51 protein-coding genes, 3 tRNA genes and 1 pseudogene (1 of these 55 running past the window's edge) are annotated in these 57,671 nt (G+C 67.8%); 21 read left to right on the top strand and 34 right to left on the bottom strand.

Translation table 11 applies throughout. The features are described from left to right. The 4 genes from E3T24_RS12370 to E3T24_RS12355 form a co-directional block, all read right to left on the bottom strand. On the bottom strand, nt 1-312 hold the start of the coding sequence (locus E3T24_RS12370; RefSeq protein WP_134366010.1) for a type II secretion system F family protein. Its footprint begins 549 nt before the window's first position; 312 of the gene's 861 nt are visible here — the first part of the coding sequence; it begins with the start codon at nt 310-312; the stop codon falls past the left edge of the window. Then, nucleotides 309-1,541, bottom strand: a complete 1,233-nt coding sequence (locus E3T24_RS12365) for an ATPase, T2SS/T4P/T4SS family (protein WP_134366011.1) — start codon at nt 1,539-1,541, stop codon at nt 309-311. Before E3T24_RS12365 ends, E3T24_RS12370 begins: the two co-directional genes overlap by 4 nt. A gap of 242 nt (nt 1,542-1,783) precedes the next feature. Beyond that, nucleotides 1,784-2,590, bottom strand: coding sequence for a 3-hydroxybutyrate dehydrogenase (locus E3T24_RS12360; protein WP_134366012.1), 807 nt, complete (start codon nt 2,588-2,590; stop codon nt 1,784-1,786). A gap of 58 nt (nt 2,591-2,648) precedes the next feature. Next, the gene (locus tag E3T24_RS12355) at nt 2,649-4,040 is read right to left on the bottom strand and encodes an MFS transporter (RefSeq protein WP_134366013.1); all 1,392 of its coding nucleotides are present in this window, start codon (nt 4,038-4,040) and stop codon (nt 2,649-2,651) included. A 147-nt stretch (nt 4,041-4,187) separates the two neighbouring features. Here E3T24_RS12355 and E3T24_RS12350 point away from each other — a divergent pair, with 147 nt between their 5' ends. The 4 genes from E3T24_RS12350 (at nt 4,188) to E3T24_RS12335 (ending at nt 6,859) form a co-directional block, all read left to right on the top strand. Further along, nucleotides 4,188-5,117, top strand: a complete 930-nt coding sequence (locus tag E3T24_RS12350; protein ID WP_241978701.1) for a LysR family transcriptional regulator — start codon at nt 4,188-4,190, stop codon at nt 5,115-5,117. A gap of 85 nt (nt 5,118-5,202) precedes the next feature. After that, a tRNA-Leu gene (locus E3T24_RS12345) sits at nt 5,203-5,284 on the top strand. A 1-nt stretch (nt 5,285) separates the two neighbouring features. Next, entirely contained in the window at nt 5,286-5,975 is a 690-nt protein-coding gene (locus E3T24_RS12340) for a DedA family protein (protein WP_241975890.1), read from the top strand. Nucleotides 5,976-6,091: 116 nt separating this feature from the next. Then, on the top strand, nt 6,092-6,859 hold the full coding sequence (locus E3T24_RS12335; protein ID WP_134366064.1) for a VTT domain-containing protein: 768 nt from the start codon (nt 6,092-6,094) through the stop codon (nt 6,857-6,859). Between the two features lie 49 nt (nt 6,860-6,908). Here E3T24_RS12335 and E3T24_RS12330 read toward each other — a convergent pair whose 3' ends face one another. The 4 genes from E3T24_RS12330 to murI form a co-directional block, all read right to left on the bottom strand. After that, the gene (locus tag E3T24_RS12330) at nt 6,909-7,820 is read right to left on the bottom strand and encodes a cation diffusion facilitator family transporter (RefSeq protein ID WP_134402695.1); all 912 of its coding nucleotides are present in this window, start codon (nt 7,818-7,820) and stop codon (nt 6,909-6,911) included. 238 nt (nt 7,821-8,058) lie between these two features. Then, nucleotides 8,059-8,649 carry an RdgB/HAM1 family non-canonical purine NTP pyrophosphatase gene (rdgB, locus tag E3T24_RS12325; RefSeq protein ID WP_134366016.1) on the bottom strand — a complete coding sequence of 197 codons (591 nt, stop codon included), beginning with the start codon at nt 8,647-8,649 and terminating at the stop codon, nt 8,059-8,061. A gap of 4 nt (nt 8,650-8,653) precedes the next feature. Beyond that, complete coding sequence (gene rph, locus E3T24_RS12320) at nt 8,654-9,388, bottom strand: ribonuclease PH (protein WP_134366017.1); 735 nt, start codon at nt 9,386-9,388, stop codon at nt 8,654-8,656. After that, nucleotides 9,385-10,251 carry a glutamate racemase gene (gene murI, locus E3T24_RS12315; protein WP_134366018.1) on the bottom strand — a complete coding sequence of 289 codons (867 nt, stop codon included), beginning with the start codon at nt 10,249-10,251 and terminating at the stop codon, nt 9,385-9,387. Before murI ends, rph begins: the two co-directional genes overlap by 4 nt. A 231-nt stretch (nt 10,252-10,482) precedes the next feature. Between murI and E3T24_RS12310 the strand changes: the two genes are divergently transcribed. Both E3T24_RS12310 and E3T24_RS12305 read left to right on the top strand, forming a co-directional pair. Continuing rightward, entirely contained in the window at nt 10,483-11,715 is a 1,233-nt protein-coding gene (locus tag E3T24_RS12310) for a beta-ketoacyl-[acyl-carrier-protein] synthase family protein (protein ID WP_198419678.1), read from the top strand. Between the two features lie 49 nt (nt 11,716-11,764). Then, on the top strand, nt 11,765-13,087 hold the full coding sequence (locus E3T24_RS12305; protein ID WP_134366019.1) for a nicotinate phosphoribosyltransferase: 1,323 nt from the start codon (nt 11,765-11,767) through the stop codon (nt 13,085-13,087). 65 nt (nt 13,088-13,152) lie between these two features. Here the strand turns inward: E3T24_RS12305 and E3T24_RS12300 are convergent, their stop codons facing one another. Genes E3T24_RS12300 through E3T24_RS18045 form a run of 3 tightly spaced genes read right to left on the bottom strand, consistent with a single transcriptional unit; the run spans nt 13,153 to nt 16,727 of the window. Further along, a complete protein-coding gene (locus tag E3T24_RS12300; RefSeq protein WP_134366020.1) occupies nt 13,153-13,446 on the bottom strand; it encodes a DUF3039 domain-containing protein in 294 nt (97 codons plus the stop codon). Between the two features lie 48 nt (nt 13,447-13,494). Further along, nucleotides 13,495-15,069 carry a hypothetical protein gene (locus E3T24_RS12295; RefSeq protein WP_241978700.1) on the bottom strand — a complete coding sequence of 525 codons (1,575 nt, stop codon included), beginning with the start codon at nt 15,067-15,069 and terminating at the stop codon, nt 13,495-13,497. Then, entirely contained in the window at nt 15,045-16,727 is a 1,683-nt protein-coding gene (locus E3T24_RS18045; RefSeq protein WP_241978699.1) for an ABC transporter ATP-binding protein, read from the bottom strand. Before E3T24_RS18045 ends, E3T24_RS12295 begins: the two co-directional genes overlap by 25 nt. Nucleotides 16,728-16,985: 258 nt before the next feature. On the opposite strand from E3T24_RS18045, the gene E3T24_RS12285 reads away from it, so the two are divergent. The 3 genes from E3T24_RS12285 to E3T24_RS12275 are packed head-to-tail and all read left to right on the top strand — an operon-like array spanning nt 16,986 to nt 19,284. Continuing rightward, complete coding sequence (locus E3T24_RS12285) at nt 16,986-17,678, top strand: phosphocholine cytidylyltransferase family protein (protein WP_134366022.1); 693 nt, start codon at nt 16,986-16,988, stop codon at nt 17,676-17,678. Nucleotides 17,679-17,737: 59 nt separating this feature from the next. Then, nucleotides 17,738-18,538, top strand: a complete 801-nt coding sequence (locus E3T24_RS12280) for an ABC transporter permease (RefSeq protein WP_241975892.1) — start codon at nt 17,738-17,740, stop codon at nt 18,536-18,538. After that, complete coding sequence (locus E3T24_RS12275; protein ID WP_134366023.1) at nt 18,538-19,284, top strand: ABC transporter ATP-binding protein; 747 nt, start codon at nt 18,538-18,540, stop codon at nt 19,282-19,284. The genes E3T24_RS12280 and E3T24_RS12275 overlap by 1 nt, the downstream gene beginning before the upstream one ends. On the opposite strand, the gene E3T24_RS17425 is transcribed toward E3T24_RS12275, so the two are convergent. Further along, the gene (locus E3T24_RS17425) at nt 19,271-19,576 is read right to left on the bottom strand and encodes a helix-turn-helix transcriptional regulator (RefSeq protein WP_160141025.1); all 306 of its coding nucleotides are present in this window, start codon (nt 19,574-19,576) and stop codon (nt 19,271-19,273) included. The genes E3T24_RS12275 and E3T24_RS17425 overlap by 14 nt on opposite strands. A gap of 88 nt (nt 19,577-19,664) precedes the next feature. Here E3T24_RS17425 and E3T24_RS12265 point away from each other — a divergent pair, with 88 nt between their 5' ends. After that, complete coding sequence (locus E3T24_RS12265) at nt 19,665-20,573, top strand: hypothetical protein (RefSeq protein WP_241975893.1); 909 nt, start codon at nt 19,665-19,667, stop codon at nt 20,571-20,573. Between the two features lie 42 nt (nt 20,574-20,615). Here E3T24_RS12265 and E3T24_RS12260 read toward each other — a convergent pair whose 3' ends face one another. The 10 genes from E3T24_RS12260 to E3T24_RS17540 all read right to left on the bottom strand — a co-directional run bounded on the left by E3T24_RS12260 (nt 20,616) and on the right by E3T24_RS17540 (nt 30,805). Then, nucleotides 20,616-21,833, bottom strand: coding sequence for an acetyl-CoA C-acetyltransferase (locus E3T24_RS12260; protein WP_174776151.1), 1,218 nt, complete (start codon nt 21,831-21,833; stop codon nt 20,616-20,618). Next, on the bottom strand, nt 21,830-22,510 hold the full coding sequence (locus tag E3T24_RS12255) for a 3-oxoacid CoA-transferase subunit B (protein ID WP_134366025.1): 681 nt from the start codon (nt 22,508-22,510) through the stop codon (nt 21,830-21,832). Before E3T24_RS12255 ends, E3T24_RS12260 begins: the two co-directional genes overlap by 4 nt. After that, nucleotides 22,510-23,217, bottom strand: a complete 708-nt coding sequence (locus E3T24_RS12250) for a CoA-transferase (RefSeq protein WP_134404460.1) — start codon at nt 23,215-23,217, stop codon at nt 22,510-22,512. Before E3T24_RS12250 ends, E3T24_RS12255 begins: the two co-directional genes overlap by 1 nt. A 72-nt stretch (nt 23,218-23,289) precedes the next feature. Continuing rightward, nucleotides 23,290-24,591 (bottom strand): hypothetical protein, encoded by a 1,302-nt coding sequence (locus E3T24_RS12245; RefSeq protein WP_174776150.1) that lies wholly within the window; start codon nt 24,589-24,591, stop codon nt 23,290-23,292. Nucleotides 24,592-24,666: 75 nt separating this feature from the next. After that, nucleotides 24,667-25,566 carry a glycosyltransferase gene (locus E3T24_RS12240; protein WP_134366027.1) on the bottom strand — a complete coding sequence of 300 codons (900 nt, stop codon included), beginning with the start codon at nt 25,564-25,566 and terminating at the stop codon, nt 24,667-24,669. Then, on the bottom strand, nt 25,553-26,365 hold the full coding sequence (locus E3T24_RS12235) for a CDP-alcohol phosphatidyltransferase family protein (RefSeq protein ID WP_134366028.1): 813 nt from the start codon (nt 26,363-26,365) through the stop codon (nt 25,553-25,555). The genes E3T24_RS12240 and E3T24_RS12235 overlap by 14 nt, the downstream gene beginning before the upstream one ends. Beyond that, a complete protein-coding gene (locus E3T24_RS12230) occupies nt 26,362-27,423 on the bottom strand; it encodes a glycosyltransferase family 2 protein (protein WP_241978698.1) in 1,062 nt (353 codons plus the stop codon). The genes E3T24_RS12235 and E3T24_RS12230 overlap by 4 nt, the downstream gene beginning before the upstream one ends. 197 nt (nt 27,424-27,620) lie before the next feature. Further along, entirely contained in the window at nt 27,621-29,279 is a 1,659-nt protein-coding gene (locus E3T24_RS12225; RefSeq protein WP_134434667.1) for a trypsin-like peptidase domain-containing protein, read from the bottom strand. A 120-nt stretch (nt 29,280-29,399) separates the two neighbouring features. Further along, nucleotides 29,400-30,272, bottom strand: a complete 873-nt coding sequence (locus E3T24_RS12220; RefSeq protein ID WP_134434666.1) for a hypothetical protein — start codon at nt 30,270-30,272, stop codon at nt 29,400-29,402. Then, a complete protein-coding gene (locus tag E3T24_RS17540; protein WP_174776551.1) occupies nt 30,248-30,805 on the bottom strand; it encodes a hypothetical protein in 558 nt (185 codons plus the stop codon). Before E3T24_RS17540 ends, E3T24_RS12220 begins: the two co-directional genes overlap by 25 nt. 92 nt (nt 30,806-30,897) lie before the next feature. Between E3T24_RS17540 and E3T24_RS12210 the strand changes: the two genes are divergently transcribed. Continuing rightward, complete coding sequence (locus E3T24_RS12210; protein ID WP_134434665.1) at nt 30,898-32,097, top strand: aminotransferase class I/II-fold pyridoxal phosphate-dependent enzyme; 1,200 nt, start codon at nt 30,898-30,900, stop codon at nt 32,095-32,097. Nucleotides 32,098-32,366: 269 nt separating this feature from the next. On the opposite strand, the gene E3T24_RS12205 is transcribed toward E3T24_RS12210, so the two are convergent. Beyond that, complete coding sequence (locus tag E3T24_RS12205) at nt 32,367-33,440, bottom strand: alkene reductase (protein ID WP_134366032.1); 1,074 nt, start codon at nt 33,438-33,440, stop codon at nt 32,367-32,369. A 211-nt stretch (nt 33,441-33,651) separates the two neighbouring features. Between E3T24_RS12205 and E3T24_RS12200 the strand changes: the two genes are divergently transcribed. Beyond that, nucleotides 33,652-34,659, top strand: coding sequence for an alpha/beta hydrolase (locus E3T24_RS12200; protein WP_134434664.1), 1,008 nt, complete (start codon nt 33,652-33,654; stop codon nt 34,657-34,659). A 41-nt stretch (nt 34,660-34,700) separates the two neighbouring features. Here the strand turns inward: E3T24_RS12200 and E3T24_RS12195 are convergent, their stop codons facing one another. Then, nucleotides 34,701-34,919 carry a hypothetical protein gene (locus tag E3T24_RS12195; protein ID WP_134366034.1) on the bottom strand — a complete coding sequence of 73 codons (219 nt, stop codon included), beginning with the start codon at nt 34,917-34,919 and terminating at the stop codon, nt 34,701-34,703. 271 nt (nt 34,920-35,190) lie between these two features. Between E3T24_RS12195 and E3T24_RS12190 the strand changes: the two genes are divergently transcribed. Further along, nucleotides 35,191-35,595 carry an ATP-dependent DNA ligase gene (locus E3T24_RS12190; RefSeq protein ID WP_241975895.1) on the top strand — a complete coding sequence of 135 codons (405 nt, stop codon included), beginning with the start codon at nt 35,191-35,193 and terminating at the stop codon, nt 35,593-35,595. On the opposite strand, the gene E3T24_RS12185 is transcribed toward E3T24_RS12190, so the two are convergent. Then, nucleotides 35,592-36,419: a carbon-nitrogen hydrolase family protein gene (locus E3T24_RS12185; RefSeq protein WP_134366035.1), complete on the bottom strand. Its 828-nt coding sequence runs from the start codon at nt 36,417-36,419 to the stop codon at nt 35,592-35,594. The two genes, E3T24_RS12190 and E3T24_RS12185, sit on opposite strands and share 4 nt — an antisense overlap. A gap of 252 nt (nt 36,420-36,671) precedes the next feature. Here E3T24_RS12185 and E3T24_RS12180 point away from each other — a divergent pair, with 252 nt between their 5' ends. The 8 genes from E3T24_RS12180 (at nt 36,672) to adhE (ending at nt 47,781) form a co-directional block, all read left to right on the top strand. Then, the gene (locus E3T24_RS12180; protein WP_134434663.1) at nt 36,672-38,138 is read left to right on the top strand and encodes a glycosyltransferase family 39 protein; all 1,467 of its coding nucleotides are present in this window, start codon (nt 36,672-36,674) and stop codon (nt 38,136-38,138) included. A gap of 4 nt (nt 38,139-38,142) precedes the next feature. Further along, nucleotides 38,143-38,910 carry a polyprenol monophosphomannose synthase gene (locus tag E3T24_RS12175; RefSeq protein ID WP_134366037.1) on the top strand — a complete coding sequence of 256 codons (768 nt, stop codon included), beginning with the start codon at nt 38,143-38,145 and terminating at the stop codon, nt 38,908-38,910. A gap of 82 nt (nt 38,911-38,992) precedes the next feature. Beyond that, a complete protein-coding gene (locus tag E3T24_RS12170; RefSeq protein WP_134402697.1) occupies nt 38,993-39,685 on the top strand; it encodes an NUDIX domain-containing protein in 693 nt (230 codons plus the stop codon). A gap of 65 nt (nt 39,686-39,750) precedes the next feature. Continuing rightward, nucleotides 39,751-41,091, top strand: coding sequence for a quinolinate synthase NadA (gene nadA, locus E3T24_RS12165; RefSeq protein ID WP_134366039.1), 1,341 nt, complete (start codon nt 39,751-39,753; stop codon nt 41,089-41,091). Between the two features lies 1 nt (nt 41,092). After that, nucleotides 41,093-42,805, top strand: a complete 1,713-nt coding sequence (gene nadB / locus E3T24_RS12160; RefSeq protein ID WP_134366040.1) for an L-aspartate oxidase — start codon at nt 41,093-41,095, stop codon at nt 42,803-42,805. Continuing rightward, complete coding sequence (gene nadC, locus E3T24_RS12155; protein ID WP_134402698.1) at nt 42,799-43,659, top strand: carboxylating nicotinate-nucleotide diphosphorylase; 861 nt, start codon at nt 42,799-42,801, stop codon at nt 43,657-43,659. The genes nadB and nadC overlap by 7 nt, the downstream gene beginning before the upstream one ends. Nucleotides 43,660-43,670: 11 nt before the next feature. Next, nucleotides 43,671-44,816 (top strand): cysteine desulfurase family protein, encoded by a 1,146-nt coding sequence (locus tag E3T24_RS12150; RefSeq protein ID WP_134402699.1) that lies wholly within the window; start codon nt 43,671-43,673, stop codon nt 44,814-44,816. A 244-nt stretch (nt 44,817-45,060) separates the two neighbouring features. Further along, a complete protein-coding gene (gene adhE, locus E3T24_RS12145; RefSeq protein WP_134409794.1) occupies nt 45,061-47,781 on the top strand; it encodes a bifunctional acetaldehyde-CoA/alcohol dehydrogenase in 2,721 nt (906 codons plus the stop codon). A gap of 102 nt (nt 47,782-47,883) precedes the next feature. Here adhE and E3T24_RS12140 read toward each other — a convergent pair whose 3' ends face one another. The 9 genes and pseudogenes from E3T24_RS12140 to E3T24_RS12100 all read right to left on the bottom strand — a co-directional run. After that, a complete protein-coding gene (locus tag E3T24_RS12140; protein ID WP_134366044.1) occupies nt 47,884-48,681 on the bottom strand; it encodes a maleylpyruvate isomerase family mycothiol-dependent enzyme in 798 nt (265 codons plus the stop codon). 248 nt (nt 48,682-48,929) lie between these two features. Then, nucleotides 48,930-49,709, bottom strand: a complete 780-nt coding sequence (locus tag E3T24_RS12135) for an ATP-binding cassette domain-containing protein (RefSeq protein ID WP_134366045.1) — start codon at nt 49,707-49,709, stop codon at nt 48,930-48,932. After that, nucleotides 49,706-50,746: an ABC transporter permease gene (locus E3T24_RS12130; RefSeq protein ID WP_134366046.1), complete on the bottom strand. Its 1,041-nt coding sequence runs from the start codon at nt 50,744-50,746 to the stop codon at nt 49,706-49,708. Before E3T24_RS12130 ends, E3T24_RS12135 begins: the two co-directional genes overlap by 4 nt. Beyond that, nucleotides 50,743-51,711 (bottom strand): sugar ABC transporter substrate-binding protein, encoded by a 969-nt coding sequence (locus E3T24_RS12125; RefSeq protein WP_134366047.1) that lies wholly within the window; start codon nt 51,709-51,711, stop codon nt 50,743-50,745. The genes E3T24_RS12130 and E3T24_RS12125 overlap by 4 nt, the downstream gene beginning before the upstream one ends. A 130-nt stretch (nt 51,712-51,841) precedes the next feature. Next, nucleotides 51,842-51,918: transfer RNA gene (locus E3T24_RS12120), tRNA-Met, on the bottom strand. A 48-nt stretch (nt 51,919-51,966) separates the two neighbouring features. After that, the gene (locus E3T24_RS12115; protein WP_134434662.1) at nt 51,967-54,339 is read right to left on the bottom strand and encodes an MMPL family transporter; all 2,373 of its coding nucleotides are present in this window, start codon (nt 54,337-54,339) and stop codon (nt 51,967-51,969) included. Between the two features lie 11 nt (nt 54,340-54,350). Continuing rightward, nucleotides 54,351-54,427, bottom strand: a tRNA-Met gene (locus E3T24_RS12110). A 135-nt stretch (nt 54,428-54,562) separates the two neighbouring features. Further along, complete coding sequence (locus tag E3T24_RS12105) at nt 54,563-57,457, bottom strand: UPF0182 family protein (RefSeq protein WP_174776550.1); 2,895 nt, start codon at nt 57,455-57,457, stop codon at nt 54,563-54,565. Nucleotides 57,458-57,577: 120 nt separating this feature from the next. Beyond that, a pseudogene (locus E3T24_RS12100) lies at nt 57,578-57,671 on the bottom strand (IS982 family transposase); the annotation flags it as partial.

The raw sequence follows: 57,671 nt of genomic DNA, 5'->3' as shown, positions 1-57,671 counted from the left end.
ACGAAGGCGGGCCCGCGCCCGCCGGGACGCCGTCACCAGCGGCAGCGCCAGCCCGGAGAGCCCCGCGACCACCGACAGAGCAGCGATGCCGAGAATCGCCTGCGCCAGGGCGGCCACGGCCAGCCCCAGCACCAGCGAGATGGCGACGAAGGCCGCCAGCGGAAGCGAACCGAGTCCCGCCTGGGCGAGGATGCCCCGCAACCGGCCCCGCGCCGGGCTCCGCTCTGCCGCCTGGTCGGCCCGGGGCCAGAGTAACGGCGCCGCTACCAGGAGGAGCCCGGCGCCGAGCAGGCATCCGATCACCAGGATCATGCTGCCCCCGGCCGCAGCACGATTGCCGGGTCCAGCCCGGCCGCGCGGAACTTGGCGAGTTTGGTGGGGTGGCCCCCCGTGGGTTCCAGGGCGCCCTCGCGCATCAGGAAGATGGGGCTGGCCTCGATCACGGAACCGGTCAGCCCGCCGCTCGGGGCGATGACCTCGGTCACCCGACGGCGGCCGTGCCGGTCGATCGCGCAGTGCACGACGATGTCGATGCAACCGGCCACGGTCGGCAGCACAAATGCCGAATCGATGTTGCGACCGGCCAGCAGCGGCAGCGTGGACAGCTTGCCGAGGGCGTCCCTGGCGCTGTTGGCGTGGATCGAGCACATTCCGGGCAACCCGCTGTTGAGGGCGATCAGCAGGTCGAGGCTCTCCGCCTCGCGCACCTCGCCGACGATCAAACGGTCGGGGCGCATCCGCAACGATTCCTTGATCAGGCGCCGCAGGGTGATCTCCCCGGTGCCCTCCAGACTGGGCTGGCGGCACTGCATCGCCACCACGTCACGCGCGGCCAGGTCGAGTTCGAAGGTCTCCTCCACGGTCACGATCCGCTCGGTGGTGCGGGTGGCGGAGAGCAGGGCGTTGAGCATGGTGGTCTTGCCGGTCTGGGTGGCTCCGGAAACCAGGATGTTCTGGCCGGCCAGCACGCACATCCGGAGGAACTCCGCGGACTGCTGGGTCAGCGACCCGAGGCCGACGAGCTGCTGCAGATCACGGATGCGCCGGGTGAACTTGCGGATGTTCACGGCCCAATGCCGGCGAGTGATGTCGGGGATGACGACGTGAAGCCGGGACCCGTCGGGCAGGGAGGCGTCGACGAACGGCGAACTGAGGTCGACACGGCGGCCGGATGCCTGCAGCATCCGTTCGACCAGGTCCCGCACCTCGGTCTCGGTCAGCACCATCGTGGTCAACTCCGGCACGCCGTCGCGGGCCACGAACACCCGGGAGGGCGCGTTGATCCAGATCTCTTCGATGCCCGGGTCGTCGAGGAACGGCTGCAGCGCCCCGAACCCGGTCAGGGAGGCCACCACCTCCCGCGCCGCCTGGCGCTCGTCACCGATCAGCGGGAGCGAGCTGCCCAGGGCCCGCTCGCTGTATCGCTGAAGTTCGTCACGCACGTACTGCTCGGTGAGCCGGTTGTCGGAGGCCAGGTCCACGCCGTCGCGGCGCACCCGGGACCGAACCTGCTCGGTGATGATACGGACGGCTTCGCTCATTCCTGCATGATCGCCCACCTGGGGCAGGCGCCGCCGGACTTATCCACAGCCCCGTCCATCGCGCGCCTGTTCCGCACCCGGCGTCTTCAGTCGAGGCGGCCAGTGTCCCCCGCCGAATGTGGCTAACTCAGGAGATGCCGGGCACCCGAGCAGCCGGACCGCGGAAACACGCGCGGCATGCCGCCACTCGACACGCATCTCCTGAATTGGCCACACGGGCAGCGCCGCAGGTAATACCGCGCTCAGCGGGCCGACCAGCCGCCGTCCATCGTGTAGCTGGCCCCGGTGACCATGGCGGCGTCGGTCGATGCCAGCCAGGCAACGAGCGAGCCGACCTCTGCCGGTTCGACCAGGCGTTTGATGGCGCTCTCGGTCAGCATGATGCTGCTGAGCACCTCCGCTTCCGGGATGCCGTGAACGGCCGCCTGGTCCACGATCTGCTTCTCCACCAGGGGCGTGCGCACGTAGCCGGGGCTGACGCAGTTGCTCGTCACCCCGTGCTCGCCGCCCTCGAGAGCGGTGACCTTCGACAGGCCCTCGAGGCCGTGCTTGGCGGCCACGTAGGCGCTCTTGAACGGCGAGGCGCGGATGCCGTGCACCGAGGTGATGTTGATGATGCGCCCGAACCCGGTCGCGTACATGTGCGGCAGGGCGGCCCGGACCAGGAGGAACGGGGCCTCGAGCATCAGGGCGAGGATGAGACGGAAGTCGGCCGGGGCGAAGTCCTGGATCGGGTTGATCCGCTGGATTCCGGCGTTGTTGACGAGGATGTCCACCCCGGCGAGCGCTTCCGCCAGCACCCCGTCGGTCAGTGCGTGCGTGTCGGCCAGGTCGACGGCCCAGCTGGATCCGCCGACCTCCGCGGCGAGCGCCTCCGCGGCCGCCCGATCGATGTCGGCGACGATGACCCGGGCACCCCGTTCGGCAAGGGAGCGCACCACGGCGGCCCCGATCCCGCTGGCTCCCCCGGTGACTAGGGCTGTGCGGCCGGCGAGCGGCCGAGGCCGCTCCCACCCTGCGATGGAAGCGGCCTCGAATGCATCAGTCATTGCGTTGTCCTCTGTACTGCGTGTATCGCGCTCGTGCGTGCGGGTCGGGGGCGGCTGGTCAGGCGCCGTTCGCGACCGGCTCCAGACCGTGCTTGCGGGCGTCGACGGCGTCGACCTCTCGCAGCGAGATCCCCTTCGTCTCCTTCAGCGTCACGACTGCGACGACCGTGATGGCGCAGGCGATCACGAGGTAGAAGGCAACGGGAACCCAGGACTGGTATTCCTTCAGCAGGGCCGTGGCGATGATCGGAGCCATCGAGCCGGCCAGGATCGACGTGACCTGGTAGCCGAGGGACACACCCGAATAGCGCATCCGGGTCGGGAACATCTCGGACATGATGGCCGGCTGCCCCGCGTACATCAGGGCGTGGAAGCACAGTCCGATGGTGATGGCCACCACGATGATGACGGGATTCTGGGTGTCGAACATTGGGAAGGCGAAGAAGGCCCAGGTCGAACCGAGGATGGCCCCGGCCAGGTACACGGGCTTGCGACCGAAGCGGTCGGACATCCGTCCCACCTGCGGGATCACCAGGAAGTGCACGATGTGGGCGATCAACAGGGCGAGCAGCAGCTTGCTGGTGTCGTACTGGTGCACCGTGACCAGGTAGACGATGGAGAAGCTGACGATCGTGTAATAGAGGATGTTCTCGGCGAACCGAAGGCCCATGGCTCCCAGGATGCCCTTCGGGTACTTGCGCACGACCTCCATGACGCCGTAGCTGACCGCCTTCTCGGCCTCGACCTGAGCCCGGGCCTCCAGGAAGATCGGCGCCTCGCTGACGTGGGTGCGGATGTAATAGCCGATGACCACGATCACCGCGGAGAGCCAGAATGCGACGCGCCAGCCCCAGCTCATGAACTGTTCGGCGGGCAGGATCCAGGACATGGTCAGCAGGACGAGCGTGGCGAGGAGGTTGCCGACCGGAACGGCGGCCTGGGGCCAGCTGGACCAGAAGCCACGGGACTTGTCGGGGCTGTGCTCGGCGACCAGAAGCACGGCGCCGCCCCACTCACCGCCGACGGCGAAGCCCTGCACGAAGCGAAGGGCCACCAGCAGGGCCGGAGCCCAGTAGCCGATGGTGTTGTAACCCGGCAGGCAGCCCATCAGGAAGGTGGCCACGCCGACCAGGATGATCGTGACCTGCAGGGTGTGCTTGCGGCCCAGCCGGTCGCCGATCTGGCCGAAGACGATGCCGCCCAGCGGCCGGGCGATGAACCCGACGGCGTAGGTGAGGAACGCGGCGATGATGCCGTCCAGTTCGCTGCCGGCGTTCGGGAAGAAGAATTTGCCGAAGACGAGGCTCGCTGCCGTGGCATAGAGGAAGAATTCATACCACTCGACGACTGTGCCCACCATCGACGCGGCCACGATCTTTCTCAGGCCCGATGTCTCTTCGCTGGCACTCCGTCCGGATGATCCGGCTTCGACGCGCTGATTGACGCTCATGTCTGACTCCTTCGGTGTCGTCGCTGACACTTCGTGGTGAATTACGGATGGGCCCCGTTCTACCCGGAACGGATCCCTTGAGTATTCCCGCCACACCGATCTGCATCAATGACCACATCTACACACACTATGTGCATACTTGCAGATATGAGCTTCCAGCCCACCCCGGCCTCCTCGCCCAACCCGGACGACCTGTTAATTCTCCTCGCCGTCGCGCGCACCGGTCGCTTCACCACGGCCGCGGAGAGCCTCGGCCTGAACCACACCACCGTCTCCCGCCGGATCGCCGCACTGGAGAGGGCTCTGGACGGGCGGGTGCTCTCCCGCACGGTCGGCGGGTGGGAGCTGACCGAACTGGGCAAACGTGCTTTCAACGCCGCCGAGAACGTCGAGTCAGCGGTCGCGATCCTGAACGGCCCAACGGACCGGCCGCACCAACTGTCCGGCGTCGTGCGCATGTCGGCAACGGATGGCTTCAGCGCCTACATCGCCGCCCCGGCCATCGCCGCGCTGCAGCGAACCCACCCGGCGCTACGGGTGGAGATCGTCACCGTGACCCGCCGTGCCCTCCAGCACCGCTCGGGCCTGGACATCGAGGTCGTGGTGGGCGAGCCCCAGGCGCACCGGGCCGAGGCGTTTCGGCTGGGCTACTACCTGCTGGGCATGTACGCGTCGAGAGACTACCTCGCCGAGAAGGGCACGCCGACGACCGTGGCGGAGCTGACGACGCATCCGCTCGTCTACTTCGTCGATTCGATGCTGCTGGTCGATGATCTGGATGCGCCGCGACGCCTCGTGCCCTCGATGCGGGCGTCGCTGAGCTCCACCAACGTCTTCGTGCACGTCGAGGCGACCCGCGCCGGGGCCGGAATCGGGTTCCTGCCGTGCTTCATGGGCGACCGGCATGCCGACCTGGTGCGCCTGCTGCCGGAGCAGTTCCACGAGCGGTTGCAGTACTGGATGGTGCTCAGGCAGGATTCCCTGCACCAGCCGGCCGTGGCCGCCGTCGTCGCCGCCCTCCGGGCCCAGACGTCCGCCTTCTCGCAGTCTCTGCTCGGAGTCGCATCCGCCCCCTGAGCCGGCTCGCTGGTGACGGGGGCACCCGCGGGCCCGCGCGCTCACGGGCAGGTCGGGCGCACGAAGTACACTGGAACCGCACTTCGCGGGAGTGGTGAAATTGGCAGACACGCAGGATTTAGGTTCCTGTGCTTTCGAGCGTGGGGGTTCAAGTCCCCTCTCCCGCACATGAGTCACATGTCGGCCCTGGACGGCCAATTGAACGACCTGCTGGCGAACACCGGCGTCGTGGTCTTCTATCTGCTTGTCTGGGCGCTGGTCTTCGCGGGCACGGCGGTCTTCCTGGGGGTGTTCATCCCCTTCATCACCGGCGACTCGCTCCTGTTCGGGTCGGGCCTGGTGGCGGCGTCGACACCGAACCTGAGCATCGCGGTGCTGGCCGCGGGAACCGGGGTGGCCGCCTTCCTCGGCGACCAAGTCGGCTTCCTGCTCGGGCGCCACTTCGGCCGCTCGTACCTCGATCGGCACGGCGGGCGCCGCACCCGCGCGGCCATCGTCAAGACCGAGTCCTTCTACCGCAAGTTCGGCTGGTGGTCGGTGGTCGTCGCCCGGTTCATGCCCTGGGCGCGGGTCTTCGTGCCGGTGATCGCCGGTGTCGGCCGCATGAATTACTACAAGTTCCTCAGCAGCAACCTCGTCGGAGCGCTGGCCTGGGGTGTCGGGCTCACCCTGACCGGCTACTACGCGGCGGCCATCCCCGGCGTCAAGAGCGCGGCATACGTGATTGCCGGTGTCTTCATCGCCGCCTCGATCGTGTTCGGACTGCGAACCTGGTTCGCCGACCGCGCCCAGACCAGGCAGGATGCCGCATCGGCGGAGGGCGGCGACGGGCTCCTCGATGGCCCGGCAACCTCATAGTGCCCCACGGCGTTCTATCGAGAATACGGGCTAGCCTGTAACACAGCATCCCGTGATCCCGCCGCCCGGCCGATCTGACCGACGCCAACAGGAGTTTTTACGTGATTCACACTGCTCTGGCCCCTGCGGCCGTCATCCCCTGGCTCGATCCGGAGGTGCTCATCAACGGCTTCGGCCCGTGGGCGCTGCTGGGCGTGTGTGCGATCGTGTTCGCGGAGACGGGGCTCCTCGTCGGCTTCCTACTCCCCGGCGACACCCTGCTGGTCATCACCGGCCTCCTCACCTTCGCCGGCGTGATCCAGATGGACATCTGGTGGGTGGCCCTGGCGATCGGGTTCGCGGCATTCCTCGGCGGCGAAGCCGGTTACCTGATCGGGCATAAATTCGGACCGAAAGTGTTCGAACGCAAGGAATCGGGTTTGTTCAGCGTCAAGAACGTCGAGCGCACGAACGCGTTCTTCGTGCGCTTCGGCGGGGTCGCCGTGATTGTGGCGCGGTTCGTGCCCATCGTGCGCACGTTCGCCCCGGTCGCCGCGGGCGTGGGCCACATGGACTACCGCAAGTACTCGCTCTACAACCTGATCGGGGCCCTCCTCTGGGGCGCCGGCCTCACCTACTTCGGCTTCTTCCTGGGCTATATCCCGCCCGTCGCAGAGTTCGTGCAGAATTACATCGACCTGATCCTTCTGGGAGCGGTGTTCATCACGCTCATTCCCACCGTCTATCACTACCTGCAGTCCGTGCTGAAGGCCCGGCGCGCCACGCGCACCGGCGGGGTTGCCACCCACACCGGCACTCTGGTCCTCGACTCCGACGCTTTCGACGGCGGACACGAGCCCAAGGACCCCGAGCAGCGGAACGACGAGCACACGCGCGACAGCTGACCCGGCGCCGGCGCCCCGGACCCGCGCTGACCGCCTTGCGGCTCGCCGGTCAGAGGTGCGGGTTGTCCTCGTGCTCGGCGTGCCCGGCCGGTTCGAGCTGGAACGTGGAGTGGTCCACGTCGAAATGCTCCGCCAGGCAGGACGACAGCGCGTCGAGCAGAGCCCCGGAGCCTCCCCCGCTGAGCACGCTCGCTTCGACCACGACGTGGGCGCTGAAGACGTGGGCGCCGGACGTGATCGCCCAGACGTGCACGTCGTGCACGGCCACGACGCCTGATGTGGCGAGCAGATGCCGCCGGATCTCCGCGACATCCGTGTCGACCGGAACGGATTCACTGAACACGCGCACCACGTCGCGCAGCAGCACGAACGCCCGGGGCGCGATCATGCCCGCGATGAGCAGCGACGCGATCGCGTCGGCCTGTTCGAAACCGGTGAACAGGATGACCGCGGCCGCCACGATGACGGCCACCGATCCGAGCGTGTCGCCGAGCACCTCCAGGTAGGCACCGCGCATGTTGATCGACGTGCTCGCCGCCGGCCGCAGCAGCAGCAGCGCCGCGAGGTTGGCGACCAGTCCGATGGCGGCCACGACCAGCATGGGCGCGGCACGTACCTCTCCCCCGTCCGCACCGAGGAGCCGGGTGAGAGCACCCACCGTGACGGAGATCGCCACGCCGACCAGGATCAGCCCGTTCAGGAGCGCTCCGAACACCTCGGCCCGCCGATAGCCGAAGGTCTGCCGGTCCGTGGCCGGCCTGGCCGCCACCACGGTCGCCGCGAACGCGATGAGCAGTCCGGCGAGGTCGGAGAACATGTGTCCGGCATCCGCCAGCAGGGCCAGCGAGCCGGTCAGCCAGGCACCGATGATTTCGACCACGAGCACGGTCGCGACGATGCCGATCGCCAACGACAGCCGCGCGCGGTTCGTCTGCGAGGTGTGCGCGTGATCGTGTCCCATGCGTCCACGGTATGGCGAGCGACGCCGCCCCGCCAGTTGGCCCCTCTCCGGGATCGAGCACCGCGCCTGCTCCCGCCGGGTCCGAGCCCACCGGGTCCGAGCCCACCCGTCAGGGCCCGGCCCCGAACCAATTCGACGGAGAATCTGCCCGAAACGGCCCCGAAAGCCTTGAAACCGCCTGTTTAGAGCAATATCTCCGTCGAATTGGTTCAGGGGCGGGGCGGTGGGACGGGGAAGGTCACACCGCGAGCAGGGTCTGCAACACCGGGATCAGCTTGTCGAAGGCACGGGCCCGGTGGCTGTGCTCGTTCTTCACGTTGGGCGTCAGCTCGGCGGCGGAGATGGCGTAGCCGTCGGGCAGGAAGATCGGGTCGTAGCCAAAACCGCCGGAGCCGCTCGGCGCGGTCAGGATCTGCCCCGGCCATTCACCGGTCACGTGCCATTCCGTGCCGTCGGGCAGCGCGAGCGCGGCCACGCAGGTGAAGTGGCCCCCGCGGTGTTCGGCGCCCATGTCACCGAGCTGCCAGAGCAGCAACCGCAGGTTCTCGTCCGAGTCCCTTGCGGGACCGGCCCACCGGGCGGAGAAGATCCCGGGCGACCCGCCCAGCACGTCTACGCAGATCCCCGAGTCGTCGGCGATCGCCGGCAGCCCGGTGTGCGCGGCGGCGGCGCGCGCCTTGATCAGGGCGTTCTCGGCGAAGGTGGCGCCGTCCTCGACCGGCTCCGGGCCGTCATAGGCGAGAACCTCGAGTGCGGGGAGCTTCGGGGCGAGGATGCGACGCAGCTCCTCGACCTTGTGCGGATTGTGGGTGGCGAGAACGACCTGCACGGCCCTAACGCCCCAGTGCCGTCTTCTGGAACTCGGTCAGGGACACCGTGCCCGCCAGTGCCAGGTCGAGTAGCGAGTTCAGCTCCTGCCGGTCGAAGGGAGCACCCTCGGCCGTTCCCTGAACCTCGACGAAGAGGCCGCGGCCCGTGACGACGACGTTCATGTCGGTTTCGGCCTTGGAGTCCTCGACGTAGGCGAGGTCGAGCATGGGCACGCCGCCGACGATGCCGACGGAGATGGCCGAGACGCTGTCGATGAGCGGCTGAGCCTTCTGGCTGAGAAACTTCTTCTCCCGGCCCCACTCGAGCGCGTCCGCGAGGGCGACGTAGGCACCCGTGATGGCCGCCGTGCGGGTGCCGCCGTCGGCCTGCAGCACGTCGCAGTCCAGCACGATGGTGTTCTCGCCGAGGGCCTTCATGTCGACGACGGCGCGCAGGCTCCGCCCGACCAGACGGCTGATCTCGTGGGTGCGGCCGCCGATCCGGCCCTTGACCGACTCGCGGTCCATCCGGGAATCGGTGGAACGCGGCAGCATGGAGTACTCTGCCGTGACCCAGCCTTTGCCCTTGCCGGCCATCCAGCGCGGAACGCCGTTGGTGAAGGAGGCTGTGCAGAGAACCTTCGTGCGTCCGAACGAGATCAGTGCGGAGCCCTCGGCCTGGTCGCTCCAGCCTCGCTCGATCGTGACGGGGCGCAGCTGGTCAGTGGTTCGTCCGTCTACGCGCACAATATCGGTCACGAGATCTCCTTGGTGATGGTGGGGTGCGAAGCGGCGAACTCGGCAAGTTCGCTCAGGCTGAATGAGCCGGTCTCGACCAGGTCGACCCGGGAGATTTCCGGTCCGATCAGGCGATGGGCCAGGCGAAGGAAATCCTCGGCGCTGTCGCCGGTGGCCTCATACCGGTAGCTGGGGGGCGCAGCCTCGGTGCGCGCCAGGCCCTGGCTGACGAGCAGCCGGTACACGTCGTTGGCGGTTTCGGTGTCGCTGGAGACGAGGGTGACCGCGTCGCCCATCACGTACGAAATGGCGCCGCGCAGGAACGGGTAGTGGGTGCAGCCGAGGACGAGGGTGTCGACCTCCGCGGCCTGCAACGGGGCGAGGTACTCCTCGGCGACGGCGAGCAGCTCGTCACCGGTGGTCACGCCCGCCTCGACGAATTCCACGAATCGGGGGCAGGCCTGGGTGAAGAGCCGGATGTTCGTGGCCGCGGCGAACGCGTCGTCGTAGGCGAGGGAGTTGACGGTGCCGAGGGTGCCGACCACGCCGACACGGTTGTTGCGGGTGGCGCGGACGGCGCTCCGCACCGCCGGCTGGATGACCTCCACCACGGGAACGCTGTAGCGCTCGCGGGCGTCCCGCAGCACGGCAGCCGACGCGGTGTTGCAGGCGATCACCAGCATCTTCACGTCCTGCGCGACCAGGTCGTCGAGCACCTTCAGGGCGAAGCCGCGCACATCTGCGATCTTCTTCGGACCATACGGGGAGTGCTCCGTGTCGCCGATATAGAGGATCGATTCGTTGGGCAGCTGATCCTTGATCGCCCGGGCGACGGTCAGGCCGCCCACTCCGGAATCGAAGATTCCTATCGGTGCATCCGTCACGACAGACGAGCCTACCCGGATTCCCTGACAGCTCGCCCGACAGCGCGGTCGCCTGCAGTCCGGGCCGCGGAACTGAGTGCTTTCAGGGCGCATTCCCAGACTCACGGCACGGATGCCGGCACGTACCGAGAAGGGAATATGGCCGTAACTACACTCGAAATACGGGTGCCGCCAACCGACGAGATCCGCACAAAGATGGCGTCACATTCGCCGTTTGAGGAGATGATCACCGTGAATGATCGAGTTGTAATCACCGGGCTGGGCGCCTTGACGCCGCTGGGGAACAATTGGCGCGACACGTGGTCAGGCCTCACCAACGGGCGCAGCGGCGTCGCCCGGATCACCCAGTTCGATCCCACCGGTCTGCCGACGCAGATCGCCGGCGAGGTGAAGAACTTCATTCCGGCCGACCATATGGCCGTAAAGCAGGTCAAGCGCGCCTCCCGGTCCTCGCAGCTCGCGATCGCCGCGGCCCGTGAGGCGGTGGCGGATGCCGGCTTCGGCACCTCGATGGAAGGGATCGACACGGCTGTCGTCGTCAACAGCGCCGTCAGCGGTTTCGCGGAGATCCAGGAAGCAACCGAGCTCGTCAACTCCGGAGACTCCCGGCGCATCCCGCCGCGCTTCGTGCCCTCCGCCCTGCTGAACATGGCCGCCTGCGAGGTCGCGATCGACCTCGGCATCCACGGCCCGGTCAACGCGAGCGCCCTGGCCTGCGCCAGCGGGGCCTATGCGCTCCTCGAAGCCCGCACCATGCTCATCATGGGCGACGCCGACGTCGTCATCGCCGGCGGTGTCGAGGCCGCCATCACGCCCGTCATGTTCGCCGGACTGAACGCCATGCACGCGGCCTCCACGAACAACGACTCGCCGGCCGAGGCCTCCCGCCCATTCGACGCCGACCGCAACGGACTCGTCTTCGGGGAGGGAGCGGTCGTCTTCGTGATGGAGCTGCTCTCCCACGCCCGCGCCCGCGGTGCCCAGATCTACGCCGAGGTGCTGGGCGGCGCCCTCACCAGCGACGGCCACAGCATCGTCGCGCCCGAACCCACCGGCAAATTCGCGAGCCTGGCCATGACCCGCGCCCTCATCAAGTCGAAGCTGAACCCGAGCGACATCGACATGATCTGCGCCCACGGCACCTCCACCCAGGCCAACGACCGGGCCGAGACCTCGGCGATCCGCCAGGCGCTCGGTCAGGCTGCCGATTCCATCGCCGTCACCGCACCCAAATCGATGACCGGCCACATGATCGGGGCCGCGGGCGCCCTCTCCGGCCTGCTCTGCGCGCTATCGATCCGCACCGGAATCACCCCACCCACGATCAACTACACGACCCCCGACCCGGACTGCACGCTCGACTACGTGCCCAGGGTGGCCCGGGAGAAGCCGGTGAAGTTCGCGCTGGCCAACGCCTTCGGCTTCGGCGGCCAGAACTGCATCGTCGCCTTCGGGGCGCTGTAAGCCGAACTCTTTGACGAGGCCGAGTCAGGCCGAGGGATAGGCTTTCCGAGTGACCGAATCCTCAGCGTTCCGCACCGACCGTTACGAGCTCACGATGGTGGATGCCGCGATCCAGAGCGGCACCGCCGATAGGGAGTGCCAGTTCGAGGCCTTCGCACGCCGACTGCCCTCCGGCCGCCGCTACGGCATCGTGGCCGGCACCGGCAGGTTGCTCGAACTGATCCGTTCGTTCCGGTTCGAGGATGCCGAGCTCACCTGGCTGCGTGACAATAAGGTGGTTCGCGAGCCCACCCTCGACTGGCTCGCGAACTACGCCTTCCGAGGCAACATCTGGGGCTACCAGGAGGGCGAGGCGTACTTTCCCGGCTCCCCCCTGGTCACGGTCGACGGCAGCTTCGCCGAGTGCGTGATCCTCGAGACCCTCATCCTCAGCGTGCTCAACTACGACAGTTCCGTGGCCAGCGCGGCCGCGCGGATGGTGTCGGTGAGTCTGGGCAGGCCCCTGGCCGAGATGGGATCGAGGCGCACGGGCGAGTACTCCGCCGTGGCCGCCGCCCGTGCCGCCTACATCGCCGGGTTCGCCTCGACCAGCAACCTCGAAGCCGGACGCAGCTGGGGTGTGCCCACGATGGGCACGGCCGCCCACTCCTTCACCCTCCTCCACGACAGCGAGGAAGACGCCTTCCGCGCGCAAGTGGCCGCTTTCGGCCCGGCGACGACGCTGCTGGTGGACACCTTCGACGTCGAGAAGGGCATCCGGCTGGCGGTCGACGTGGCCGGCCCGGAGCTCGGGTCCATCCGCATCGATTCCGGCGACCTGCCGACCGTGGCCGCGAGCGCCCGCGCCCGGCTGGACTCGCTCGGCGCCGTCAACACCCGCATCACGGTCACCAGCGACCTCGACGAGTACTCCATCGCGGCGCTGTCCGCATCGCCCGTCGACGCTTTCGGGGTGGGCACCTCGGTCGTGACCGGATCCGGGTCCCCCGCGGCGGGCATGGTCTACAAGCTGGTGGCCCACCGGGACGACGCCGGTGAATGGGTCTCGGTCGCCAAGACGTCTCCCGCGAAGATCTCGGTCGGCGGGCGCAAGCGGTCCGTGCGGCAACTCGACGCGGCGGGGATCGCCCGCGCCGAGGTCGTCCTGATCGGCGAGGATCCGGCGGATGCCGCCCCGCCCGCCGAGCCGGAGGGGCGGGACCGCGTACTGCTCGTGCCGCTGGTGACCGCCGGCGTGTTCGACGACCGCTACCTCGGAACGGCCGGAACGTTGCTCGCCCGCGCCCACCACGCATCCGTCATGCAGGAACTGCCGATGGAAGCGTTCCGCCTGGGGCGCGGAGACCCCGTTCTGCCGACCCTGTACCGCTAGAACCGTACCGCTAGGGCCCTACCGCTCCGCCAGGGCCGTACCGCCGCACGGTCAGCGCTTGGGGGTCAGGAGGCCTTCATCTTCTCGTAGATCGCCTTGCAGGTCGGGCAGACCGGGAACTTCTCCGGGTCGCGTCCCGGCAGCCACTTCTTGCCGCACAGTGCCTTCACCGGCTTGCCGGAGATGGCGGACTCGAGGATCTTGTCCTTGGGCACGTAGTGCGAGAAACGTTCGTGGTCGCCCGGCTCGATTTGCTCCCGGTTGAGGAGTTCTTCGAGTTCGCGGTCCAGCGTGGATGTGCCGCCGCCGGCGCCGGGGCTGCCGGGTTCTGCGATGCTCGCACGGAAGTCTTCAGTCATGCCTGACATTCTAGGCAACCCCGCTCGGAAACGGCAGGGAGCACCGGGTCAGGCGCGGATTGCTGAGGCGAGCATCTCCGGGCCCCGTCGATCAAACGCCCGCGAGCCCAGCCAGACCCCGAGAGTCAGGGTCAGGATGCCCACGCCCACGCCCAGCAGGAGGGCCGGCAGATGCCAGATCGGGCTGACGAAGACCCCCAGCAGTCCGCAGGCGATGGCCGGGAGGGACAGGGCGATCGAGCCGGCGAACGTCAGGGACTGGATCAAGGCCGCCGGAGTATCCGATGCCTGCGGCTGGGAGAAGGGGCTGTCTCCGGGTTTCGTCGCCGGGTACGGGAACCGCGCTGAGGCGTAACTCGAGAAGCCAAGCCCGGTCAGCAGGATGCACGTGCTCACTCCCAGCACCGAAGGCAGGGCGGTCCAGTCGCCGTAGACGGAAATGCTGATCGCCGACCCGATGCCGATCAGGGGGATGCCCACCATCAGGGCCGGAACGAGGCGGCCGAGCCGGTCGGATAAACCGCGGGTGCCGGAAGCCACGTGCAGCCAGACGGCGGTGTGGTCGAAGGCCACGTCGTTGTGCAGCGTCCAGCCCAGGAAGACGCTCATCAGGGGCACCGGGAGCAGTGCGAGGTAGGACAGGGGGATCCCGGCGAAGTTCAACGGGATGATCACGAGCACCGGGATGATCGGAATCATGATCAGCGACATCCAGTACCGCGAGTCGCGGCGCCAGTAGGTGAGGCTGCGGGCGGCGATGGCGCCGACGGGCGTGTGCGGCATGCGGTCGAACCACCCGAGACCGCCGTACTGACGAGCCGGGGCTTCCCGACCCGGCGTGACCAGCATCCGGGCGACGAGGCCCTGCCACGCCTGCCACAGCACGTAGACCGTCGCCAGTGCCACGAGGAGCTTCAGGAAAGCCGTGCCCCAGGAACCCGTCGCCGCGTCTCCCGGAACGGCCCAGGCCGCGCCCAGCGGCGTCCAGCCGAGAATCGCGGACAGCCCTCCGAGCAGGTCGAGGCCGTACTGTTCCCAGTCGAAGTTGAGGGCCAGGAGCACGACGGGCGCGATCATGACCAGCACCAGCACGCCGATGATTCCGGTGAACTCGCGCGACCGGCGGGTCGCCAGCAGGAATGCGGCCAGGGACGTGCTGACCCGCGACGCCAGCATGCACGTGGCCAGCAGCACAGCGGCGGACACCAGGGCCAGGAGTGTCTCGAGGATGCCCCGCGACCAGGTCACGACGGTGCCGAGAAGAACCAGAGCCAGTACGAACGCGGGCACCCCGATGACCGAGGACACCGCCAGTCCGAGCGACAGCTGCCGATTCGGAATGCCCATGATCGCGAACTTGCGCGGGTCCATCGCGTCGTCGACGCCGAACACGAGCGGGACCAGCAGGAAGCCGAGCATGACGAATGCCCCGCAGACGACCATGCCGTCGCGGATGGCCTCGACGTCACCGGTGAATCGCAGCCCCACCAGCAGAACCAGAAGGCCCAGCGCTAGGACGAGCCCGTACAAAAGCCCGATCGCGATGCCCACGATCTGCCAGGGGCTGCGCCGGAAGAGATTGGCGAGCAGACGGAGTCTCAGTCCGAGAAACTGTGCAACCACTCCATGCCCTCCGCCACTTTGCGACCGCCGGCCAGTTCGATGAACCGTTCCTCGAGCGTCGACTCACCGCGCACCTCGTCAACGGTGCCGGACGCCAGAACGGCACCCTGCACGATGATGGCCACATGGTCACAGACCCGCTGGATCATGTCCATACCGTGACTGGAGAGCACGACCGTGCCCCCGCTGGCCACGTACTTCTGCAGAATCTCGGTGACGTTGACGGCCGAGACCGGGTCCACGGATTCGAACGGTTCATCGAGTACCAGCAAGCGTGGCGAGTGGATCATGGCGCAGGCCAGGGCGATCTTCTTCGTCATACCGGCCGAGTAGTCGGCGACCAGCCGGTTGAGAGCCTCCTCCAGCCCGAAGGCCACGGCCAGGTCCGCCGAACGCTTCCGCACCGTCACGGCATCGAGCCCGCGCAGAACTCCGGAGTAGTAGATGAGCTGGGCGCCGGTCAGCCGGTCGAACAGCCGCAACCGGTCAGGAAGCACTCCGATCAGGCGCTTGGCTGCGATCGGACTCCCCCAGACGTCGATCCCGTTGATCGTCACTGAGCCTTCATCCGGCCGCAGCAGGCCGGTGATCATGGACAGCGTCGTGGTCTTGCCGGCGCCGTTGGGCCCGACGATCCCATAGAACGATCCGGTCCGCACCTCGAGGTCGACCCCCGCCACGGCGACGGTCTGGCCGAAGCTCTTCCGCAGGCCGCTCACGGCCAGGACGATCGGCGCCGCAGGGTCTGTGGGCGCGACCGGTGCGACCGCGGACTTCCGGGGCGTGCGGTTGGATGCGGGACGCTTCGGCTCCGCGACGACTGGCTCAACGACGACGGACTCAACGACGACGGACTCAACGGCATGGGGGTCGGCAACAGGTTCAACGACGGGTTCGACGCGAACGGGTGCCACCGCGACCAGCGGCACGTCCGCGGCGAGGGGCACATCCGCCACCTCGAGTGCAAGCGGCACGTCCGCGACAAACGGCACTCCGTCGACGACGGATGCCGCGGCCCCGGCCGACGAGTCGTCGCCGCTTCCGGCAGGCTCCGGAACCAGCCGACCGGTCGACGCCTGGAGCGCAGCCGCGCGAACGGCTGCAGCCTTCGCCGCACTGGCCTTGGCGGCGCTGGCTTTGGCTGCGCTGGCCTTCGCCGAGCTGGTCTTGGTGGCCGTGGCCTTGGCCGCGCCGGCCCGTGCCACGCCCGATTTCACGGCGGACTCCGACTTCGCCGCCGCCGTGCGGGCGGCGGTCGCCCTTGCCGCGGCCGTCCGGGCGGACGGTGTCCGGGGAGTGGCCGCCGGGGCGGAGGAGACGGCTTCGCCCGCCGCCGACTCGCGGGCGGGAGTCGACGCCCCGACGGCCTTCGTGGGCCTGGCCCTGGCCACCGGCTTCTTCGGCGCGGTGAGCGCGGAAGCGGGAGCGGAATCGGCACCGAGATCCGCCGCGGCTGCCCTGGCGGAGGCGGTGGTGGGGCGCGCTGTGGCCGGACGGGGGGTACCCGGCGTGCGCGCCGGGGCCGTTCTGACCGTGGATTTACGCACCGGCATCTTGCGCACAGGCAGGGTCGCCGTGGCCTCTGATTCAGCGGAAACCTGCCTCGGTACTGCAGTCCTCGGCTCGCGGGGCTCGGAATTGGGGGGCACGTCAGTCACCTCGCTAACCTACCAAGGACCGTCTGACACCGCAGGTTTGGGGGGTCAGCCAAAGACACATTCTGCGGTGCCCGGGACACCGGTCGGGTCACGAAAGCAACACGTTACGAGCATGCTCTTCCCCCGGATATGGCCCTTAAGGTATTCTGAAGCGGGCATAACGGTGTGTCTATACGTGACCTTATGGGTGAACCCTAGACAAACTCTGTCCCACTACGAGTGTTGTCTCGGTCCCAAAACTTTTTGAAGGAGACAATCGTGACCACTCAGGTAGTCATTCTGGCAGCAGGCATGGGCAGCAGACTCGGCCGTTCGCTCCCGAAGCCGCTCACCGAACTCAACGACGGTCGAACGATCATGCAGCAGCAGTTCGACAACATCGGGCACGCCTTCGGCAAGAAGGCCAAGGTCACCATCGTCGTCGGCTACAAGCTCGAGCACATCATCGAGGCCTTCCCGCAGGCATCCTTCGTCTACAACGAAGAATACGACCAGACGAACACGTCGAAGAGCCTGATGCGTGCCCTGCAGGCCTCCACCACCGGCGGAGTGCTGTGGATGAACGGCGACGTCGTCTTCGACCCCGCCATCCTCGATCGCGCCGCCGCCATGGTGGCTCGCGACCAGTCCTTCGTGACCGTCAACACCTCCAAGGTGTCCGACGAAGAGGTCAAGTACACGACCAGCGCCGAGGGCTACATCAAGGAACTGTCGAAGACCGTCAAGGGCGGCCTCGGCGAAGCCGTCGGCATCAACTACATCTCCAGCGCCTACAAGGCCGTTCTGCTTCACCACCTGACGAAGGTGGGCGACCAGGACTACTTCGAGCGCGGCATCGAACTTGCCATCGAGAAGAACAACCTGCTGGTCGAACCGCTCGACATCTCCGACTTCTATGCCGTCGAGGTCGACTTCGCCGAGGATCTCGAGCGGGCCAACCTGTTCGTCTAGGCCTGTTCCTCCAGGCGTTGGCACCTGGGGCCGCGTCTTGCGGCCCTACGATAGAGCGCGTGAGTAGTTACGCGGAAGTGCGCCCTGAGCAGCGCACGTCTTCCGCCCGATATCGTCATTCCCTCTGGTTGCTCACTCAGCGGGACCTGCGCGTGCGGTATTCGACGTCGCTGCTCGGCTACTTCTGGTCAATCCTCGACCCGCTCGTGATGGCCGGGATCTACTGGTTCGTTTTCACGCAGGTCTTCCAGCGCGGCGTGGGCAACGAGCCGTACATCGTGTTCCTCCTCGCCGCCCTGCTGCCCTGGATGTGGTTCAACGGCACGGTCTCCGACTGCACCCGGGCGTTCCTTCGGGAAGCAAAGCTCATCCGGTCGACGAGGATCCCCCGCACGATCTGGGTCAACCGGCTGGTTCTCTCCAAGGGGATCGAGTTCCTGGCGTCCATTCCGGTACTGGTGCTGTTCGCGGTCTTCTCCGGCGCGCAGATCAACCTCGACGCCGTCTTCTTCCCGCTGGCCATCCTGATCCAGGCGGTGCTGACTGTCGGGGTGGGCCTCATCGTCGCTCCGCTGGTGGTCTTCTTCCGCGATCTGGAGCGCGCCGTCAAGCTCGTGCTGCGTTTCCTCTTCTACGCCTCCCCGATCATCTACGGCACCACCGACCTACCGGAACAATTGCAGTTCTGGGCGGCATTCAACCCGCTCAGCGGCATCTTCAGCCTGTATCGCGCAGCGTTCTTCCCTGGGCAGCTCAACTGGGCCGTCGTCGGTGTCAGCGCCGCAATGTCGCTTGCGCTGCTCCTGGGCGGGCTCGTTGTCTTCACGCGCACGGAGCGCGCAGTCTTGAAGGAGATCTAGTGCCGGCACCGGTGATCACCCTGACGGGGGTCGGCATCCGTTTTCGACGCAATCGGCGCGGCCGCCGCACGTTCAAGGACATGTTCGCCGGCAGCAAGCGGCGGATCCGCCCAGGCGAGTTCTGGGCGCTGCGGAACGTGTCCTTCTCCGTGCAGCGCGGCGAGGCGATCGGCGTGGTCGGTCGCAACGGCCAGGGCAAGTCCACCCTCCTGAAACTCGTCACCGGCGTCGTGCTGCCCGACGAGGGCACCGTGCACGTGACGGAGGGCGTCGCCCCGCTGATCGAGATCACCGGCGGGTTCGTCGACGACCTGAGCGTGCGCGACAATGTGTACCTCACAGCGGGCCTGCACGGCATGACGAAAAAGCAGATCAACGTGCGCTTTGACGAGATCATCGAATTCGCCGAGATCGCCGATTTCGTCGACACGCCCTATAAGCACCTGTCCAGCGGGATGAAGGTGCGCATCGCTTTCGCCGTCATTTCCCGCCTCGAGGAACCGATCCTCCTCGTCGACGAGGTACTCGCCGTGGGCGACAAGGCCTTCCGGGAGAAATGCTACCGGCGCATCGAGGAGCTCCTCGCGGGCGGACGGACACTGTTTTTCGTCTCGCACAACGAACGGGACCTACGCCGGTTCTGCACCCGGGGTCTGTACCTGGACAAGGGCAAGCTGGTACTGGATGCGCCCATCGACGAGGTCCTGGCGCTGTACAACACCCAGTACGGCATCAAGTCGGCCTGATCTGGCCCGTCCACGTCGAGCCGGTCGACCGCGTGAGACTGTCGCGTGTGGGCGGCAACTGCTCGGCGCTGAACCCGGTCATCAAATCGCCTGGCTCCAGGCCGAGCACCGTTGCGAGCCGAATCAGCGTGTGAAACGTCGGATTGCCGTGACCGCGGTCGATACGCGCATAATTCGACACGTTGAGCCCGGCCAGGAGCGCCACGGCCTCCTGATTGAGGGCGAGCTGGCGTCGCCGGCGCCGTAACCTCAGTCCGAGGATGCGCGATGCTTCCGATTTCGGGTCAGACATCCTCCCTGTATAGGCGCGCCCGGCGATTCCCACCAGTGGCCCATCTGAGACACGTAAACTCATCGAGAATTCGAAGGAGCGTGCTCTGATGGCCAGAAAGCCACAACCAATGGTGTCGACAACGGGCGGTCTGCCCCAGGGCGGGCAACTGCCGTCCGGAGTCATCGCGGGCTTCGACCGTGTGATGGCGATCCACCGCCCGGCCGTGCTGGCGCACATCCGCGCGATCCGCCGGCGGTCCCCTCACGCGACCCCGGTCGAGATCATCGTCATCCTCGAACGGCGCTATGTCGCCGCCGTCACCACCGGCGGCGCGGCCGTCGGCGCGACAGCGGTCATCCCGGGCGTGACCACCGGCATCACCCTGGCCCTGTCCGGGGTGGAAACGGCCGGCTTCCTCGAAGCGACGGCCCTGTTCACCCAATCGGTGAGCGAGGTGCACGGCATCGCCGTCGCCGACCCGGAACGCGCCCGCGCCCTGGTGATGACGATGATGCTCGGACACGAAGGATCGGAACTCGTGCGCCAGCTGGCCGGCCAGGCCACGGGCAATGGGGCCGCGCGCAACGTCTACTGGGGCGAACTCGTCACCACCAGCCTCCCCCGAGCCATCATGGGGCCGCTGACGGACCGATTGAAGAGCAGCTTCCTCCGGCAGTTCGCGGCCAGGGGCGGGGCCAGCTTCATCGGAAAGGCCCTCCCGTTCGGTGTCGGCGCGATCGTCGGCGGTGCCGGCAACAACATCCTCGGCAAGCGGGTGGTGCAGACCTCGCGGATGGCATTCGGCCTGCCGCCGGCCGGCTTCAGCCCCGACCTCGACCCGAAAATGCCGGATCTCGTCGTGGGCGAAGGCACCGCGGCGCGCCGGATCGCCGTCTTCAACCGCAGGACCCTGTCCGGGCTGTCCGGCCGGCTGTCCCCGCGGCGACGGATGCAGCCCGCGCGAGGTCCACAGGAACCGGCCGGCAATCCCGCGTCCGGCCCAGCCCCCGTGTAGCGAAATCGAAAGGCCTGGCCTGGTCCCGGTCGTGCGCCCCGGTCACACCCGTTCGAAGACGGCGGCCAGGCCCTGGCCACCGCCGATGCACATGGTTTCGAGCAGGAAACGGCCCTCCGTGCGCTGCAGCTGCCGGGTGGCCGTTGCGAGGATCCGCGCGCCGGTGGCGCCCACCGGGTGGCCGAGGGAGATGCCGGAGCCGTTCACGTTGGTGCGGTCCCAGTCGGCGTCGGTGAAGTTCCATTCGCGCGAGACGGCGAGAACCTGCGCGGCGAAGGCCTCGTTGAGCTCGATCAGGTCGATGTCGGCGAGTACGAGCCCGGCGCGTTCAAGTGCCTTCGCGGTGGCGGGCACCGGGCCGAGGCCCATCCGCGACGGGTCGACGCCGGCCCGGGCCCACGACCGGAGACTCACGAGCGGTGTGAGTCCGAGTTCGGCGGCGCGCTCGGGCGTGGTCACGATGCAGGCGGCGGCCGCGTCGTTCTGCCCGCTGGCATTTCCGGCGGTGACAGTGGATGCCGCATCCGTGGTCAGCAGGATGGGGCGCAGGCCGGCGAGGGCCTCACGGCTGGTCGCGCGGGGGGTCTCGTCGGCCGAAACCACAACAGCGCCCTTGCGACCGGGCACGATGACCGGGACGATTTCGTCGAGGAAACGACCGTCTGCGACGGCGGCCAGCGCACGCTGCTGGGAGCGCACGGCGAGTTCGTCCTGTTCGACGCGGTCGATTCCGTAGTCGCGGCGCAGGTTCTCGGCAGTTTCGAGCATGCCGCCGGGAACCGGGAAACGCCGACCGCCGGCGGTCTCTCGGCCGCGGCCGAGTGCGTCGCGCAGCAGCATTCCGGCGGTGCCACCCACGCCCCAGCGGGAATCGACCGTGTAGAACGGGGCCTGGCTCATCACGTCGACGCCGCCGGCGATGGCGAGGTCGCTGGCGCCGGTCTGCACCTGCATGGCGGCGTCGAGGACGGCCTGCAGACCGGAGCCGCAGCGGCGGTCGACCTGCACGCCGCCCACAGTCACCGGCAGGCCCGCGTTGAGGGCAGCGACCCGGGCGACCGGTGCGGCCTCGGCGGACGGGTAGGCCTGGCCGAAGATGACGTCGTCGACGAGCGCGCCGTCGAGGTGGGTGCGTTCGAGCAGCGCGGCGATCACCGCCGCGGCGAGGTCGGCGGGCGCCACGGTCTTGAAAGCTCCGCCGAAACGACCGATGGGGGTGCGGAGCGGTTCGCAGATGACGACCTCGCGCAGCGCGGTCATCCGGCGACCATTTCGGTGAGCAAGGTGCGAATCGTGAGCGGCGGCCCTGGCACGAGCAGCGTCGCCTCGGTGGCGGCCTGGACCTCGGCCACGGTGACGCCCGGCGCGAGTTCGCGCAGCACGAGTCCGGCCGGGCTGACATCGATCACGGCGAGGTCGGTGATGATGCGGGTCGCGACGGCCTTGCCGGTGAGCGGCAGGTCGCAGGCCTTTTTGATCTTGAATTCTCCGGTCTTGGTCAGGTGTTCCATGACGACGAGCACCGTGTCGGCACCGTGCACGAGGTCCATCGCGCCGCCCATGCCCTTGATCATCTTGCCGGGCACGGCCCAGTTTGCGATGTCGCCGACGACAGACACCTGCATGGCGCCGAGCACGGCGACGTCGATCAGGCCGCCGCGGATCATGCCGAAGCTCTGTGCCGAGTCGAAGTAGGCGGCGCCGGGGTTGACGGTGACGGTTTCCTTCCCGGCGTTGATGAGTTTCGGGTCTTCCTCGCCCTCCCAGGGGTACGGGCCGACGCCGAGCACACCGTTTTCGGAGTGCAGAACCACGTGCACACCGTCCGGCAGAAAGTTGGGGATGAGTGTCGGCAGGCCGATACCGAGATTGACGTAGGAGTCGGGGGCAAGTTCCTGGGCGGCCCGGGCCGCCATCTCGTTGCGGGTGAGGGCCATCAGTTCGCTCCGGTCTCGTCCGGGGGTGAATGCGCCACGGCGGATGCCGACGGCCGTGGCCGCGTCGTCGTCTTCTCGATCGGCAGATCGGCGGCGTCCACCGCGCCGAGCTGCACGATGCGGTTCACATAAATCCCGGCGAGGTGCACCTGGTCGGGGTCGATCTCACCCGGTTCGACCAGTTCGTCGACCTCGGCAATGGTGATGCGACCGGCCATGCCGGCGACCGGGTTGAAGTTGCGGGCCGATTTCTCGAACACGAGGTTGCCGTGCCGGTCGCCCTTGGCCGCGCGCACGAGGGTGTAGTCGGTGACGATGGCCTCTTCGAGCACGTACTCCTTCTCCCCGCCGCGCAGGGAGGAGAAGGTGCGGGTCTGCTTGGGCGGGGACGACACCGTCACCTCGCCATCCGGCCCGTAGCGCCAGGGCAGGCCCCACAGCTTCATGCCGAGCGAGTACTGTCCGTTGTCGTGCTTGGTCAGGCCGCCCCAACCAACCCACTCCGCGACCAGCCGGTGCGTGGTCGAAAGCGGCAGGCCGGCCCGCTGGGCGATGGCCGTCAGCGTCAGGGTGAGCGAGGTCGCCCCGGCGGGCGCGGTGAACGCGTCGAGAATGGCGAAGAGTCGGGCCGCGACGGAACGATTGTCGACGGCGACCGGGGCCGACAGCCCGTCCGCCGCCGTTGTGTGCGCTGGTTTTCCGCTCATACCCCGACACGCTAGCGCGATCCACCGACAACTTCCACTGGATGGAAGTCCAGGGTGCTGCCGGCACGCAGACTAGAGAAGCTCGATGTCCGGGCCGTCGTCCGCTGACAGAGATCCCTGCGCCGACGACGCCTCGATGTGGTCGGTGCGCGGGTTGGCCGTGTCGAAACGATCCCACTCGTTCATCAGGTGTTGCACGGCGACGTGGAAGCGCTCCGTCGCGACCCCGGGATTCGTGTCGCCGAAGTAGCGCTGCACCCAGACCGTGAGCCTGGCTTCCGCCGCATCGTCGTGGGTGAGCTCGTCCAGGACCGCAACGATATTCCCGGTCTGGCCGTCGAACAGCCACTCGCAGTCCGAGAGATAGCCGCTCGAGTCGATCTGCGCGCTCGGGTCTGCCGGGCGGGTCACCATCAGAGCCTTGCCCGTGGCAAGCCGGTCGTAGACCATGGCGGAGATGTCGACGATCGCGATATCCGCTGCCGACAATTGCCAGCCCAGTTCGGGGCCCGAATCGTAGATGTGTCCGGCGGACGCGTCTCGCTCGTTCGCGGCCGCGATGGCAGCAATGATCTGCTTGTTGGCCGCGCCGTATGCGCTGTCCACGACGCCGCTACGCGGGTGAGGACGGTAGATGACCCGGTGACGCCCGGAGGCGAGGAGAGCCGCGACGAGGTCGACACCGTGCGTGGCGATGGAGCCGTATGCGGCGGACGGGCGGTCCCCCTCCCAGGTCGGTGCGTACAACACGACCTGGCGCTCGTCGGGGGCGATGGCCGTGGTCCCGGAGTAGTGGTCGGCCTGCGGACGCCCGATCCTGATGGCCCGCTTGTCGAAGTCGTAGTCCCAGAGCACCTTGCCGAGACGGGCGAGGGCGGCCTCCCCCGCGACGAAGGCGTAGTCGTAGGCCTTGATCTGGTTGGTCACCATGTACATCTTGTCGCTCTCACCATGGTTGATGAAAACGTGCCAGCAGCGACCGTAACGCATCATCTGGAAGTTGCGTGAGTTCTGGTTGACGTAGAACACGATGCGGATATCCTGCTCGGCCAGCACACGCTCAAGGTCGGCGACCCGCCTCACGTAGGCCACCGGCACCGGGGATTCGTCGATCAGGGGAAGGGCTCCCGCTCCGTTGCGACTGAGCACGAGCACCGGCCAGGTCTCGGCGAGCTTCGCGAGGGGTTTGTACCACTGGCGCATCTGGTAGAGGTTGACCGGGCCGTCGGCGAAGTAGACGGCGATCTTGAAGTGCCGCCCCGGCAGCGGCTCCCGCGTGGCCAGGCGGCCGTTCAGCAGTCGCTGTGCCCTGCGGGACGCCGTGACGTCCTTGACCAGCTTGAATCCAAGCCTGACGTCTCGTTGTATACCCACGGGTCAAGAGTACCTTTCGATGCCGATTCGACGATGCCGCCTGGCCCCCGAACGGGACCGATAGCAGGCGGATCGTTAGACGACGGGAGGGCGCCCGGCCAGGGACATCCGCCATACCGTGCGTGCGCGGAGGGGGCGTCGCCCGCCCGGGGATGTGGCCCAGCCTTCGCGGAATCCACCCAGCCAGGCCCGGAGGGCGGTGGGGTTGCGGGCCCAGCGGACCAGTTGGATCAGCAGCCAGGACCCGGCGTACACGGGGATCAGGGGCGCCGGAAGATTGCGGCGGGCGAGCCACACGCGGTTGCGCGCGTTGAGGCGGTAGTAGTCGGCATGCCGGGTCGGCTGGATCACCGGGTGGTTCGCCACGAGGTTCCCGGCGTACCAGGCGCGGAAGCCCTGGTCCCAGACCCGCCACGCCAGTTCGATGCCCTCGTGCGCGTAGAAGTAGGGTTCCCCCCAGCCGCCCGTGGCGTCGAAGACGGCCCGAGGAAGGAGCACGGCGCCTTCCCAGACCGAGAAGACGTTGCTCGACGCGGTGGCCTCGCCCTTGCGAATGCGCGGAATCCACCGCCTCGGTGACGCGATCCCGGCGGGATCGACGACCCGGGGCTGCAGCAGGCCGATGGTGCGGTCTGCCCTCAGCATCCCGATGGCGTCGACCAGGAATAGGGGGTCGGGAATGCTCGCATCGTCGTCGAGGAAGAAGAGGTACTCCCCCGCGACCTGCGAAACCCCGCGATTGCGCCCCGCCGGAATGCCCAGGTTCGTGGGCAGCCCCAGAGCCTTGACTCCGGAGGGCAGCCCGGTCGGCTGCCATCCGTTGCCGACGCACACGATGTCGAGGCGAACGTCCTGCTGCAGGAGCAGGCTCCGGATGCCGCGCTCGAGATCGTCCGGCCGGGTGCCCTGGGTGAGCACCACCACTCCGACCGTCGGCAGGGTGGAGTCGACGGGCGAGGCGCTAGGACCGGACACGCTTGGACGCCATGATGGCCACGAAATGGCCCACCAGCGAAATGAAGGCCAGCGGGACCAGGGTGGCCAGCAGCACGCGGTCGACCACGGGCTCGCCGATGAGTGTGCCGATGACCGCGGAGGCGAAGATCAGGATGGTGAGTTCGACCGAATGGTAGAGGCGGTGGAACGGCAGGAACCGGGCCAGCCTGCGGGCCTTGGCGATCAGGCTCGAGGTGGGGGTCTGCTCGTGTTTCCGGTCGGCGAGCTTGGTGAGTCCGGCGTTCGCGCGAGCCACATGCACCATGTCGTTGAGCGCCTTGTTCAGCACGATGATCAGCGCGAGAAGCAGTGCGAGGGTGGTCCACAGGAAGTCGGCCGGGGCCTCGAACGGGTAGAACGCGGCCCGGATGCCCAGGGCGATGGGGATGAGCGCCTCGGTCGTGTAGTGCCCGACCTTGTCCAGGAACACTCCGGCCGGTGAAGACTGCCGGCGCCAGCGGGCGACCTCCCCGTCGGAGCAGTCGACCAGCATCTGCAACTGGCCGAGGAGGAGCGCCAGCAGCGCGCCCCAGATGCCGGGGATGAGCAGTGCGGCAGCGGTGGACCAGCCGACCAGGATCATCAGCCCGGTGACGCCGTTCGCCGAGATGCTGGTCTTCAGCAGCATCCAGGTCAAATACGGGGAGATATCGCGCAGATAGAGCGATGCCGTCCAGTGCTCGGCATTCGCGCGCAACCTCACCTCGGGCGGCTGCGCCACCTCACGCAACTCCGCGATCGAGGAGGGTCGAGTCGCCGCTGGCGTCCCTGACGTCATAGTTGCCTCCCGGTGTGGGCCGTGATGTTGGTGGTGAGTTTCAGGTATCCGAGCAGGAATCCGATGCCCCAGCAGAAGTGAATGCACGGCAAGACTACGAGAAACCACAGCGCGGCACGAAACCCGTCCGGTCGCGTGACGGCAACCGTGGCCGCTGCGACGATGAGCAGGTAGGCGACGGGCACGAGCAATCCGAGGAGCAGCCACGGCGCCCCTCCGGTCAGGAGCTGCACCAGGCCACCCAGACCGGCGAGGAGTCCGAGCACGACGCCCAGCACCATCACGGGCGGGGCGAAGTAGCGGATGCCGTTGGATTCCGGGTACCGCCGGGCGAGCTCTCCACGCCACAGGCCGGTGGACACCATCTGCCGGGCCAGGCGGGACAGGCTCGGGCGCGGGCGGTAGACCACCCGGAGCCGGGGCGTGAACCAGACCGTGCCGCCCTGCTCCCGCAGGCGCCGGTTGAGCTCCCAGTCCTGACCCCGTTTGATGCCCTCGTCGAAGAGGCCGACGCGCACGATGCTGTCCATTCGGAAACAGCCCAGGTACACGGTTTCGGCGGGCCCTTCGGGGCCGCCGACGTGGAGCGGCGTTCCCCCAAGGCCGATCTTCGTGCCGTAGGCCCGTGCGACGGCCTTTTGGAACGGGCTCTCGCCCTGGGCGTCCATGACGCCGCCCACATTGTCGGCGCCGGTGCGCTCGAGCGTCTCGACGGCGATCCGGGCGTAGTCCGGGGGCAGGACTGAGTGGGCGTCCACGCGGATCACGACGGGATAGCTCGAGGCCCGGATGGCGATGTTGAGGCCGGCCGGGGTCGACCCGATTTCATTCGCCACGATCCGGATGCGCGGATCGACAGCGACCATTTCCTCGACCAGTTCGGTGGTGCCGTCGATGCTCGGACCGAGGGCTACGGTGACCTCGAACGGCCCCGTGTAGTCCTGGCGGAGGAGGCTGGTCACGGCGGCCCGAACGTGCGTCACATCGTTCAGCACCGGCATCACATAGGAAACCCCGAGCAGGGACGTGCCTCCGGCAGAGGGCTCCTGGCTGATCATATTTCCATTCTTCTGGAGGGATGTCTGAGCCTACCAGCCGTGCCTTTCCGGCCCGCATCGGGCCGATTCCCGCCCGTCCGGGTGCGCGTCAGACGCGGCGCGGGGCCCGGCGCGGGCGCGGCGCGGACAGCAAAAAGAGCTGCGCCGCCGGTGCATGACCGGCGGCGCAGCTCTTCGTTCGCTGGAAGGAGCGGGGGCTAGCTGGAGAGGGCACCCACCGTGACGGAGACGGTGACGGACTTGCCGTCACGCACGTAGGTCAGTTTGGCTTCGTCGCCAGCCGCGAGGGCGCGCACCTGGGCGGTGAGGTCGTTCGCGTCGGTGATGGGCACGCCGTTGAAGTTCGTGACGACGTCACCCTTCTGGAGGCCGGCCTTCTGCGCCGCCCCACCGGAGGACACCTCACTGATCAGGGCCCCCACGGTGTCGCTCTGGCCGGTTCCGGCCGCGCTGGTGACACTCGCGCCGAGCAGGCCGTGCGTGGCCGTGCCGTTCTTGATCAGTTCCTCGGACACGCGCTTGGCGAGGTTGGACGGGATCGAGAACCCGACTCCGATGTTGCCGGCGGCGGACGAGGACGATCCGCCCGCGTTGGCGATGGCCACGTTGATGCCGATGAGCTCGCCCTTGGCGTTGAGGAGGGCTCCACCGGAGTTGCCGGGGTTGATGGCGGCATCCGTCTGGATGACCGACAACGAGATGCTGCCGCTGGTGGTGGGCGCCTGCTCCTGGCTGCCGTTCTTGTCGGGCAGATCGAAGAAGAAGGGGCTCTGCTGGTCGTTGGGGGCGGTGTTGTCCTGCGTATCCGGTGCGGCCGAGGAGGCGATCGAGATGCTCCGGTTGAGCGCGCTGACGATTCCGTCGGTGACTGTGCCGGACAGGCCGAGCGGGGCTCCGATGGCGATGGTCGTGTCGCCGACGTTGAGCTTGCTGGAGTCGGCCCAGTCGATCGGAGTGAGGCCTTTCGCGTCGGTGAGCTTCACCACGGCGAGGTCGGAAACCGGGTCGGTGCCGACAATGGTGGCCGCGTAGAGCTTGCCGTCGTTGCCGGTGACCTGGAGGGTCGCGTCGGCGGCCGCGCCGTCGAGGGTGACGACGTGCGTGTTCGTGAGCACGTAGCCGTCCTGGGTCAGCACCACACCTGAACCGGTTCCCCCGGAGCTGCCGCTGCTCGCGTCGATGGTCACGACGCTGGGCGAGGCCTTGGCCGCGACCGCGGTGATCTGGTTGACGCTGTCGGTGTTGTTGACCACGACGCTCTGCGGGCCCGTGGCCTGGTCGGCCGGGATGCCGCTGCTCTGGTTGGTGAGCACGAACGCGGTGACTCCGGCGCCGGAGGCGCCGCCGAGGAGCGCGCCGATGGCGAGGGCGGCGATCAGCGCGATGCTGCCCTTGCTTCGCTGCTGGTCCTTCTGGGGAATCCCCCCGGCCTGCTGGTTCGGGTAGCCGTTTTCGTGGGCGTAGGTCTGCGGAGCCCCGTTCGGCGCGTAGTTCGGGGTGGAACCGGCCCCACCTGGCAGCGGACGCCCGAACGCATCGGTGGCGTAGGCGAGGGTGGGCTGGGCGACAGTCGCTGCGCCGGCAGGCGCGGCGGCTGGCCCTGCTGCGGCAGGCGCTGCGGCAGGCGCTGCGGCAGGCGTGGATGCGGGCTGGATGACCTCGGTCGACTGGTCATCGGCGGCTCGGCCCGGCGTCGAGGCCGGAACAGTGGGGCCGGCGGCGGGTTCTGCGGAGGACGAAGAAGTCGTGGAGGCATCCGTCGCCGACGTTGTTTCGCCGACGGAGTTCACTTCGAACGGAACTGAGCCATGCGGGTGATCGGGCGTCTTGCCGGGTTCCTGGGTGTTGTCGGTCATTGGGTGCTCCTTCCAAGCGATGTCAGCTTCGCTCCCGAACCTGAGCGAAAGGTATGTGGAGGCTGGGAGCATTCAATGATGAGGCCGTGACCTTGCCCTGCTTCTCGGCACCGCACGCGCTCAGCAGCCCGGTCCCGCGGGAGTGCGGCTGCATTCGCGATCGACGAGCACGGTTCTGGCGTCGCCGATTACCACGCTGATCGGGCTTCCCGCTACCGGGAGCGTCCCCTGCACCCCGCGCCAGTCTCGGCCGGCAAACCGGTACTCGGCGGAGTAGACAACAACCACGCTCACGGAGTGAACCCCGGATTTTCGGAATTCGTGACTGGTGGGCGTGTCGGAGAATTCGGGCTGGCCCAGGTCCGCCCAGGTGGCTCCACCGGAGGGCGAATCCAAGGTCGAGCCGTAACCGAAGTTCCAGCGGTAGCCGACCGGGGTGAAACGCACCTCGGCCGGAAAATCGAGCAGCAGTCCTGACCGACCGTGCACGGATGCCGCGGCGATGAAGTTCGCCGGAAGCCCGATCACGCTCCACCCGTCCGGCTCCATGCTCTGGGTGGGTTCCGCCGGCTTGAAGTTGACCAGGTCGCTGAATCGAACGACGAGGTTCGGATCGCAGGGAGCTCCCGGATCGCAGACAACCGTGAAACCGTCCCGCACGACGACCACAGAGGGGGAGGTCGGCGCTGCCCCCGGTTGGCCGCCGGGGCCTGTGCCGGGGCCTGTGCCGGATTCGGCGTCAGATCCGCTGTCTGATCCGGCGTCGCCGCCGGCTCCGTTCGCGCTGCCGGATTGATCTCCCCCGCCGCCGCTGTCATAACCGGCAGACAGGTCGACCCCGCCGTCGTTGATGGCGCCCGATGCCTCACAATCGCCCTGTGCAGCACCCCATCCGACGCAGGTGGCCCCGCCCATCCCAAAAGGCCCAGTGAGCATGGGAGCGGATGGGAGCACGAGCGCAAGCGCCATCAGCAGAAACTTGTGCCGGACCATGACTCTGATTTCTCCACCAGGAGGCGAGTACGGGCAGGATCATGAACGAAATCGACCTGCAATGGCAGTCTCAAAACTCTGTCCTGCGGGGCCTTGCTTGCACCGCTGGCATCGACTACGTCGGACCCTTGAATATCGAGACACAGGTAAGTGGCTACCTTCCCACTCGTCAAATCTGCCTCCTGAATCGTTAACGAATCGAAGGACAGCGCCCCGACGCCTCGCAATCCCCCCTGAGCAATACCGTTCAGTGAGCGAATTTCGGCGTCCAAGGCTTCTCCAGTCGCAAAATTTTCCATACGCTCTGGATAGGCACCGCCTTCATGCGCGATTTGTGTCGACATTGCCTGGTACGCCGCATAGGCCTCCGTTGCCGCGGCGAGAGCGTCGGCGTCGGAGGCGAAGACGGGGGCATCCGTTGTGGCGGTTGCGGATGGTTTCGGGGTGGGCGTCGGCGCGCAACCGGCGAGCGCCGGGCCTCCGAGGAGCACCAGGGCGCTGAGGGTGAGCAGTGCGCGCGTCACGGTCCGCATGCGGCCACGTTAGGGCACCGAGCGCGTTCCCGCTCGAACTGTCCACAGGGAGCGCGGGGCATGTCGTAGCTTGTAGGGATGCAGGTGACACGATGACGATTACCGGCGCCTGGCGGCGAACCGCCGACGGAGCGGGGCTGCTCGGCGCGGACGGTACCGTCGCGGCCAGTATCTTCGCGGAGATGAGCGCGCTCGCGATGCGCGCGGGTGCGATCAACCTGGGCCAGGGGTTCCCCGACGAGGATGGCCCGCCCGAGGTACTCGAGGCGGCACGCCAGGCGATTTCCGACGGCGTCAACCAGTACCCGCCGGGAAGGGGACTGCCCGTGATCCGCGAGGCCATCTCGCGCCACCAACAGCGCTTCTACGGCCTGTCGGCCGATCCGGAGACCGAGGTCCTCGTGACCGCGGGCGCCACCGAAGCCCTCGCCGCCACGATCCTCGCCCTGATCGAGCCCGGCGACGAGGTCGTCACCCTGGAGCCTTTCTATGACGCATACGGTGGCCTGATCGCCCTGGGCGGCGGCGTCCATCGCACCGTGCGGCTGCGCTCCCCCGAGTTCCAGCCCGACCTGGACGAGCTCCGCGCCGCGATCACCGACAAGACGCGACTGATCATCGTCAACAACCCGCACAACCCCACCGGAACCGTACTTCCTATCGAAACGCTGGCGCTCATCGTCGAGCTGGCGCACCGGCACGACGCGCTCATCGTGACCGACGAGGTCTACGAGCACCTCACGTTCGGGGTCGCGCACGTTCCGGTCGCGACACTGCCCGGAGCGAGCGAACGCACCATCACGATATCCTCCGGGGGTAAGACGTTCAACACGACCGGCTGGAAGATCGGCTGGCTGAGCGCACCGGCGCCTCTGGTGACCGCGATCCTCGCCGTGAAACAGTTCCTCACCTACGTCAACGGGGCGCCGTTCCAGCCGGCGATCGCGCGGGGCCTGGACCTGCCCGACAGCTTCTTCACCGGCATCGCCGCCGACCTCGAAGCCAAGCGGGACGTGCTCGAGGTCGGGCTGACGACCGCCGGCTTCACCGTCAGCCGCCAGCAGGGCTCGTATTTCATCGTGGCGGATGCCGCACCGCTCGGCTACCCGGACGGCGCCGAGTTCTGCCGGATCCTGCCGGCGCTCGCCGGCGTCGTCGCGGTGCCGATCGCCGCCTTCTGTTCACCCGCGAACCGGGCAGATTACGCCTCCCTGGTGCGGTTCGCTTACTGCAAGAAGGTGGACGTGCTCGAGCGCGCGGCCGGCCGGCTGGCGGGCATCAGCAGCCGGTAGCGAACGGGTCGCGGGCAGATGCCTCGCCCGGCCCTTGCATAACTCCTGCAGATCGTGAGGGCGCAGCATCCGCCGCCCCGGGAATCCGGGGCTGGACGGCGAGCGTCTCAGAAATTGCAGGAGTTATGCACGATCAGACCCGGGGTGGGGGAAGCACCGGGCAGCACCGGGCAGCACCGGGCGGGGAAGCACCGGGCAGCACCGGGCGGGGAAGCACCGGGCAGCACCGGGCGGGGAAGCACCGGGCGGGGAAGGCTAGTGCTGGAGGGCTAGTGATGGAGGGCCGGGTAGTCCGTGTAGCCGGCGGCGCCCGCACCGTAGAAGGTGAGCGGGTCCGGGGCGTTCAGGGGCAGGTCGTTCAGCCAACGCCGCACCAGATCCGGGTTGGCGATGACGGCGCGGCCGACGACGACGGCATCCGCCTGGTCATCCGCGATGACCGCCATGGCCTCCTCGCGGGTGGTGATTCCGCCGAAGCCGCTGTTGACGAGGAGCGGTCCGCCGAAGCGGGTGCGAAGTTCCCGCACCAGCTGGCCGGCCGGCTCCTTGTGCAGCACGCTCAGGTAGGCGAGGTTCAGCGGCGCGAGGCCGTCGACCAGTGCGCCGTAGGTGGCCAGGACATCCGCCGGGTCGGTTTCGAGGGCATCCTGGATGTTGTGCTCCGGGGACACGCGGATGCCCACCCGACCCGCTCCGATCGCTTCGGCAACCGCGGTGACGACCTCGATCACGAAGCGGACCCGGTTGGCCGGGGAGCCGCCGTAGACGTCGTCGCGCTGGTTCGAGGCCGGCGACAGGAATTCGTGCAGCAGGTAGCCGTTGGCGGAGTGGATCTCGACGCCGTCGAGGCCGGCGGCGATCGCGTTCCGGGAGGCCTGGACGAAGTCGGCGACCACGCCGGCGAGCTCGTCGGCGGTCAGGGCGTGCGGCACGGGATACGGGTGCTTGCCGTCGTAGGTGCGCGTCTCCCCCTCGATCGCGATCGCGCTGGGGGCGACGACCTCGCGGCCGCCGTTGGTGCCCTCATGGGTGACCCGCCCGGCGTGCATGACCTGGGCGACCAGGCGGCCGCCGGCGGAATGCACCGCGTCGGCCACGTTCTTCCAGCCCTCGATCTGCTCCGGGGTGACCAGGCCGGGCTGACCGGGGAAACCCTGGCCGGCATGGCTGGGGTAGGTGCCCTCGGTCACGATCAGGCCGAGGGTCGCGCGCTGCCGGTAGTGCTCCACGACGAGCGGGCCGGGCACGCCCTCGATGCCCGAACGCACCCGGGTCAGGGGCGCCATGACGAGGCGGTTGGGCAGTTCCAGGTCACCGAGGGTGAGCGGGGAGAAAAGATTCACGTGAATAGCTCTTTCTGTCGGACAAGTGCCGTCGGGCGGCGCGTGCGCGGCCGTGGACATCGGGAAGCAGGTTCCCTCTTCGCGCAACGGCACGCACCGACGGGGTATTCCGGCGAGGACGGATGGTCTGTCAATACACAGCCTCGGATCGGGCCAGCCCACGGCGGGAGAGCGCCCAATCCGCCGGCCCGGTCCGCACCGAACCACCGTCATGAGCCTCCTGGAGCGGTCCGCGCCGACATCCACCGCACCTGCCCGGCACAGCCCGGACGGATACTTCCCGTTCCCCCTCAGCCGGGACGCACGCGCATTCGGGCTGACGACGAGCGCGATGCGGCTGGGATCGGGAACGGTGTCGGTCAGGCACGGACGCCGCACCGACAGCGACACGGCCACCATCCTGCTGCACGGCGCGGCGGGTTCCTGGACCACCTGGACGCCGCTCCTGGCCGCAGCGGATTCGGCGAATCCGGCACATCCGGCGAGCGCCGCTCTGACGGACCTGATCATCCCCGACCTGCCCGGCTGGGGCGACTCAGCACTGCCGGCCGGCGTGTCCGCCACCGGTGAGTCCGCCACCATCGAGTCGACCGCGGCCGCGGTCGCCGAGGTCGCTCGGGCGCTCGGCTACCGGTCCTGGACCGTGATCGGCCACTCCCTGGGTGGATTCGTCGCCCTCGAACTCGCGGCGAGCGAGCCACGCTCGACGAGTTTTGTCGGCCTGGTCTCCCCGGCGTCCTTCTCCGTCATCGAAACCGTTCGGCATCCGGTGAGCTCGGCCGCGGTGCTGCCCGGATTCGGAGCGCTGCTCCCGGTCATGCGCGGGCTCGCCCGGCTCGGCCGGGCCGGGTCAGATCCGGTCGGCGCTCTGCACCGCCGGGGCCTGCTCCGCCCGCTCGCGGCGCCCCTGTTCCGTCACCCGGGGCGTGTGCCCGAGAGCGTCATCGACGCCCTCGCGACGGAACTGCGCCCGAACGCCTTCGCGGCGGCATCCGCTCGGGCCGGCCGCTACGACGCCTCGATCTGGTCCCGGATCGAGTGCCCCGTGCGCGCCAGCCAGGGTGACGCCGATGTGTTCGTGGGTGAGACGGATGCCGACCGGCTGCGGGCCGTCATCCGTGACTTCAGCCTCTGCACGGAGCCCGACACCGGCCATTTCGGGCACATGGAGCGTCCGTTCCAGACCCTTGCCCACGTGTTCACCTCGCACCGCGACTGATGGGAGCGCGACTGAACCGAGCGCGACTGAACCGTTCTCGTTCAGGCGTGTTCTCGAAGAGACTTCTCGACCGCCGCCAGCCGGGCGTCGATGGAGTCCAGCCGGTCCAGGACCTGCCGGTTGAGGGCCGCGTTCTCGAGCCCGGCCGTGCCCTCCTCACCACCATGCTTGTTCTTGAGATAAATCGCGTACATGGCCACGGTGATCCCGCCGATTATCGCAATCAGCGGGATGGAGTAGACCCAGTTGAACGTGTCCATTGCGTTTTCCGCCTTCCCTGACTCGGTGCAGATCACTGCCGGTCAGGACGGTACGACGGACCAGCGCGCCTGTCCCTGGCATTGTGCGGCGAAACGGGCAGAAGGAACATGTCCCACCGGAGTCGAGGACGGCCCCCGTTTCGACCCCACCGGCAATTCTCTTGTCAAGAGGAGGCAAAGCGGCCAAACTGAAGTCACTACCCGGGGCTGCGAAACGGATCCTTCACGCTCCAGGGTCCGGGGCAAGCGCAACCGATTGAGAGCGAAATCCATGGGCTCCTTGACGTATGACAGAGTCACGGTCGAATTCGACGACCGGATTTTGGCGCATCTCCAAATCGTGATCGTGCAGAAGCTCCGCCGCGGTGAGAGCTTCCTGCTCTCCTGGCGGAACGCCGCCGAGGCGGGAGACGGGCGAAGCTCCGCGTGGCTGCACCCCGCCATCCCCCTGTATTTCAAGTTCTCGGGTGGCCAGCCGCCCAGCATCAACCCGCTCTGGCTCGCCCAGCTCACCCGGTCAGCGAACAGCTCGCAGGGACTCGTCGCCACCGGCGAGGAGAGGGCCATGGCCGACCCGGAGCGACCAGACCGCCCCGAACGCACCCACCGCCCGGATCAGAAATTCACCGTGCGGGCCGCTCCGGCCTCCCAGGACACGATCGCCACCGAAAGCTAACGCGGCACCACCGCGAAGCGGCGCAGCTCGACCGCGGGGTTGAGGGCGCGAACGGCCCGAACCCGCCCCGGCGCCGCCCAGGCGACCGCGACATCCGTCGTCTCGCCGATCGTGACCAGTTCCACTCCCATGGGATCCACGACCATGCTGTTGCCGGCCCCCACCGGCGGCGCGTGGTCGGCCGCAGCCACGTAGACCGTGTTTTCCAGGGCGCGCGCGGTGACCAGGGTGCGCCAGTGCGCCTCCTTGAGCGGCCCCCGCACCCACTCGGCCGGCACCAGCACCAGGTCGGCCCCGGCGTCCACCAGGCGCCGGGTGACCTCAGGGAAACGGATGTCGTAACACGTCTGCAGTCCCGCGCGGAGCCCGCCCACGTCGAAGGTTTCGGGCTCCTCCACCGTGCCGGGCAGCACCCAGCGCGATTCCTGGTCGCCGAACGCATCGTAGAGGTGGAGCTTGCGGTACTTAGCGACCAGGGCACCGGCCGGATCCAGGGCCACGATGGTGTTGGAGAAACGACTGGTGTCGGTGGTCGATTCCAGCATCCCGGCCACGACATGAATGCCGAGCTCCCGGGCGATCCCGGCCAGTTGCATCACGAACGGCCCGTCCAGCGGCTGGGCTGCCGCCACGAACGAGGGCCCCATGACGGGTTCGAAGAACGCGGAGTATTCGGGGAACACGATCAGGCGGGCACCGCGGGCGACCGCCGTCCTCGCCAGCTCACGCATCGCGGCGACGTTGATGCCCGAGTCGGGGCCGGGGGCGAACTGGGCGACGGCCACACCGAAAGCGGCACCGCTCGACACGTCAGGATCGATCATGGCGCCAGCCTAGCGGTCGGGCTCCGCCGCATCACGTCTGTCCGGGGGTCTGCACAGTCGGGGAGTCTGCACAGTCGGGGAGTCGGCACAGTCTGGGAGTCGGCACAGACCGGCGTGCCCCGACTGGTGAGGTCGAAAAAGCTGGCCTAACGTGAACGCGTGTCCTTCCTGTCTGTTGTCCCCCGGCTGCATCGCCCAAACCAATCAGCCCTGGCACTGCGGCGAACCCGGAGTCCTTGGCTGAGATACGGCTTGCCCGCGCTGCTCGGGACGCTCGGTTTCCTCGTGCCCTTCGCCGGATCCTGGCGACCTTCGTACTGGGGTGACGAAGCGGCCAGCGTGATGTCGGCCGAGCGATCGATCCCGAAACTGGTGGCGATGCTGGGCAACGTCGACGCCGTGCACGGCGCCTACTACCTGGGCCTGCATTTCTGGATCGAGCTGTTCGGGGCATCCGAGCTGTCCACCCGGCTACCCAGCGCCATCGCCGTCGGCGTTGCGACCGCCGGAACCTTCGTTCTGGCGCGTCGCCTCGTCTCCACCTCGGTCGCGACGGTTTCGGCTCTGGTCTTCCTGATGCTCCCCCGCGTGACGAACATGGGTGCCGAGGCCCGATCCGCGGCCATCGCCACGGCCGTTGTGGTCTGGCTGGCGGTCCTGCTGCTGCACATCCTGCGCACGAGCAGAACCAGCACCACGGCCACGCGCATCGGGCTGTGGGCCGGCTACTCCGCGCTGCTCGCCCTGGGGATCTACCTGTTCCTCTACGTCCTGCTCCTGATCCCGGTGTTCGCCCTCTTCGTCTGGCTGTGGACGCCCTGGCGGCCGGACCGCCGGGCGCGCATCAGGTCCTGGGCGCTGGCCAGCACCGCCGGCGTCGCCCTGGCCACCCCCGTGATCATCGAGGCGCTGAACCAGCGGGAGCAGATCGCCTTCATCGGCCGCCGGCCGCCGACCTCGGTGCTGACGGCGGCGGTGAACCAGTGGTTCGGCAATCCGTCGCTGGCGATCGCCGCGTGGGCTCTGGTCCTGCTGGCGGTCGTTCTGGTGTACGCCGGTCGCGGGCGGCTGGCCGCCACTGCGCAAGACCGCGCCGCCCTCTCGGTGGCCCTGGGCTGGATGCTCGTTCCGAGCGCCACCCTGCTCATCGGCACGCAACTGATCTCCCCGATGTACTCGATGCGCTACCTGTCGATCTGCACGCCGGCCGTCGCGATCGCCGTGGGTCTCGGCATCGCACGGCTCCGGCCCTTCTGGGCTCAGACCGGGGTGCTGATGCTGATCGCACTGCTCATGGCGCCGACCTATGTCGCCCAGCGCGGCCCGTTCGGCAAGAACGAGGGCAGCGACTGGCGCCAGGCCGCCGCCGTCGTGCAGGCGGGCGCCCTGCCCGGAGACGCGGTCGTGTTCGACGAGAGCGTGCGGCCCTCCCGCAAGCCCCGCCTGGCCCTGCACCTCTACCCCGCAGCCTTCCAGGGCCTGCGCGACATCACCCTGTCCCGCCCGTTCGACGCGACTCCGGGGCTCTGGGACCTGACGGTGCCGCTGGACTGGGTCACCGAAAGACTCACCGGCACCGACCGGGTCTGGGTGCTGCAGTACCTGGGCAGCGGCCAGAACACGTCGGGGACCGACATCCGCACCCTGCAGAGTCTTGGCTTCACGGTCATGGCGACCACGACCGTCAACCGCACCCTCATCATCGAACTGGCAAGGTAGCAACATGCCCCACACCCTGGTCGTCATCCCGACCTACAACGAACGCGACAACATCCTCTCGATCGTCGGCCGCGTTCGAGCGAGCGTTCCCGACGCGGACGTGCTCGTCGTCGACGATGCGTCGCCGGACGGGACCGGACAGCTGGCCGATTCCCTGGCCGTCGGCGACATCCAGGTGCACGTGTTGCACCGATCCAGCAAGGACGGTCTGGGCGCCGCGTATCTGGAGGCTTTCACCTGGGGGCTGTCCCGCGGCTATGACCAGCTGGTGCAGCTCGACGCGGACGGATCGCACCTGCCCGAACAACTGCCCGCACTGCTTGAGGCCGCGAAGTCGGCCGACGTGGTGATGGGCTCCCGCTGGATTCCCGGCGGGAAGGTTCAGAACTGGCCCTGGCACCGGCGGCTGCTGTCCCGCGGAGGGTCCGTCTATTCGCGGATCCTGCTGCGGCTGAAGCAGAGTGACGTGACCGGCGGATATCGCGTCTACAGCGCCCGCGCACTCGAACGGATGAAGCTCTCGAGCGTGGAGAGCCTGGGGTACTGCTTCCAGATCGACATGCTGTTGCACGCCGTCCGGGCCCGGTTGAAGGTGACGGAGGTTCCCATCACTTTTGTCGAACGCACTCTCGGCGCATCGAAAATGAGCGGCCCTATCGTGATCGAAGCGATGTTCCGGGTCACCATCTGGGGTTTCACCGGCAAGAGCGCCGGGCACCTTACGGCTCCGGCGACGTCCGCCCCGCACCTCGGCGGCGGCCCCACTGGGTAAAGGTTGTGAGTTCTGGTCAGGATGACTATAAGATGGTCCCACCAGTTAGAGTCAGATTGACTTTTACTGAGGGGAAGACGCGATGACCGGACAGCTTCAGGCGGCACTTGCCGTGTCAACGGTCATCTTCACGCTCAGGCCGGATCCCGCGTCCGACCTTTCGACGCTGTGGCTTCCTCTGGTGCGTCGCACCCGCGAGCCGCACCTCGGCCAGTGGGCACTGCCCGGCGGGGACCTTCCGGCCGACGAGGAACTGGCCGCCGCCGCCGCCCGAACCCTGCGCGAGACCACGGGACTGACTCCCAAGTACCTGGAGCAGCTGTACACCTTCGGCGACCCGGGTCGCTCCCCCGGAGGCCGGGTCGTCTCGGTCGTCTATTGGGCGCTGGTGGAGACCGGCGAGGCCGCCCTTGCGGTCGTGGACGAGAACGTGCAGTGGTTCCCGGCCGACCGGCTCCCGCCCCTCGCGTTCGACCACAACCGCATCGTGGAATATGCCCTCTGGCGCCTCCGCACCAAAGTCGAGTACTCCCGGATCGCGCACGCCTTCCTCGGCGAGACCTTCACCCTGGCGCAGCTGCGCGATGTGCACGAAGCCGTGCTGCAGAAGGCCCTCGACCCGGCCAACTTCCGCCGCACCATCGAGTCGTCCGGCACCGTCGTCGACACCGGCCAGCGTGTGGCGGGAGTGCCGCACCGCCCGCCGCGGCTCTACCGCTACAACGATTCCGTCAACGCGACCGACCTGGGGCCGTTCGGGCCCGCGATCGGCTGAACCGTGACCCCTGCCGAGTTTTGTTTTTCCGAGTACCGCTTTTCTGAACACCGAGGAGTAACAGCATGACCATTGCATCGGTTGACCGCACCATCCGGCTCATCAAAACGGGGGCGGCCGCCGGCAGCACCTGCAGCCCCGACCTCGCCGCCGGCCCGTGGGAGTTCGATTCCGGAACGCCGGGCTACGGTCCGGGGTCATCCATGGGTGACGTGCTTCCGACCGGGTCACCGCGCCAGGGTGCCCTGCCGGAGCGGTACCGACTCGCGACGACCGAGGAACTGGGCGAGCGCATCCGTGCCGCCAAGGAGACGCTCGGCGACCGGGTCGTCGTGCTCGGGCACTTCTATCAGCGGGACGAGGTGCTCCAGCACGCCGACTTCGTGGGCGACTCCTTCCAGCTGGCCCAGGCCACGAAGAGCCGGCCGGACGCCGAGGCGATCATCTTCTGCGGCGTTCACTTCATGGCGGAGACCGCCGACCTGCTCTCCACGCCCGATCAGGCCGTCATCCTGCCCAACCTCGCCGCCGGCTGCTCGATGGCCGACATGGCCGACATCGACTCCGTCACGGACTGCTGGGAACAGCTCGAGGACCTGTACGGCACCGAGCCGGATGCCGACGGCCGGGTGCCGGTGATCCCGGTCACCTACATGAATTCCTCCGCCGCGCTCAAGGCCTTCTGCGGTGAGCACGGCGGCATCGTCTGCACCTCCTCCAACGCGGAGACCGTGCTGGAGTGGGCGTTCGCGCGAGGCCGCCGCGTCTTGTTCTTCCCCGACCAGCACCTCGGCCGGAACACCGCCAAAGCGATGGGCATCCCTCTCGAGCACATGCCGATGTGGAATCCGCGCAAGCCCCTCGGCGGCAGCACCGCCGACGAACTGGGCGACGCGGAGGTCATCCTGTGGCACGGTTTCTGCAGCGTGCACAAACGCTTCACGGTTGACCAGATCACCGCCGCACGGCTGGAGCACCCCGACGTGCGCGTGATCGTGCATCCGGAGTGCCCGATGGCCGTCGTCGACGCAGCGGACGAATACGGCTCCACCGACTACATCAAGAAGGCCATCGAGGCCGCCCCGGCCGGCTCGACCTTCGCCATCGGCACCGAGATCAACCTGGTGCAGCGCCTGGCCGCAGAGCACCCCGAGCACACGATCTTCTGCCTCGACCCGGTGATCTGCCCCTGCTCCACGATGTACCGCATCCACTCCGGCTACCTCGCCTGGGTGCTCGAGGCTCTCGTCGGCACCGCGGAGCAGCCGGCGGAGGTGGTCAACCGCATCACGGTCGACCAGAAGGTCGCCGGCCACGCCCGTGTGGCACTCGAACGGATGCTCGCGGCCAGGCCGCCCGCCGCTCTCCCCGCCGGCTCGACCAGCTCCACCGGCACAGGCGCCTGACATGACCCGCGTGCTCGTGGTCGGCAGCGGACTGGCAGGGCTGATCGCCGCGGTCCGGGCGACGGATGCCGGCCACCGGGTGACACTCGTCACCAAGGCCGGGCTGCCCGAGAGCAACACCCGCTACGCCCAGGGCGGGATCGCCGCCGCCATGTTCTCCGACGACTCCGTCGACTCGCACTACCTCGACACGATCAGGGCCGGGGCCGGCCTGTGCGACCCGGTCGCCGTGCGCGTGCTCTGCTCGGAGGGACCGGCCCGCGTGCGCGACCTGATCAGGTTCGGGGTGGACTTCGACCGCGACGAGTCCGGCGTCACGCGCGGGCTGGAGGCGGCCCACTCGCGGTCCCGCGTGCTGCATGCCGGCGGAGACGCCACCGGCGCCGCCATCCAGGCCGCCCTCGTGGCGACCGTGCACGAGCGCGCGGCTCGGACCCGCTCCCTCCGGGAGTCCGGCGCCGCGACACAGGGCGGCCTGAGCATCCGGGAACACACCATGCTCACCGACCTGACGGTGCAGGACGGCCGGGTCACCGGAGCCGTGCTGCTCGGACCGGACGGGGACCTGCGCACCACGCGGGCCGACAACGTGATCCTGGCCACCGGCGGCGCCGGCGCGCTGTATCCGCACACCACCAACCCGTCCGTGGCCACCGGCGACGGCGTGGCGGCAGCCTGGCGGGCCGGAGCCGTCGTCGCCGACCTGGAGTTCTACCAGTTCCATCCCACGGCTCTGGCCGTGCCGGGCACTCCCCTGGTCTCCGAGGCGGTTCGGGGCGAGGGCGCCGTGCTGCGCAACATCCACGGCCACCGATTCATGCAGGGCGTCCACCCCGGCGCCGAACTGGCCCCACGCGACATCGTGGCCCGCGGCATCGCCCGTGAAATGGCGCGCCAGAACGGCGCACCCGTGCTGCTGGACGCCACCGCCCTCGGCCGTGACCTGCTTGAACGGCGCTTCCCGACCATCACCGCGGCGTGCCGCGACGCCGGCCTGGACTGGGCCGCCCTGCCGATCCCGGTCGCCCCGGCAGCGCACTACTGGATGGGTGGCGTGCACACCGACATCTGGGGACGCAGCTCCCTGCCCGGACTCTTCGCCGTCGGCGAGGTCGCCCGCACCGGGGCCCATGGTGCCAATCGTCTGGCCTCGAATTCGCTGCTGGAGGCGGCCGTGTTCGCCGACCGCGCCGTGCGCGCCCTGCGGCTTCCCTCGGACGGGCCGGTCCACTCGGGGTGGACGGACTCACCCGGGAGGGTCCTGGCCGCCTCAACCATCACCACGAGCGCGACACCCGCGAACGCCACCGCTGTCGACCGGTCCGACGTGCAGCGCCTGATGTGGGAGAGCGCCGGAGTCCTCCGCAGCGGAGAGGGCCTCGCCGCCGCATCCGTGGCCCTGGCCGGGTGGAGAATGAAGCCCGAGCAGCCCGCCGACGTCAATATGCACGTTCGGGCATACGAGGATGCGAACCTGCTCGACCTGGCCAGGGCGACCGTGGCCGCCGCCCTCGCCCGCGAGGAATCGCGTGGCGCGCACCACCGTTCCGACTTCCCCGACAGCCGCCCCGAACTGGCGCGGACCGTGCTCTGGCGCCGAGGCGGCGGCGACCCCGGCACCGGAATGCACGCCGGGCTGCACGATGCAGGCGCGATGCAGAGCACCACGAACCTGGACCACCCCACCGAGGCCGAGGAGGCCATTGCATGCTGACCGTGAACGCCATCGAAACCGTCGTGCGGGCCGCGCTCGAGGAGGACGCCCCGTGGGGGGACCTGACTTCTCAGGTGCTCATCCCGGCCGAGGCGGACGCGGCCGCCCAGCTCGTCGCCCGGGAATCCGGGGTCTTCAGCGGCGGTGCCGTCTTCGCGGCGGCCTTCCGGCTCACCGACCCGCGCATCGTGGTGCGGCTGCTGGTCGCCGACGGCGCCGCCTTCGCTGCCGGGGACGCGCTCGCGGAGGTGTCCGGGTCCGCCCGGGCCATCCTTCAGGCCGAACGCATCGGCCTTAACTTCGTGCAGCGGATGAGCGGAATCGCCACCCTGACGGCACTCTATGTGGCCGAGACCACCGGTACCCGGGCCCGCATCGTCGACACACGCAAGACGACCCCCGGACTGCGTGCCCTGGAGCGCCACGCCGTGCGGGACGGCGGCGGCCACAACCACCGATTCAGCCTCTCCGACGCCGTCATGGCCAAGGACAACCACCTCGCCGTGCTCACCTCCGGCGGCCTCAACCTGACCGAAGCGCTCCTGCGCGTGCGCGACCGCATCTCCCACACCACGCACCTGGAGGTGGAAGTGGACCGGATCGACCAGATCGAGCCGGTTCTGGCCGCCAACGTGGACACGATCATGCTCGACAACTTCTCACCCGACGACCTTCGCGAGGGCGTGCGCATCACGGCCGGCCGCGCCCTGGTCGAGGCCAGCGGCGGCGTCAACCTGGACACCGTGCGCGGCATCGCCGAGACCGGGGTCGACATCATCTCGGTCGGCGCCATCACCCACAGCGTGCGCTCGCTCGACCTCGGCCTCGACGTCGTGATCCTGACCGAGGGCTGACCGGGACCGACGTGATCTACCTCGACAACGCCGCGACGACCCCCGTGCGCCGGGAGGTGCTCGAGGTGCTCTGGCAGCAGCTCGCGGGCAGTTTCGGCAATCCGTCGAGCCACCACCAGGTCGGCGAGGCCGCCGCAGCCGCGCTGGCCGATGCCCGTGCCCAGATCGCGAGCGTGCTCGGCTGTCGCCCGGCCGAGATCGTGTTCACGACCGGCGGCACGGAGTCGGACAACCTCGCGGTGAAGGGAATCGCCCTCGGCGCGCCGCGCGGCCGCCACATCGTCACGTCGGCCGTCGAGCACGAGGCGGTGCTCGAGTCCTGCGATTTCCTGAAGCGGGTGCACGGCTTCGAGATCACACTGCTGGCCCCGGATGCCGCCGGTCGCATCGATCCGGCCCAGCTCCACGCCGCGATCCGCGCCGACACCACCCTGGTGTCGATCCAGTACGCGAACAACGAAGTCGGCACCGTCCAGCACGTCGCCGCCCTCGCGGCCATAGCCCGGGCGGCAGGCGTGCCCTTCCACACCGACGCCGTGCAGGCGGCCGGATGGCTGGACCTCGGCGTGCGGACACTCGGAGTCGACGCACTGAGCCTCTCCGGTCACAAAATCGGCGCCCCTCCCGGAGTCGGGGCGCTCTTCCTGCGCCGAGGCCTCCCGATCGAACCCGTGCTCCACGGCGGCGGACAGGAACGCGGCCGCCGCAGCGGCACCGAGAACGTGGCCGGTGCCCTCGGCCTGGCGACGGCGCTGCGTCTGGCCGACCGGGAACGGGCGGAGGCCGCGCCGCGGGTCGCCGCCTTGCGCGACGCCTTCATCGCCACGGTGCTCACCGGCACCCCGTCCGCCCGGCTGACCGGGCACCCCACCGAGCGCCTCCCCGGGACCGCGTCCTTCGTGTTCCCGGGCACCAGCGGCGAGGCGGTGCTGCTCGAGCTCGAGCAGCGCGGGATCGTCTGTTCGAGCGGCTCGGCCTGCGCGGCGGGAAGCGACGAGGCGTCCCACGTCCTGACCGCGATGGGCCTGCCCGAGGACAAAGCCCGGACCGCCGTGCGCTTCACCCTCGCGGCCACGACCACAGCCGATGACGCACGGCGCGCCGCCGCATCCGTTCAGCCCGCCGTGGACGCAGTTCGGGACCTCGGGCGCCGCTGAGCGCGCCCGGCATCGCCCCGACCCTCTACTGCGCGTGCGTACGCGCGCGTAATGTCCTTAGCGAGGCTAAATAAACAGGATTTGCTGTTGCCCCGCAAAAAAGGCCGCGACCAGCCAAAATGATTCGGCGGCCCCGGCGGCGCAGGTCAGAATCGGCATCTCCAGCATGCGACGCAGCGTGCGGAGTCGTAGAGTTGTGTCAAGAGGCGATAAGCCCAAGTTGGGCCGCCCGAAAAGGGACACCATGACGATAACTGACAAGCCAGTAACCGAGTCGCTCGCAACTCAAATTGATTCACTGGTTAAAGCCGCACAGGTCGCGCTTTTGGATTACGCGAATTTCACGCAAGAACAAATCGATCACATCGTTAAGAAAGCATCCGTAGCAGCCCTCAGCAAGCACGCTGAGCTGGCAGTTCACGCAGTCGAAGAGACTGGACGCGGCGTCTTCGAAGACAAGGCCGTGAAGAACCTCTTCGCTTGTGAGCACGTTACGAACTCCATGCAGAACCTTAAAACAGTCGGCGTTATCAGCCACGACGAAATTAGCGGCATCACCGAAATCGCCGAGCCGGTCGGTGTTATCTGCGGGATCACCCCCGTCACCAACTGCACCTCGACCGCGATCTTCAAATCGCTGATCGCGCTTAAGACCCGCAACCCGATCATCTTCGGCTTCCACCCGGCAGCACAGCAGTCCTCCGCGGCCGCTGCGCGCGTCGTGCGTGACGCCGCGATCGCAGCCGGCGCACCCGCGAACTGTATCCAGTGGATCGAAATTCCCTCCCTCGAGGCCAGCACCCTGCTGATGAACCACCCGGGCGTGGCAACCATCCTCGCGACCGGTGGTAACGCCATGGTCCGCGCGGCCTACTCCTGTGGCAAGCCCGCCCTCGGCGTCGGTGCCGGCAACGTCCCGGCCTTCATCGAGAAGACGGCCAAGCTCAAGCGCGCCGTGAACGACGTCGTGCTCTCCAAGGCCTTCGACTACGGCATGATCTGCGCTTCGGAGCAGGCCGTCATCATCGAAGAGCCCCTCTACAACGAGGCCATGGTGGAATTCAAGCGCCTCCACGCCTACCTCGTGACCCCCGCCGAGAAGCTGCTCCTCGAAGACTTCATCTTCGGCGTCCAGGCCAACTCGACCAACTGCGGCGAGGCCAAGTTGAACGCCGCAGTCGTCGGCAAGTCGCCGGTCTGGATTGCCCAGCAGGCCGGATTCACGGTTCCCGAAGACACCTCGATCATCATGGTCGAGGTCAGCGGAGTCGGACCGCACGAGCCGATGACCCGCGAAAAGCTCGCGCCGGTTCTCGCCGTGCTGCACGCCAAGGACGCGGAAGAGGGCATCTCGCTCTCCGAGCAGATGGTTGAATTCGACGGCCTCGGCCACTCGGGCTCAATCCACAGCGAGGACCCGGCGATCATCGAGCAGTTCGGAATCCGCGTCAAGGCGGTCCGGATCATCACGAACGCACCGAGCTCGCTCGGTGGCATCGGCGACATCTACAACGCCTTCATCCCGTCGCTCACGCTCGGCTGTGGTTCGTACGGGCACAACTCCGTCTCGAACAACGTCTCGGCGATCAACCTCATCAACGTCAAGCGCATCGGCAGAAGGAACAACAACTTGCAGTGGTTCAAGGTTCCCGCGAAGACCTACTTCGAGCCGAACGCCATCCGTTACCTGTCGGACATGCGCAACGTGGAGCGCGTCACCATCGTGACCGACGCCACCATGACCAAGCTCGGCTTCGTCGACAAGATCCTTGACGTGCTCAACCGTCGCGAGAACCGCGTCTCCCTGCAGATCATCGACAACGTGCTCCCGGAGCCGACCGTCGCCGCCGTCACCAAGGGCGCAGAGGAAATGCGCGCCTTCAAGCCGGACACGATCATCGCCCTCGGCGGAGGTTCGCCGATGGACGCCGCCAAGGTGATGTGGCTGCTGTACGAACACCCCGAAATCGAATTCTCGGACATGAAGGAAAAGTTCTTCGACGTGCGCAAGCGCGCGTTCAAGTTCCCCGACCTGGGCGAACTGGCCAAGCTCGTCTGCATCCCGACTACCTCGGGTACCGGTTCTGAAATGACCCCCTTCGCCGTGATCACGGACGAGGTCAGCGGAGTGAAGTACCCGCTCGCCGACTACGCGCTCCTGCCGACCGTCGCCATCATCGACCCGTCGCTCACCGCAGCGATGCCGTCGTTCCTGGTCGCCGACTCGGGCTTCGACGCTCTGACGCACGCGACCGAGGCTTACGTCTCCGTCTACGCGAACGACTTCACCGACGGCCTGTGCCTGCACGCGATCAAGCTCATCTTCGAGAACATCGTCACGAGCGCCACCGGCACCTCGAACAGCACGGATGCCGCCGTGATCAAGTCGCGCGAGAAGATGCACAACGCCTCCTCGATCGCCGGTATGGCGTTCGGTAACGCGTTCCTGGGTATTTGCCACGCGATGGCTCACGTCACCGGTGCGCAGCTCCACCTCATCCACGGTCGGGTGAACGCAACGTACCTGCCGCACGTGATCCGTTACAACGGTCTCATCCCGACGAAGCTGACCAGCTGGCCCAAGTACGAGAGCTACATTGCTCCCGAGCGTTTCCAGCAGATCGCCAAGCACCTCGGCCTCCCGGCCTCGACGCCTGAAGAGGGCATCGAGTCCTATGCCCAGGCCGTCGAGAAGCTGCGCGACCAGGTCGGCATCAAGCCCTCCTTCCAGGCTCAGGGCGTCGATGAGCAGGACTTCATCGGTCGCCTCGATGCCCTCGCGATGGGCGCCTACGGCGACCAGTGTGCACCCGCCAACCCGCGGATGCCCATGCTCGCGGACATGAAGACGATCATGGAAGCCGCGTACTACGGCACCTCGTTCAACGAGGTCCGCGCCAACCGCGCGGCCGTCGCCGCCGCACCGGAGGAATCGAAGAAGCCGGCCCGCAAGGCAGGCAAGTAGTCTTCACCGCCTGATCGCACCACAAAGAACGGCCCCGCACCTGAACAGGTGCGGGGCCGTTCTTTAGGTGGCGTGTGCCGCCAGAGGATCAGTGCCAGCGGATCAGAGCTGGCGGATCAGAGCTGGCGGATCGAGCCAGCGGGCCGCGATCGGGGTCTCCCCCGTGCTCGAGGTGACTCCGGCCGACCCTCGACCGGAGGCCCAGGCCGTCAGGTCGACCAGGGTGCCCGACACGATTTCGGGAGCGGCGGCATCCGTCGGGCCCATGCCTGTCGGGAGCATATCCGCCGGGCCTACCGACGAGTCCGGGGCATCGGTCACGACCAGGCGCCGGTTCGCGTCCTCGCCCCGGCCGGCCCACGTGCGCTGGATGTCGCCGAGCAGGCGGTTGAGGACGGCTGCGGGCACATCACGGAACGAGCCTCCCTCGTTCAGGTCGACCGCGTGCACCCACAATTCGCGGGTGCGCATCCAGACCGTGTCCGAGACCAGGATCATGGCCCCCTGGCCGTTACGCACCGGGTACATCCGGCGATCCTTCGGCAGATCCCGCCAGGCCCGCTCGAGGAGGCCCGCCGACTCGCTGAAGGAGACACAGAGTTCATCGGGGCGGAGCTTGCTGTCCTTCTCAATCTCATCGTTCCGCACGTCTGCGGACGCGTACATCACGGTCTCGACGCCGGTCTCGGCCCAGAGCAGTAATCGGGTCATGGCGCGGGCGTTGGATGCCAGGTGCGCGACGACATGGCGCCTCGACCAGCCCGGAAGCAGCGAGTCGCCATCGAGTTCTGCGTCGGTGAGCCGGCCCAGTATGCGGGCTACGGCGGCCGTGCCGTGCCCGGCGAGCTGCAACTGCGCCCCCCAGCCGGAGATCTCGGCCGAATCGTGTACTGCGCCCATGGGACTCCCATCGGTGGTGCGATGCTGTGCTATCCACGATAAGCGAGCCCGCATCGGCACCCAAGTCGTGTTCGGCCAGGTCGAGGTTCCCCAACGACCAGGCCAGACGAACGCATATCTCAGGCCGCGGCACCACGCCTCCCCGCGGGACGGCGAACCAATTCGACGGAGATTTTTTCGAAAGAGCCTGATTTTCGTCTATTTCAGTGTTTATATGCCCGATTCGGTGAAAATCTCCGTCGAATTGGTTAGGGGCGCGGGCGCTCCAGCTCGTGCGCCAGCGCCTCGAGTTCGGCGCCGCCGGCCATCAGCGCGGTCATCTCCTCGATCGTGATCTCGCTCTTCAGGAACGCGCCCAGGCTCGTGCCGCGGTTCAGCAGCAGGAAACGGTCCCCCACGGGGTACGCATGGTGCGGGTTGTGGGTGATGAAGACAACGCCGAGGCCGCGGTCCCTGGCCCGGGCGATATAGGTGAGAACGACGCCGGCCTGTTTCACGCCCAGGGCGGAGGTGGGCTCGTCCAGGATCACGACTTTCGCCCCGAAATACACGGCACGCGCGATCGCCACGGACTGCCGCTCACCGCCGGAGAGGGTGCCGATCGGCTGGTCGACGTCGCGCAGCTCGATCCCCATCCGGGCCAGTTCGAGCCTGGTGACCTCACGCATCCGCGCTGCGTCGAGACGCCGGAACGGGCCACGTCCGCGCGTCAGCTCCGACCCGAGGAAGAAATTGCGCCACACCGGCATCAGGGGCACCACGCCGAGATCCTGGTACACGGTCGCGATGCCGAGGTCGAGTGCCTCACGGGGGTTGCGGAACGTGCGGGCCTCACCGTAGGCGAGCAGGGTGCCCTCCGAGTGCGGGTGGGCACCGGACAGGATCTTGATCAGCGTCGATTTTCCCGCGCCGTTGTCGCCCAGCACGCACAAGACCTCCCCGGCGCCGACCGACGCCGAGACGCCCTGCAGGGCCTGCACCGTTCCGTAGGACTTGCCGATGTCCTTCACCTCGAGGAGCGCGCTCACGAGCGGACTCCGGTCTGCTTGCGAACGTACAGGTTCACCAGCACGGCGAGCAGCAGCATCCCGCCGAGGAATGCCTTGAGCCAGTTGTTGTCCCACTGGGCGAACACGATGCCCTGCAGTGTCATGCCGTAGATCAGGGCGCCCAGGGCCGCCCCGATGGCCGACCCGTAGCCGCCGGTGAGCAGGCAGCCGCCGACGACGGCGCAGATGATGTAGATGAACTCCTGGCCGATCCCGGTCGTGGCCTGAACGGTCGACACGTCGAAGAGCTGCAGCATGCCCACCAGCCAGGCGGCGCCGGCGGTGGTCATGAAGAGCCCCAGCTTGACCTTGAGCACCGGCACGCCGGCCTGGCGCGAACTCGTGGCCTGGCCGCCGACGGCGAAGATCCAGTTGCCGCCCCTCGTGCGCAGCAGGACCCAGGTCGCCAGCAGTGTTAGGGCCATCCACCAGACGATCGAAATCTTGACGTCCATGCCCAGGAAGGCGAAGGACGACCCGAAGAAGACCCTGACCTGGTCGAAACCGGGGACCGAGCCCATGCCCTGGATCGCGACGGTGCCCGTCACGAGCTTCGTCACGGCAAGGTTGCACCCCTGCAGGATGAAGAACGTGGCCAGGGTCACGATGAAGCTCGGCAGGCCGGTCTTCATGACGATGAAGGCGTTTGCGGCACCGATCAGGAGCGCCACCGCCAGGGCCAGGGCCATCGCCAGCCAGATGTTGACGCCCCACTCGGTGGTGAGCACGCCGACGATCAGACCGGCGGTCCCCGTCATCGCACCGGCGGACAGGTCGAACTCGCCGCCGATCATCAGCAGTGCCACGGCTACGGCCATGATGCCGAACAGCGACGCGGAGTACAGCCAGGTCGAGATGCCGGCCGGCGACAGAAAAGTCGGCGTCGATACCGAGAAGAAGGTGAAGACCGCGAGGGCCGCCACTGCGGCACCGACTTCGGGCCGGCGCAGCAGCGTCACGAGCGGATGCTGCCGCTTTCGCCGTTCGTTCGTCGCCGCGACTGCGGTGAGGGTCATCTGGTGCCGTTCTTCGCGAACCTGGCCACCTGCGCCGCGTTCTCCTTCGTGACGAAGCCCGGGCCGGAATACACGGGCAGGCCGCCGCCGACGACGTCACCGTTGCGCTTCTGCAGGGTGAGGAACATCACGGGCAGGTAGCCCTGCGAATAGGGCTGCTGGTCGACCGCGAACAGCATCTTGTCGTCGAGGATCAGCCGGGTGACATCGGCGGACACGTCGAATGTGGCCAGCGCGGCGGTGCTCTTGGCTTCGTCGATCGCCTGGCTCGCGGCCACGGCCACCCCGGTCTGCAGGGTCAGGACACCGTCGATCGTCGGGTCGGCCAGGAGTTTGCTCTTGATGGTGTTCTGGGCATCCGCGAGGTTCGCGATGTCGACCTGCACGTTGCTGACGGTTCCGCCGAGCGTGTCAGCCGCGCCCCGGCAGCGCTCTTCGAGCCCCGAGTTGCCGGCCTCGTGGATGACGCAGATCACGTTCTTGAGATCGGCCTTCTTCAGCTGTTCGCCGGCGCCCTGGCCCGCGATGAACTCGCTCTGGCCGACGTGGGTCTGCGCCCCGAACTCCAGGGACCTCTCCAGGCCGGAGTTGATGGTGATCACCGGGATCCCGGCGGCAACGGCCTTCTCGACGGCGCTCTTCACGCCGTCCGGGTTGGCCATGGAGACGATCAGCCCGTCGGGCTTGGCCGCGATGGCCGCCTCGATCAGCTGGCTCTGCTTGACCGGGTCACCGTCGCCTTGATAGGTGACGGTCGCTCCGAGGTCTGTGCCGGCCTGCTCCGCACCGCTCTTCACGACGTCCCAGAAAGAGTCACCCGGGGTCCCGTGGGTGACCACGGCGATGGTGGTCTTCTCCCCCGACGCCGATCCCGCGTCGTTCGGGGCTGTGCCCGTGACGGAACATCCCGCGAGTGCCAGCGGCACGACACACAGAGCGGCGAACAGGGTGATCTTGAGCTTCATGTCTGAAATTTCCCGACTGTCGAGCGGTGGCCTGAAACAGGCGGAGGTTCGCCGTCGACCTGGTGCATTACGAACTTACTGGACGATGAAAGCAGAAAAGCCCCCGGAACCGTGAGGTTCCGGGGGCTGGTGGTTGCGGGGGCAGGATTTGAACCTACGACCTCTGGGTTATGAGCCCAGCGAGCTACCGAACTGCTCCACCCCGCGTTACAAGATCTAACTTACCACAGCCTCGGGCAGGTCCGGTTCCTCGTCTCAGCCGTGGTGCCGGCGTTCGAGCGCAGCGCCCTCCACATCGACGTTCGGCATGATTCGGTCGAGCCAGCGCGGGAGCCACCACGCCGACCGGCCCAGCAGGTGCATCAGGGCCGGCATCAGCAGCATCCGCACCAGGAAAGCGTCGATGAGCACTCCCAGCGCCAGCCCGAAACCGATCGAGCGGATCATCGTCGACTCGGAGAAGACGAAGCCGCCGAAGACCGAGACCATGATGAGCCCGGCAGCCGTGACCACCGAACGGCCGGCACGGAAGCCCCGGGCGACCGCGAGGCGGGCCGACGCACCGTGCACGTAGGCCTCGCGCATTCCGGGGGCCAGGAACAGCTGGTAGTCCATCGCCAGGCCGAAGAGAACACCGACGAGGATCACCGGCAGGAAGCTCAGGATCGGACCGGTGTGGACGCCGAGAACGTCCGAGAACCAGCCCCACTGGAAGACCGCGACTGTCGCGCCGTAGGTGGCGAACAACGACAGGATGAACCCGCCCGTCGCGATCACAGGCACCAGGATCGAGCGGAACACGAGGATCATGATCAGCAGGGACAGACCGACGACCACCGCGAGGTAGGTCGGAAGCACATCCGCGAGGTTCTCGGAGATGTCGATGTTGATGGCCGCCTGCCCCGCGACGCCGAGCGTGATGTCGCCGTCGACGGGCGGCATCGAGCGGATGTCCCGCACGAGCTGCTCGGTCGACACACTGTTCGGTCCCGCGGCGGGCACGACCTGGAAGGCCGCGAGCCTTTTGTCCTTTGAAACGACGATCGGAGCGACCCCGACCACGTCGTTCTGCTCGGCGAGCGTGCGCGCGACGGTGACCTGTGCCTCGAGCTCCCGCGCGTCGTCGAGTCCCTCCGGCAGCGTGGCCGTGACGAGCAGCGGGCCGGTGGCTCCGGCCCCGAAGCTTTCCTCGGTGGCCATGAATGCCCGGTACGAGGCCGAGTCGACCGGCTCGGCCGAGCCGTCGGGCAGGCCGACCCGCATCGAGAGGGAGGGGATTGCGACGATCAGCAGGACCGCGCACGTTGCCAGCACGGTGACGACGGCGCGCCAGGTCCGCATCGGCTTCGCCCTGATGTCTTCGTGGTGCTCTTCACCGATGCGGGCGCGAGCGCGGCGGCCGAGCACGCGCTCACCGAGCAGTCCGAGGATCGCGGGGGTGAGGCTGATCGCGATGATCACGGCGACGGCCACGGCCACGGCGCCGACGGTGCCCATCAGGCCGAGGAAGGGAACGCCGGTGACGTTCAGGGCGAGCAGTGCCACGATGACCGTGGTCCCCGCGAAGACCACCGCATTACCGGCGGTGCCGTTCGCCAGTCCGATCGATTCACGCGGCTCGGCGCCCTGCAGCAGCTGCTTGCGGTGCCGGTTGATCACGAAGAGGGAATAGTCGATGCCGACCGCGAGCCCGAGCATGACTCCGAGGAACGGGGTGACCGAGGCCATCGGCACGACCCCGGAGAACGCGAGCGCGCCGAGGGAGGCGATCGCGACGCCCACCAGCGCCGTGACGAGCGGCAGGGCTGCGGCGACCACCGAGCCGAGCATGACGAGCAGGATGATCCCCGCGAACTCGACGCCCACGATTTCACCGACGCCGATGAGCTGGGGAACGCTCTGCGCGATATCGGAGGAGAACGAGACCCGGGTGCCGTCGATCGGTTCGGAGTCGAAGTAGTCGATGACGGCCTGCTTGGACGTCTCCTCCAGCTTCAGGCGGGGTTCGGAGAACGCGACGTTCACGAGGGCGGCCGCGCCGTCCGCCGAAACCACGCGGATGCCCTCGGAGAGGTCAAGCAGCACGGCGCCGCGTTCGATCTTCTCCGTCTGAAGTTGGAGCTCCGCGCGCGAGGCATCGAGTGTGGCCTGCTGATCGTCCAGCTGCGGCACCCCGGCGCCGAGCTGCGCCTGCTGTGTCTCCAACGCGGACAGCTGTTCGGCGGGCAGGTTCGGCTGCTTCAAGGCCTGGTCAAGCTGGGTCTGCGCCGCGGCGAGCTGAGCGCGGGCAGCATCGAGCTGGGCCTGCCCTGCATCGAGCTGGGCGCGCCCGGCGCCGAGCTGGCTGCGCCCGTCGGCGATTTGCTGCACCCGGTCGGCCCGCTGCTGCTCGGCCTCGAACGGGTCGATGACGTCGGCGACGTCCGGCAGGTCGCCGCCGCCGGCGACGAGGGCGCTGATCTGCTCACGTTGCTCGCTGCTGAGCGCCGAGCCGTCCGTCGTCTCGAAGACCACGGTGCCGGACGCGCCGGCGAACTCGGGAAGCTGCTTCTCGAGCGCATCGATCACGGCGCCGGACGCGGTGCCGGGGACAAAAAAACCGGCCCAGCATTTCTGCTGGACCGGCATTTTTCTTGCGCTGGTTGCGGGGGCAGGATTTGAACCTACGACCTCTGGGTTATGAGCCCAGCGAGCTACCGAACTGCTCCACCCCGCGCTACAAGATCCAGTTTACCACAGCCTCGCAAGCGGTCGGACCACACCAGGGGTTCCAACGGATGCGCCGAGCGGGTGGTGCGCCGTTCCGCTCGTGGCAGGCCACGAGCGGAACGGCGCACCACCCGCTCTCGTACTACTGGCCGAGCAGCGTCAGCATCTGGCCGATCGCGTCGGTCAGCTTCTTGTCCGCCACCCCGTAGGCCGTGAAGTCACCGACGGCCAGCGCCGCCTGCTTGTCGGTCATGGCCAGCTTGGCCTCCGCGAGGAGGGACCGGAGCCGGGCATCCTTCACCGGGTCTCCGGTCGAGGTCGACGGGGTGGTGCCGGTCGTCGGGGTCTCACCCGTCGTCGGCGGCACCGAGGTGTCGCCGGCGTTCGCGCCGGACTCGCCACCGAACAGCACGTTCAGGGCCTTGTCGAGCGTGTCCTCGAACGCGATCTGGTCTCCGAACGCGACGAGCACCTTCTGCAACAGCGGGTAGCTGGTCTCACCCGTCGACTGCACGTAGACGGGCTGCACGTAGAGCAGACCTCCACCGACGGGCAGGGTGAGCAGGTTTCCGTTGAGCACCTTCGACTGGCCCTGCTTCAGCAGGTTCAGTTGGGTGGAGACGGTCGGGTCGGCGTTGAACTTGGCCTGAACCTGACCCGGGCCCGGCACGGTGACGTCCTTCGGCAGCGTGAGCAGCCTCATCTTGCCGTAGCCGTCCGCTCGCTGACCGTCCTTGGCCCCGGCATCCGCATCGACTGCCAGATAGCCGGTGAGCACGTTTCGGCTGGTCGCACCGCTCGCGTCGGGAATGAACGTCGAGTAGAGCGAGAACGACGGCGCATCAGAGCCCGGGACCTGCATGGTGAGGTAGTACGGCGGCTGAAGGGTCGTGTTCGTCGACGGGGACACCGGGTCGTTCGGGGTGGTCCATGCGTCGTCGACCGAGTAGAAGGACCCGGGGTCGGTGACGTGGTACTTGCCCAGGACCTTGCGCTGCACCTTGAACATGTCAGCCGGGTAGCGCACGTGGCTCATCAGTTCGCCGCTCATCTGGCTCATCGGCTTGATCGTGGCCGGGAAGATCTTCTGCCACGTCTTCAGAAGCGGATCTTCTTTGTCCCAGGCGTACAGGGTGACCGAGCCGTCGTAAGCGTCGACCGTGGCCTTGACCGAGTTGCGCATGTAGTTGATCTTGTCCAGGGCGAACGGCTGGGGCGGTGTTTCCGTGTCCGCGATCGCGTCGCTCAGACCCACCGAGGTGGAGTACGGGTAGCTGGCCGAGGTCGTGTAGCCGTCGACGATCCACTTGACCTTGCCGTCGACGATCGACGGGTAGGCGTCGGAGTCGAGGGTGAGGTACGGGGCGACTTTCTGCACCCGCGTGACCGGGTCGCGGTCGTAGAGGATCTGCGACTTCTCGTTCACGTCGTTGGCGAGGAAGATCTGCTCCGACTGGAACTTGAGAGCGTAGATCAGTTTGTTGAACGCGTTGTCGAGCTTCGGCCCGCCGTCACCGGTGAAGGTCGTGTAGGTCTGTTGGGCGCCCTCCGTGCCCGACGGGTAGTCCAGCTCGACCGGCTTGCTGCCCTCGGGCGCTCCGACGATGGAATAGGGAGCGGACGTCTCACCGAAGTAGATCCGCGGTTCATACTCGGGCAGTGAACCCTTGGTGGGGATGCCTGACTCGAGGAAGACCGGCTGGCCGTCGGCCGAACGCTGGTTGCCGTAGGCCGCGACGACCCCGTAGCCGTGCGTGTACACGACGGTGGAGTTGACCCAGGTGTTGCCGGCGTTCAGCCCGGACAATTTGAGGTCACGCACGGTGACCACGGTGTCCTGGGATTTCCCGTCGATCGTGTAGCGGTCCACGTCGAGGTTCTGCGGGAACTGGTAGTACTGCTTGAACTGCTCCAGCTGGGAGAACGCGTCGCTGACCAGGGCCGGGTCGAGGATGCGGATGTTCGCGGTCGTCTCCGCGTCGGAGCGGAGGGCGCCCGGCTCGGCCGTCGTGGTCGCGTTGTAGGGCACCTCCTTCACATCGGCCAGATCGTACGCATCCCGGGTGAGGTCGATGTTGCGCTGGATGTACTCACGCTCGAGCGTCTTGGCGCTCGGGTCGACCTGGAAGCGCTGCACGACCCACGGGTACAGGGAGCCGAGCAGAAGGCTGCTCACGATCAGCAGCGCGGTTCCGATCACCGGCAGACGCCAGCGGCCGATGACGGCCGTGACGAGGAACAGGATGGCGACGACGGCCGCGATGCCGGCCAGGATGGCCCGCCCGGGGATGGTGGCGTTGACGTCCGTGTAGCCGGCGCCGGTGATCAGGTCGTTCGTGTTGGTGAGCGTGGAGTACTGGTCCAGCCAGATACTCGCGGCCTGCAGCAGGAGGTAGACGCTGGCCGTGACCGCGATCTGGATGCGGGCAGCCTTGGAGACGAGCACATCGCGCCCGCTCACCCGGATCGAACCGTACAGGTAACTCGTGGCCGCCGCGACCAGGGTCGCGATGAGAACCACGGCCGAGGCGAAGCCGAGAACGGCCTGGAAGAAGGGCAGGTCGAACATGTAGAAGGAGACGTCGAATTTGAACTGGGGGTCGACCCGGCCGGTATCCGTGCGGTTCAGCCACATCAGCACGACCTGCCAGCGGGTCGCGGCGGCGACGCCGGCGAAGAGGCCGAGTAGGGCGGGGATGCCGTACATGGCCAGTCGGCGCAGCGGCTCGATGACCTGCTGGTAGCGGTCGAGCTGCGAGTTGAGCTTCGCGTACACGGGTCGGAACCGGTAGGCGATCTGGATGCTCACCCACACCGGCACGGCCATCGCCACGAAGCCGACGAGGAACAAAACGGCCCCGGCGATCCACTGCGTGGTCAGAACGCTGAGGAACCCGAGCTGGTCGAACCAGAGGACGTCGGCGTAGAACCCGGCGAACACGAAAAAGGCGATCACCAGCCCCGCGATGATCGCTGCCGTGATGGCAAGCGGAGCGCGACTCCGCTGGGGACTGCGTCCGGATGATTGTGACGTCACGAATTGGCCTCTTGATCTCGAAATCGGCGGTCAACCTTCATCTTAGACAGGCCCGCCGAACGAATACCCCACGTTCGCTGGGGGCTCACTCAACGTTCGCTGCTGCTAGATGAGTGAGTCCTAATGGTCGTAGGCGATGAGGGATCGTTTGTTGGGTGTTCCGAGGAGCCAGTTGTGCCAGATTCCGGCGGCGAGGGCGAGTAGTCGGCCGGCG

The organism is Cryobacterium sp. TmT2-59, assembly GCF_004403545.1.
Lineage (GTDB): Bacteria > Actinomycetota > Actinomycetes > Actinomycetales > Microbacteriaceae > Cryobacterium > Cryobacterium shii.
This window is presented reverse-complemented; position numbering and strand designations above follow the sequence as displayed.

Coding starts and splice junctions, on each gene's coding strand:
- E3T24_RS12220 (WP_134434666.1), bottom strand. CDS start 30,272: ATGGTCCGGCACAAGTTTCTGCTGATGGCGCTTGCGCTCGTGCTCCCA.
- E3T24_RS12300 (WP_134366020.1), bottom strand. CDS start 13,446: ATGACTGAAGACTTCCGTGCGAGCATCGCAGAACCCGGCAGCCCCGGC.
- E3T24_RS12115 (WP_134434662.1), bottom strand. CDS start 54,339: ATGCCGGTCCAGCAGAAATGCTGGGCCGGTTTTTTTGTCCCCGGCACC.
- E3T24_RS12225 (WP_134434667.1), bottom strand. CDS start 29,279: ATGACCGACAACACCCAGGAACCCGGCAAGACGCCCGATCACCCGCAT.
- E3T24_RS12175 (WP_134366037.1), top strand. CDS start 38,143: ATGCCCCACACCCTGGTCGTCATCCCGACCTACAACGAACGCGACAAC.
- E3T24_RS12125 (WP_134366047.1), bottom strand. CDS start 51,711: ATGAAGCTCAAGATCACCCTGTTCGCCGCTCTGTGTGTCGTGCCGCTG.
- E3T24_RS12360 (WP_134366012.1), bottom strand. CDS start 2,590: ATGACTGATGCATTCGAGGCCGCTTCCATCGCAGGGTGGGAGCGGCCT.
- E3T24_RS12190 (WP_241975895.1), top strand. CDS start 35,191: ATGGGCTCCTTGACGTATGACAGAGTCACGGTCGAATTCGACGACCGG.
- nadB (WP_134366040.1), top strand. CDS start 41,093: ATGACCCGCGTGCTCGTGGTCGGCAGCGGACTGGCAGGGCTGATCGCC.
- E3T24_RS12365 (WP_134366011.1), bottom strand. CDS start 1,541: ATGAGCGAAGCCGTCCGTATCATCACCGAGCAGGTTCGGTCCCGGGTG.
- E3T24_RS12170 (WP_134402697.1), top strand. CDS start 38,993: ATGACCGGACAGCTTCAGGCGGCACTTGCCGTGTCAACGGTCATCTTC.
- E3T24_RS12130 (WP_134366046.1), bottom strand. CDS start 50,746: ATGACCCTCACCGCAGTCGCGGCGACGAACGAACGGCGAAAGCGGCAG.
- E3T24_RS12210 (WP_134434665.1), top strand. CDS start 30,898: ATGACGATTACCGGCGCCTGGCGGCGAACCGCCGACGGAGCGGGGCTG.
- E3T24_RS12140 (WP_134366044.1), bottom strand. CDS start 48,681: ATGGGCGCAGTACACGATTCGGCCGAGATCTCCGGCTGGGGGGCGCAG.
- nadA (WP_134366039.1), top strand. CDS start 39,751: ATGACCATTGCATCGGTTGACCGCACCATCCGGCTCATCAAAACGGGG.
- E3T24_RS12250 (WP_134404460.1), bottom strand. CDS start 23,217: ATGAGCGGAAAACCAGCGCACACAACGGCGGCGGACGGGCTGTCGGCC.
- E3T24_RS12200 (WP_134434664.1), top strand. CDS start 33,652: ATGAGCCTCCTGGAGCGGTCCGCGCCGACATCCACCGCACCTGCCCGG.
- E3T24_RS17540 (WP_174776551.1), bottom strand. CDS start 30,805: ATGCGGACCGTGACGCGCGCACTGCTCACCCTCAGCGCCCTGGTGCTC.
- E3T24_RS12350 (WP_241978701.1), top strand. CDS start 4,188: ATGAGCTTCCAGCCCACCCCGGCCTCCTCGCCCAACCCGGACGACCTG.
- E3T24_RS12235 (WP_134366028.1), bottom strand. CDS start 26,365: ATGACGTCAGGGACGCCAGCGGCGACTCGACCCTCCTCGATCGCGGAG.
- nadC (WP_134402698.1), top strand. CDS start 42,799: ATGCTGACCGTGAACGCCATCGAAACCGTCGTGCGGGCCGCGCTCGAG.
- E3T24_RS12340 (WP_241975890.1), top strand. CDS start 5,286: ATGAGTCACATGTCGGCCCTGGACGGCCAATTGAACGACCTGCTGGCG.
- E3T24_RS17425 (WP_160141025.1), bottom strand. CDS start 19,576: ATGTCTGACCCGAAATCGGAAGCATCGCGCATCCTCGGACTGAGGTTA.
- E3T24_RS12195 (WP_134366034.1), bottom strand. CDS start 34,919: ATGGACACGTTCAACTGGGTCTACTCCATCCCGCTGATTGCGATAATC.
- E3T24_RS12265 (WP_241975893.1), top strand. CDS start 19,665: ATGGCCAGAAAGCCACAACCAATGGTGTCGACAACGGGCGGTCTGCCC.
- E3T24_RS12230 (WP_241978698.1), bottom strand. CDS start 27,423: ATGATCAGCCAGGAGCCCTCTGCCGGAGGCACGTCCCTGCTCGGGGTT.
- E3T24_RS12355 (WP_134366013.1), bottom strand. CDS start 4,040: ATGAGCGTCAATCAGCGCGTCGAAGCCGGATCATCCGGACGGAGTGCC.
- E3T24_RS12330 (WP_134402695.1), bottom strand. CDS start 7,820: ATGGGACACGATCACGCGCACACCTCGCAGACGAACCGCGCGCGGCTG.
- E3T24_RS12255 (WP_134366025.1), bottom strand. CDS start 22,510: ATGGCCCTCACCCGCAACGAGATGGCGGCCCGGGCCGCCCAGGAACTT.
- adhE (WP_134409794.1), top strand. CDS start 45,061: ATGACGATAACTGACAAGCCAGTAACCGAGTCGCTCGCAACTCAAATT.
- E3T24_RS12260 (WP_174776151.1), bottom strand. CDS start 21,833: ATGACCGCGCTGCGCGAGGTCGTCATCTGCGAACCGCTCCGCACCCCC.
- E3T24_RS12185 (WP_134366035.1), bottom strand. CDS start 36,419: ATGATCGATCCTGACGTGTCGAGCGGTGCCGCTTTCGGTGTGGCCGTC.